The sequence below is a fragment of the Agrobacterium sp. S7/73 genome (genome assembly GCF_019355535.1).
GTDB classification, from domain to species: domain Bacteria; phylum Pseudomonadota; class Alphaproteobacteria; order Rhizobiales; family Rhizobiaceae; genus Agrobacterium; species Agrobacterium tumefaciens.
The window spans coordinates 115,343-173,013 of sequence record NZ_CP072139.1 but is presented as its reverse complement, the minus strand read 5'-3'; the positions used below and the strand labels follow the sequence as shown (position 1 = coordinate 173,013).

The following is a 57,671-nucleotide window of genomic DNA, read 5'->3' as shown; positions in this document are numbered from 1 at the left end:
TTCCGCAAAGCTGAAATCGGGTGAGAAAGGAACTGGGGCGACCTGACCAAGGTACTCATCAACTGCCGCCGGGTTCATCAGCTTGTCGCTGCGTATTCTGATCACACCTCGAAGCTCAACTTCGAAAAAGTGTTCCGGGTAGTCTCCTGCAGGCTTCTTTCGATATGTTGCTACCGTGCGGACAAGATCTTCAATCGAACCATCTGTCTGCCTCAGAAGGGATTTCAGCTTACGGCAATCCCAGGTCAGCTCCGAAACAAGCTCGTCACCGACTGCGCGAGAGCGGAACACAAGTTCCTGCGCGTACCCGAGACCTGCCAGTCGACCAACGCCGCGAAAGCCGCGAGAACTCGACCCGCGCTTGTTGCTGGCGCCCAGGGCAGCCATCCGGCGGGCGAAATCTTTGGCAGGAACACCTGTCCCATTGTCGCGGATGCGAATGGAGCGGGTTGAAGGATCGATATCGATCGTCACCTTACCGTCTTCCGATGCCGTAAGCAGACCAAGCTCACGGGCGTCGTCGATAGCATCCGCGGCATTTTGAACATACTCGCGGTAGACAGTCATCGGATCGATGTACATGGCGCTGGAAACCAGTTCGAGAACGTCTCGGCCGATTACGACCTCGCCAACTAGTTCGGTTGCGCCCTGCTCTTTCGCTGCAAGCAATGCCGCGCGATTTGCGCGAATGGCTGCTTCTCCACTCATGCTACATTCCTTTGATCAGCCGCTTCTACAATCAGTGGCGCCACGGAGTCTTCATCATATTCCAGGCCTGCGTCCTCGACGCGTTCGTCCTCGGCTAGTCCAAGGTCGGATATCGATTCAAGCCGGACGAGTTCCTTTTGCTTCGCCCATATGGACGTCAGCTCTTCTTTTGACGCCGGGATGTAGAAACGCAAGATGCGCCGGACCTTGTCGTGGTTCGCCCTGTCGCTCAGCGTCACAAATTCTCGCGGGTCCCTGGATGACAGGAGGTCCATCAGCTCCGCCCTTTCATAGGAATCGAGGTCGGCGAACTCGGCCTGGAACGCGTAGAGCTTCTGATCTGGGTCAAAGCGCTCATACCAGGTGCGATTGAAGATGAGGTCGTGCGGCATCATCAGGATTCGAGAGTAATCATCGAACGTGTCGCCAAACGCCCTTTTGAAGAAATCAGGAGCGCCACTGACTATGCCGTGGGTCGCTTGCAGGACAATCTGCATCGACCGCAACTGGTAGCGGGACCACTTCTCACCGATATGGCCGCGGTCAGGCCTGTTCGTCGGCTGATAGCGCATCGGGAACGACCAGATGCGGACCCCCAGCTCTTCGTTCAGGGTCACGTTCAGACGCATACGCTCGAATAGGTCCTCAGGACCGTCGTGGAAATTATAGAGCATGTAGTTTGAAAGCTCCGTCAACCCGTGCTCGGCGGCGTATCGGACCGCCTGCTCATACGGCTTCCGCACCCCAAGATGGTCGAACGCGATCCGCAGCGGTCGCAGGCTGATCGTCGCGAGTTCCCGAAGGTACATCGGGTCCTTACAAAGGATTCGAGCGTCTACGCCCTGGTTGAAATCGACCCTGCGCTGAACGGCGACCTTCGCCCCTGGCCTCAAAAGCTTGGCATTCGGGGTGAAGCCAAGGTCACGAATCTCGGCAATGATTTCTTTAAACCGCGCTGATGCGACTACGTTGTTGTCCATCAGGATGAGGTCTTTTTTCGGACCGTAGTGCTCGTCGATAGCCCGGACGAGGTCAGTGAGGGACTCCGTATCCCTCTGCATGCCCTCTAACTTCGGAACTCCGCAGAAATGGCACTTACGGATGCATCCGCGCGACGTGTAGGCGAAATATGCATCGCGAACGGGATAACGATAATCGATCTGCGAAAGAATGTCATAGTCTGGAACAAGGTCCTCGATCGGCCGCCCGCTGGTGTCGCTTGCGTATAGCTCTTCTGAAAATTCATCGAGCTGCAAGGAAACGGCGGGAGCCTCTGATAGGAGCCCTTTTATGAATCGAATTCCGTGCCATCGACGCTCCTCGATAAACCGTTCATGCATGAGGGAGGCAGCAATGCCCCCTACGAACACTTTATCGGCTTGCCCGTTCGCGACTTCCAAGGCGAAGTCAATCGACTGTGAAATCTTTGGGTACTCGAACGAAAACAGGGTAGTGACGTAAATGCGGTCCCATGCCTCATTGAGGACGGAACGATCTTCACCCTTGATGAACCGAACGCGATCACGCTTTCCGCGCGGGCCGTGATACTGCGCTATTTTCATGAGGCCCAATGGCGGGTACTTGTTCTTGTACCCCGGTTCGATGAGCAGAATGTTCTTATTAGCCATTGGCAACCTTCAGGCGCGAGCGACGACGCGCTTCGCGAATAATAGTTAAAGCTTCTTTGACCCCGCCCTGTCCGCCAAGACCGCGGAGCGGACCAGAACTCGACCAGTCGAAATCAATGGCAAAATCACCGAGTAATGCAGCGAAGTAGGTTGCAGATAAGACCAAGGCCTCACCCCTAGGCGCCTCGCACACCATGTCAGCGGCTACTTCCATCAGCGCGTAAACGCCAATGCCTTTGGTGACCAGGAAATTGCGCGGCTTGGAAAAGCTCTGAGGAAGTAGCTCGGCGAAAGCCATCCAGAAGTTCCGAGCAGCCGCAGCAGCATCCTCGGCGGATAGCCCCCGGTCGGTTTTTACCCTCTTATAGAACTGCTTCGCAGCTTTCTGCATAGTTCGCAGAGAAGCACGGCGCTCCAGGCCGGATGTCGCCTCGCCGCCGATATCAAGGCGCTGGCGCCAGGGCGAACCCGCTTCGCCATTCAGAAACAGCGCGATGAATAGCTCAGGCCTCTCCGCGCTCAGATTTTCGGACAGCTGGGCGTCGTGATAATCGAGAAGGCTCTTCGAAAGACCCTTTGCCTTGCCATTGATGACATCGAAAATTGCGGTCTCTTCGCGCTCGGTCAGGCCGATAAAGCACATAAACGGAAGTTCTATATCCAGATTGGCAAGATAGCCGAGCCGATGCTGACAATCGACCTGCGAGAGGACTTTCGTGCCCTTCCTGATCTCAAGCATGAAGATGCCGCCGTTCGCCTGCCTTATAGACCAGGAGCCGTCAGTGGCAGGCCTCACATTGAAGGTAAGCGGTATCGTCGCGCTTCCAGACCGCTGGATGTAGCGCCGAAAGTCCATGCTGTGCTGGGGACTGAAGCGTCGTTGGTAGCCGCGACCCGTCGATTCGTCGAGGACATCGGCGAAGCTCAAGGCGTGAAGCACCCGCGCCGGTGCAAATCCCAGCAGGACTTCCCGATCGGCCGAATTTCCTTTGACGCAGCTGAGCTGCTCCATCGCCTGCATTCCGATCCTTTCTGCAGTCGTTCACTGCAGATTCGACGCCCGTAGAATGCAGATAGCAAACTTCCACTGATTCCGCGATCACAAAGTGTGACGCGCAGCTACAAAGTTGTGTAGCGCTGCTTAAGCTGCGACAGACGTAACGTCGTCGTCTTCGGCCAAGTACCGTGCCTTAATGTCGACAGGCTCGCGCTGCTCGATGTGACGTTTCACCAGCTCATGAACTCTCGTCACGAAAGCCACCTGGTCTTTGGAAAGTGGCCCCTTTTCAGCGTGATGAGTGACTGTCCTAGCCTTATTCAGCTTCGCAATCCAACGGACCAAGGTTTCCTTTTTTCCCTTTCCGTAGAAATTGTAATAATCCTTGAAGTCGTCCCAGTTGTTGCCGTACAGCACGATGTCAGAGTAATTCACGAGAAATAAATACTGCCAGCGATCATAGTCCGTATTACCGTTTTCATTGTATTGCTGATCGCAGTAGTTCCTGACTGTCTTCGGAACACCTTGAAGCCACCAAACATCTTTGCTTTCGCCATATTTTTGCTTGAGCGTCCCGATCACATCCTTGAAGAGAATACGATTAATCTCATCAATCATCTCCTTGGCACGCTTCGTGCCCTCAGCATCCTGGCTGTCGAGATAGTCACGGACCTCTTGAGGCGCGAATTCAGGGTTCTTCTCGGAAATGATCGCCATCAGCTGCAGACAGTTCTGATCGACGCTTGCAAGCGAGCTTCCTCGGTTCCGGAAGCGAGCGATATCCGCGGGGTCCGCCCGCAGGAAGTAGTCAACGATGGGAGCGACCAGAGGGCGAACAGCATCAACGATCTGATCCGGCTCCATCAAGACGCAGCGTCTTCCGTCCTTTTCAACGAACACGATCAGCTTTTTCAGAAGCGAAAGCAATGCTCGTAGACCAAGGTTTGTGCAAAGATATCCGCCCTTTGCATCGCCCAACTTCCAATGCTCCGATAACGGTCCGGCAAAAAGATCGAAATAAAGCGACAGTGTTTCGGTGGCTTTTTCCAGCGTCAGGTTCGGAATCTGCCCAGCTTCACCGAGTGGGCCCGGGAGAATGATGACAGGCCCCGATTTCGAAGAGCGTCCAACCTTGCCAATCAGGTCATTGCCATAGATGCCATCAGCCAAGGATGTCAGCGTCAGACAGCGGAAGTTGTTTTTGTCTTGAGCAACCGTAAGTATTCGGCCCTTGACCGGCGACTTTTTGCTGCTGTCCAACCGCAGAGCGGTTCGGGCACAGATTGCTTCCAGGCGCCGGCCCGGGTCCTCGTGCTCAACGTCCAGATTTGACACGATCTCGTTTACCAGATTCCGCGAAACCTTTACCTGCTGCGTGTTGATGTCGACGAACATCTGAATCTCATCTCGGATCGGGATGTTTTCGTAGGCCAGCACAGAGATGACAGATTGATCCTTCGAGGGATCACGGTTGGCATAGGCATAGCCATACAAGCGGTGTTGCCCATCGATGACCCAAGCCGTGCCGTACTGCCCAGGCAGTGTCAGGATTCCGGTCGAAGTCTCGCCGAAATTCTCTTGGGCTTGAAAATTGAGGTTGCTCTGCTTGACGTTGATTACGATGTTGGTCGGGAACGTACCGCCATCATCGATGTACGCGCCAATAGACTTGAGCCGAGCTGGTTTGACCATTCGCTGATAGGTCTCGAGGTCACCATTCGAAGCCTTGCCCATATGGCTGATGTACGAGATACGGAGGAGGTCGTGAGGAGAGATCAGGAAATTGTAGAAGGTAGTCTTACCGACCCTGCCCCGCGTGGCTGGTACCCGCGTTCGAAGGCCTTCGACCTTCTCGCCCTCCAGGTATCTCGCGAGAAACTGGAAGCGTGCTGCGACTTTCAGGATGTCTGTGAGCCTGCGAAAATACGCGAGGTCATCATCGGTGATCACGGCAATTCCCGCCTCATTGGCCCGCGCGAGGTCGGCTGATCTCGTTTCGATGTTGCGGGTCGCTATAGCGAACTTGACCTTGAGCTTTGGTTCTTTTCCGTAATGCGAGTGAACCGCTTTGATGACGTCTTCTCGAATAGCGCCAATCTTGTCGATCAACGCCTTCACAGATTTCGCGCCACTTTCCTTTGCGTGGGTGCATTCGACGACAAAGACTGTGTCCTGATCTTTCGCGAACACATCGAGCTGGCGGGGTGGAGCCTTATCGTTCAACTGGATTTTAAAGTTGCGGTCGGCGTTGAGCTCGGAAAAGCCCATGCGATACATTAGGGCCCAAATGTCGTCTTCTAGCTGTCGGTCGGAAGGCTTTTCTCGTGTCATGCGAACGGAGCGCTTGTTGGATTTTGAGACCATCCACCCGTCCGCTTCTTCAGCCTGGATCTTCAAAGACAGGCTTCCGCTCGAAGCGGCCGAAACAGTCTTCTCGTCTACGTTCTTCGCGCGAGCATTGTAGATGGACTTCAGTTCATCGCCCGACAGAAGGCCTTGGAGCATTTCATTATCCACATTGAACCGCTTGTTCGTGATTCAGGATACTGACTCGCAATTAAACAACCGTCTATGCGAAGCCACTGTTTCTCGCTAGTTTTCGGTCGGCTTAACGCATTTTGCACAAGAAAAAGCCGTTTCTGGTCGCGCACCATTAGATCTTCGCGACTCCGCCGCACTACACCAATCACGTTACCGACTGTAGGCAGCGAAAAGAAACTTGCCGTTAGCAAATGCCCCCTAAAGTTGCCGAGGCACTCGCCAAGCTTGACAAGACGTATCATACTGCTTGGAGACCCATATTTATCCGAATAACTGAAAACATCTGGCCACAATGCCCGCTACAATGCCCTCGCAGCCCGACACCATGAAGCTGCATCCACCTACGGTGTCTCATAAAGCTCATTTCGAGAAAGTAGCTGCGGCACTCAAGGCTGAGACGACCGTGGTGTTCTGCGACACCTCTGTGCTGTTTTGGCTGTTCGGACTTAGCGCGGAAGCGCGAACTGAGTTCCTGAAGTGGGTCAGCGACAAATTGCAGATGCGCTTCCGGATTCCCGTTTGGGCAGCGCATGAACTCCACAAGCATATGGTCGAGAGCCCGGCGCGGCTGCTTCCCCTTCAAAGCGAGATCAAATCTGTCCAAGCGAAGATCAAGGAGCTGAAACGCCTTGTCAGTCTCGCCGCCGATAATCGTCGCCGACCAGGTTTTCTCGATCGGAGAGAATACATCGCGGCTCTTGACCGGTCAGCCGAGGAGTTCATCAAGCAGTGTAAGGCCGCGGGTCAAACCACGACGTGGCAGGACTTGGCAGCGGAGATCGTCCCGTTCATCAACGAGCACGTACTGTCTTCGAACATCTTTCCGCTGCACGGTGCCGAGGCCGAGTACGGAACGCGAGTTTCAGGACGAGTTCCGCCAGGCTTCAAAGACAAGAATAAGCCCGAGAACAGGTTCGGCGACCTAATTTTCTGGCAAGAAATCGTCAAACACTGTTCTGATCAGCGGGCGTTCACGTCCGCTGTCTTGTTGACGGATGATAACAAGCCAGATTGGGTGTTCAGGCCAGAGACCGTCCTCGATGACGGAGGAAACCCGCATCGAAACATCAGGAGCGATGGCTACGAGACATTTCTCGCGCCGCCGCTTCTGACGCACGAGATCGGCACGACCAGTCACATCTCGGAATTTTTCATTGTGAACACAACGATGCTTGCCGTAGCATTGGAGCGGTTTGCAAACTACCAGATTCCAGCTCTGTTTGCTGCTGTTCAGCCGGTCGTCCCCGCGTCTGGGTCACCAGCGGCCGGCACGTCATTGGATGAAGCCGAACGGCTAGCGGCAGCGCAAGAGGGTGTGGCTCCGGCGGCTGAAGTAGTCGAAGGATTGGCATCGACTAGCGCTATCGAGCAAGAAAGAGCACTCGATGACCTCCAGCAAGGCATAAACACCTACTCATCGGATGAGCTGCAGAGCCTGGGACGCGGCGTTTCGCAGGCAACCCGCACCGAGCTGCAGAATGCCTCGAACATGATTTATAGACTGGACTTATTGGCTGAAAGCCTACCAAGTGAAGAGCGAAATGCACTTTATCTCGGTCTGTTGAAAGACCTGTATTTCGATTCCAACAATAGGCCGCGCCCTCTCCCCCTTGACGGCGACGTCGAGGCGATATTCCACGTTCTTGGCAAGTTTGATGTGTCGGAGGCGCTTGAAAAGTTCGGGAGTGAAATCACGGGCTATGAGGATCGGTATCTTCGTTTGCCATCAAAAAATGCTGACAAAGTCCGGGTTTCTTTCATGCTCGGACCAGAACGACGCAATCGTCCTCGCGAACTCGAGCAGATCGTGGCAGACGGTCGACAAATTGTTGAAGAAATTCCTATCGATTCAGCTGACTCGCTGACAAAGATTTTCCCGACCGGCAACGCCACGGTAGATGAATTACTAGCGGCGATTGCGAAACGTTACAGCGTTCCCCTTGATTGGCTACTCTTGGACCAGCCCGGTCAGACCCTAGTCAATTGGGACGATACAAAAGGCTTTGTTGAACTATGACCTCCGAGACTTCCACTCCACCCGCCGCTTCTTCAGAACCATCGCGGCGTGCACATATTGGTCCGTATGTCTTGGAATCTCTGACTACAGGGATGTACGGCGAGCCGCGCCATACCATCCGCGAGTACGTCCAGAATGCTTTCGATGCGATCGAAACTGCCCGGGACAGCGGAACGCTTCAGAAATCGGAGGGCAGGGTCGTCATAACAATCGACAGAACCAAGAACTCAATCTTTATTCGCGACAATGGAAGCGGGATAAGAAGCGAAAACGCTTGGAGCACATTGTCTGCGATAGGTGCGTCCGCGAAGGAACGGTCTGAACGAGCTGGCTTTCGTGGCATTGGTCGCCTTGCCGGGCTAGCGTATTGCAACACGTTGAAATTCATCACGAAACATCGATCGGACGTACGGGAGACGACCGTCACTTTTGATTGTGTTCGCTTGCGTAAGGAAATGGACCCAGCTGAGAGCACCCAAACAGATATCCAGACACTTCTGACGGATACGGTAAAGGACACGTATCGGACGACGTCCGAGACTGAAAGGACGAGCCACTACACCGAAGTAGTATTGGAAGGAATCGACCTAGCGCCTGACGAAATGAAAGACGTTGACAAGCTTTCATCCTACCTTTCGCAAACTGCACCAGTGAAGTTTTACCCGAAGCTCTGGTCACATGAGCAAAAGATCGAAAACTTCGCTGCTGAGTTTGGAAAGCCGATCAAGACGATCGAACTGTTCATACGCCAGAAAGACTTTGCAGATCCGTTGAAGACAGGAGATGACGATGAGATATCCGACAACGAGTTCCAAATTTTCAAGCCATACCGTAACCACCATACTCCTAAAGGCAAAAAAGAAGCTGTTGAGGTTTCGGGGGTGACATTGCTCGCTGATACCAGCGGAGAGAACAAGTGGTGGGGGTGGATAGGCGATATGCCGACTGTCGCAACATTGAACGACACCGACGCCGCTGGTCTGCGCGTGCGTTCGAAGAACATTCAGATTGACGGGACAGATATCATGGAGCGGCTCTTCGCTGAGTCGAGGGTGAGCTACGCTCGTTTCAACAAATGGTTCATCGGCGAATTCCATATCCTGAGTGATGACGTCGTACCCAACGCTCGCCGGGACAGCTTCGAAGAAAACGATGCATGGAGAGGTATTCAGGACGAATTTGTTCCGATCCTGCAAGATTTGACGAAGCGGACTTACAAAGCATCGAAGGTCAGAAACGAACGATACAAGCGCTTTAAGCGCTCGGCTGACGCGATTACTGAGGCTGTTGAAAAGAGATTAACGCTTCCTGTTGGCGTAGACGGTGGAAATGACCCTGCTCTTCTTCTCCACATTGATGAAATCTACTTAGAAATATCTGCTGAGATCTCGAAAGACATAACCAATGACGAGGACACTCGAACATTAAAGTTGATGCTCGCTGCCGTGAATGAAAATCGACGGAGGCTACAACGCCAACTGGCAGCGAAGGTTGATGCGGATGTTCTCAGTGAACGGACGGGGACCGAGGAGCGTATTCTGCGCGTTGTCTGGAGCGTGATGCAGGAGATGGTCGATCCAGTTCTCTACAAAGAGGCGCGGCGCGAAATCGAGAGGAGGCTGGCGATTTGAGTAGACCTGTAGCCTTGCCGAAGAGGTGCTGAGGCGAAAATTCGTTCGGATGTGCGCCGTTAAAGGAGCAGTCGGCCAGACCACTATGCCACGCCCCACGCCCGAAACCTCCCCCTCCCCGTCATCTCGCGCAGGCCAAGCTCCATAACAATCCGGCGCGCCGCCTGCGGCGTCACATCGAGCGTCTTCGCCACCATTTTTGCCGACACCAACGGTTTGGCCATCACCAACTCAACCAGCTCCGGCAGTTTTGAAGATGTCCGGCGCCCCTCCAGCTTTCGCTCGAACAGTGTCCGGGCCAACGCCAGCCGGTCCTGCTCTTTTAACCCGATCTCGGCGGCCGCGATCAGGCCGTGAGAAATGGCCATCAGCCGGGTTTCCCGATCGCGATGCCGGCGCCGATCGACGGGAATGGTTTTCATGCCCAGATTGATGGCGGCCAGATGGGCGCCCGACGTGATGCCGGCCTGGCGGAGGATGGAGGCGGCCAACAGTCGGCCGAGCCATGGCGCGTGCTGCAGGACGGCAAGCTCATTCCACGCATCGAGGGCGATGATGGCTTGCAGCACCGCCGGCAAGTGTTCGGCCTGGCGCAAGACAGCACGCCATTCGTCCAGCCGCGCATCTTCGTCCCAGTCGAGATCGTAGATCATCGGATCTTTGTCTTGGCCGCCTCCGCGGCCGGGCCGGGTTGCGTTCTCGATCGCGGCCCCCGATCGGGCAAGTACCGCATCGATGGCGGCATAGTCGACGCCGGGTAGACTCTCCGCGTCATAACCATCCTCCCCCTCCGGATCAATGGCGCCCGCAGGCCGAATGACGCGGCCCGGATGCACCGCCTCAGCACCGGCCGGATTGATGTCCGACGTCTGTCGCAAAGTTCGGATACCCCCGGCCGACAACACCCAATCTGGTGCGTGCGATACAATGCGCCGGCGGGTGCGCAGCACGTCGCGGGCGATTGTCAGCTCGTGGGTAGGCGTGCGAATGTCCCGGGTGGCGTCATGGAGGACGAGGTCTTCCAGGTGGACGAGGTCGCCGTCGATCCACAAGGACGCGCAGGCGTCGGTGAAGTGAGACCGCTCGATCCATCCCTGCCCGACCGGCGAGCGGGCGATGCGCTCATCCAGACGCGTCAACGCGACACCGGCGTCGAAAGCCGGCTTCATCAACTCACTCATGCTGATTTTCGCGAGATCGTAAGCCATTGATTTTATGGTAAACGATTTGCTACAGGAACTCTATCAGAAAGTTTGGGTTCCTCACATGGCATGATTGTCGGTTGGCGTTATAACCATCGATAATGTTCAATTATCGATGGTAGTTGATTTCGCGGCGCAAATCGAGGAAAATCGGGGCAAATCACGGTGCCAGCGGCCGCCGAAACCCGCGATTCTGGAGCCTATCGTGCCTAAAACGAAGACATCACACACGTCCGTCGAGTGGCGCGCCGAAGAGCTCGATACCATCGCGTCCGTTTTGCCGCTCGAACGCCGCGACGAGCTTGCCGAGCTGTTGACCGATGATGACATCGAGACGCTGCGGCATCTCGTTAATCAGGGCATGGGCGACAATACGCTAAGGGCCCTGACGTCTGATCTTGCCTACCTGGAGGCCTGGGGTCTCGCTGCCACCGGACAGTCCCTGCCCTGGCCGGCGCCCGAGGCGTTGCTGCTCAAATTCGTAGCCCATCATCTGTGGGATCCGGAAAAGCGCGCAAGTGACCCCAACCACGGCATGCCCGATGATGTCGACAAAAATCTAAGGCGTCAGGGTTTCCTGAAATCCGTTGGCCCGCACGCGCCTGACACGGTACGGCGCCGGCTGGCCAGCTGGTCGACATTGAGTAAGTGGCGCGGCCTTACGGGTGCCTTCGCCTCCCCTGCTCTTAAGTCAGCCATTCGTCTGGCCGTGCGCGCCGTTCCGCGAACCCGTGCGCGCAAGAGCGCAAAGGCCGTCACTGGCGACGTTCTGGCAAAGCTGCTGGCGACGTGCGAGTCAGACAGCCTGCGCGATCTACGCGACAAAGCAATCCTGATGGTCGCCTTTGCTTCCGGCGGCCGTCGACGCAGCGAGATCGCCAGGCTACGCGTCGAGCAGCTGACAGTCGAGCCACCGATCGAGGTGAACGACGGTCCTCCCCTCCCCTCACTTGCCATCCATCTTGGTCGAACCAAAACGACGACCGGCGAGCAGGACGATGTCGTCTATCTCACAGGCCGACCTGTCGAGGCGCTGAACGCCTGGCTGGCGGCCGCAAAGATCGAAAAGGGCAGCGTGTTTCGGGGAATTGGGCGATGGGGCACCGTTTCGCGGCGTGCGCTCGATCCGCAGTCGGTCAATGCGATCCTGAAGCAGCGGGCACAGATGGCCGGGCTAGACAGTGGGGAGTTTTCGGCGCACGGGTTACGATCGGGATATTTGACGGAGGCCGCCAATCGCGGAATTCCCCTTCTCGAGGCGATGGAGCAGTCCAGACACCGGTCGATGCAGCAGGCTTCCAGCTACTATAACAACGCTACAAGGCGAAGCGGGCGTGCGGCACGCATTCTGTAATGGCGCTCATGCGTAGCATCAGACGCCCCGGCTTGTGGGAACTGGTTGCACAGTCAATCGGTCTCCCTGACGACCTAGGCAAGGTCGGAAATCCCGCTTCTCTGACGTTCTCGACAGGCTGGCATGGCCTCCTCTGCCTAAGCCGATGATCGATACGTGCAGAAGCAAGGCAGCCTTCACCAGAGACAATCAAAGAGAGTGCGTCCAGTTCGCGCCTCAGACGATTACCCGCAATGGAAAACCGAGCGTGGTTGTTGTTTCTGCAGATGAGTAGCTGAAGAAAATTACTCGCAGGGGATCGTTTGCGGAATTTCTGTCGGTATCGCCGCTATGCGGCGCCGACTTGGATACCGAGAGACAACACGACGAGCCCCGTGGCCCGTCCTTGTGAGACTTCTACTCGATACGAATGTTCTGTCGAAAGTTACAAAGCCTCGCCCTGATGAAGGGTGTCTGAAGTGCCTTCAAGGGCTGCACGTGGATTGAACCTTAATCAGCATCGTCTCTATTGCTGAAATTCGCCGCGGTGTCGCGCCGATGGATAGCGGCTGGTTCCTTGGAGGAACGGCTCACGCATGATCTGCCTCAACGCTTAAGAAAACAGGATTATTCCGGTGGCAGGTCATGCCGCCTTCGCCTGGGCCTATCTGATGGCGCTTGCCAAGCGAAATGGTCGCCGGCTCGGCTCGATGGTTGCTACAGCCGTCACTCACCCATTGACCATTGCGACGCGCAACATCAAGGATTTAGAAGGCTTCGGAATAAAAATCAGTGATCAGTGGGTGGACTGATCTGGCCGTTGCTTTTCGATTGAAAGGGCTGGACTGAGCGCTCTCCTACAAAATGATCAGGAATCACGCCGTAATCTTCTTATTGCTCACTGCACGCCCTTGGTCTGGCTGCATGAAGTCATCCATCACGTGATTGAGGACTCGCCGATTGTGAAAGACAAGGACGCCTCGTTCCTTGGGTTGGCCCACGACGTGCGCCGAGCATATGAGCGGCAGCGTCAAATTATTCAGCCGCCTAAACATTTTTGAAGAAATCGGCGTCCGATATGGCGTTCGGATCCTCTGGCCTGTCCTTTGGCTGCAGCATAGGCTGTTGAAGCGATCTCTCGCGTTTCTCGACGATAGAGCTAAGCTATCAATTATGCGTTGGAGGCCGTCATCGACGATGCATTGCGCGAGGATTTTGGCGCGCAGGCAGGTATATCATCGGTCTCTGACAGCACCTTAGTCCAGCACAGCCTGCAGTATTTGAGATGATCGACCGCCCAAGGGGATATTTTCTTCGTGGACGAAAGGGCAACGGAAGGCCGGCTTTGCGCTGCTCATTTCGATTTTCGATCAGATCTGTGACCGCTTCTACCCAATTCCATGTAAGAACAGCGAAAAGAACCTGCTATCTTCAGGAAAATTCGCCGCCTGAAAAAAATCAGGAGCGGGATCCTACAAACGGTCTCTACCCTCGTGACCGCCCTCCTCTGCCGACAGGCAGAAATCTCTCTGCTGTCCCTCCAGATAAGCAGGCTTTCTGAAGTTCTCCCCATTCCAATTTTAGTAGGTATTTCCGCTGCAGATGCCCGGCTACGAAGGGAATATTTCGAAAGCACGTAACGGGCGCAGCGAGGGTTCGATCGTTCTGGTGGCTCTGGTAGTCAAATTCCTCACTTGCCATGTGCTTGGAATATTCTGATGAGCTGCCTTGGCTGGCCGATAAGTCTTTCAAACGACACAGACCGTCGAAGGGCAGTGTCCATTTTCAGTCCATCGGCAATCCGATCGATACGTTCGCTAGACAAGTGTGTTTTTTCGACTGTTCTTTTGCGCCGTCGTGTAGTTGGCGCGAAAGCTGATTGTTGAGCGAACCCAGGTCGCTTTCATGGCGGCAAAAGCCGCATCAACCTGAGAAAAATGCTGCCTTTTCAAGAGAAGCGCCAGGACGCAATCAACGCGGTGTAGACGGCTCCGGAAAAGGCTATACTTCGTCGGACGTTTTCCTCGGCTAGACCCCGGTGCCCGGCCTTTAACAATTTTGCCCGGGTCAAAACTGATTTAATACCCTGCCAGGCTCGTTCCCTGGGGCCGTCACGGGCGACAAAGGCTTTCACGCGCCCTGAACCGCACCGCCGGCTTGAAGCCGCAGCCCGAAGGACTGACCCGACAAGAGGCGACTTTTTTCCGCTGATATCTGTGAACGGGCAGAATTGATCCGTAAGTACAAGCAGCGAAGGCGTGAGCGCATCATCGATGATTTTGCGACAGTTGATATCCCAGGTCCAAGGGCGAAAACCTTGTCAGCTGACAAGGTTTTGGAGACGCGGCTCTGGCTACGGATCAGCTCATCTTCAGGAAGCCCAGATACCAGATCTTCAGTTGTCGCGACCGCTAAAGTTCGCCCAGCTACCAGCGTCAGCGGTTTACCACGCTCGCTACCGACAACCTTGTCAGCTGACAAGGTTTGCAGTCCTCCATCAACTTCAACGGTCGACAATCATCCCGAGGCAGGGGCAGGGGGGCAGGGGCAGGGGGCAGGGGCAAGGGGGGCAGGGGGCAGGGGCAGGGAGGTTGATCTCATGCAAAACCCTCACCGCACCCAGACGACCTACACCAAGCGACAATATCCACTCGAGCAGGGCAGGGACGTGGACAACCGTCATTCCTGATGCATTTACATCCGAGCCCGTAAGCTGCCGCAACAGACGGATCTGATCGTGCTATGACAGAATGTGCATTTCAGTGTGAGGATAACTTCTGCTGCTCGATCCCTCGACCCAAGGTCACCAACAGCGCGCGTGGGGACGGAAACTATGAAATCTGACCGCCGAGGTAAAATGGACATGAATACGGGGAGGGGGCGAACAGGCTGCGACCACCATATTCTTCCAGGCCACTAACCTGATTCCGTAATTCGTTTAGCCTCCCGCCCAATGGCCGCCAAGTTCGATTCCCCTAACCCTGAACCAAAACAAAGACTGGTGAACTGTCGTGGCGATCGGACGGCGAGCCATAGGGCGCCTGTGGCGCGCAACAGAAACTTTCGTGCCGCGCAGGCCCATTAACGACGCCGCTGAGCGGGGCAGTGGGAGTCCGACAAAGGCTTCTTTAAAACTGTTCGGCTACCCGCCGAAGAATTTTCCGGGACTTCATATTGAGCGTTGTCAGATGAACCAGCGGATCGATGTCGCCAACCAATGGAACCTCTACCGATATCGTGGCATGGCCAGCAACTTTGTTTAGCAATTGGCTCAGCCCCAATATGCCATCACCTGGCGCCAACCGTCCTGCCCGGGCCTCGGTCATCATGTTTTCTGGACGCTTGGGTGCCGGCCCCACTACGTCACAGAGTTGCACGTGCCGTACGATATCAGTTTTGATCTCGTCAATGTTTCCGCCATTTCGAAAAAAGTGAATGGCGTCGACCAAGACACCTGCATTGTCTTGGCCGGACGCCGTGACCAGCGCACCAGCCTTGCTGTAGGTGTTGATAGTGCGCCAACCCATGTTCTCAACGTCGACAGCCAGCCCATATCGTGCGGCAAGCTGGCAGAACTCCGTCAAATTGCCGATTAGCCGTTGCAAGTCGCCATCGTCGCCGCATGCGGACAGGCGCTTGGCTCCAATATCGGCGGCGGCGGCAACGATGTGTTCGACGAGGGCAGCGTTAAAATCCGGGCCGATAATGAAAAACTCGATATCAAAAACGTTGATGCCTTCGCTGTCGAGTAGAGTTCGAAACTCCATTGCATCCCTGCTGCCCTGCGGCAGCTCGTAATAGGGTGCCCCAGGGAAAGCGGGATGCAGCCGAAGTCCTACGGAATTGAAGCCTGCGACTGCAGCATGCCTGACGAACTGCTGGGGCGGCAGTTGGATCGCAGAGAAATGGGCTGTGCCGACGGGCGGCTCTTTCACCGCATCGGTCATAGTACAACTCCGGTACGAGCCAAATGATCAAGCAGGTTAGCGCCGGTGCGATGGATGTGCTGATGAAGCTTGTCAGTCGCGTAATCGCTGTCTCTCGCCACAGCTCCCTGAGCGATTTCACTATGCTCCTGGCTGACATTTCGATCGCCTGAAGTCTGGGTCAGGAATTTTCTGCGATATCGATCATTTAGATTGAGTAGGGTCCTGCAGAAATGCAGGAGAAGCGGCTTTCCGCAGCCCGAAATAAGGGTTAGATGGAAGTCGCGATGCGCCATCTCCCAATATTCGAGAGTTTCCGGCTTGTTCGCATCGCGGTCGGCACGGTTGAGCTTGTGAAGCGCGCGCATGACATTGCTTTCCCACTCCGCGTCACCGAGCCTAATCGACTCTTTAAACGCGAAAACCTCCAACTCCTCGCGAAGACTCGTGATCTCTTTCAGATTTGCCAGTGATACTGGCGCGACCCGGTAGCCGCGATTGTCTTCAAACTCTACAAGCCCGTCGGAAATCAAGCGCGCAAGGCCTTCGCGCAAGGGGCTGAGGCTCACATTGAATGACTGTCGCGCCTTGTCGAGATTGATCTTGCTGCCAGCCTCCAGCCCTCCCGAAATAATTGCTTCGCGCAGCCGGAATGCCAGTTGGCTTCCAATCGTATTCTTGCCGTCATCGGCAAAGTCACCATTTCCAGCTTGCTCGCTGGGTGCGTCGGGTGAGGCACTCTGTCGCTTCATGAAACCTCCCACGCGAATGTCGCGCTTGGTCGATGGGCGATATTATAAACGATTATTATTGTCAACGAATTTGGAGTTTTCCACCATAGTTTGACAGCACAAGTCAGCATGTCGAGAGGAAAAAGCTTCGATATCAGCTATTTATCTCATAATTTTGAAATTTCACAGAATCCTGACGCTGGGGGCGTTGATGAGCGCTTGACAGATAATCGATTATTTACGTATCACTCGAGCGTTGGGAGGTAACGATGGTGATTAAATCTGAAAGAGACTTAACGCCCGCCGTGATTGCGGCCATGGGCCAGACCTCTGATCCAAGGATGCGGGACATCCTGATGGCACTGGTGAAACATCTCCATGCTTTCGTTCGCGAAGTGCGGCTGACCGAGGTGGAATTCCGGGAAGCGACTGCGGTTCTCAACGAGATCGGCCAAATGCAAACCGACAGTCATAACGAATTTGTCCTCATGTCCGGCTCACTTGGCGTTTCGTCCCTTGTCTGCCTGCTCAATAACGGTGACAAGGGACAAACAGAGACTTCACAGTCGCTTCTTGGACCATTTTGGCGCCTGAATTCTCCAAGAGTTGAAAACGGCGGCACGATCATCCGGTCCTACACGCCCGGTACGCCGCTTTTCGTCCATGCTCGTGTCATCGATCGCGAAGGCAATCCGATATCTGGTGCCGAAGTCGACGTCTGGCACGCATCCCCTGTCGGTCTTTATGAGAACCAGGATCCGGATCAGGCGGAGATGAACTTGCGCGGCAAATTCACGACGGACGGGGAGGGACGTTTCTGGTTCCAGACAGTCAAGATGGTTGGTTATCCCATCCCCGTCGATGGCGTTGTCGGACGCATGCTCAAGGCTCAGGGCCGTCATCCTTTTCGACCGGCACATTTGCACGCGCTGATCTTCAAGCGGGGTTACAAGACGCTGATTTCGCAGGTTTTCGATCCGAGCGATCCGAATATCGAATCCGACGTTCAGTTTGGCGTGACTGCGGCACTCACCGGCGATTTCATTCGCCACGACGAACCGCATCCAACCAACCGTGACATTCAGGCGCCGTGGTTCTCGCTCGACTACACTTATGTCATGGAAGCAGGCGAGGCTCTCTTGCCGCGCCCGCCAATAAAATAACGTTATTTGGAGCCGGATAATGATTACCGAGGAACAACGCCAGACAGCAGCCAGGGCCATCCTGGAGGCCGAAACCACGCGGACTCCCATTGTCCAACCCAGCAAAACTTATCCCGAGCTCGAAATTGAGGATGCGTATCGCATTCAGGCGCTTTGGGCCGAGTTGCGTGTGTCGCGCGGCGCGCGGATTGTCGGTCACAAAATAGGTCTGACGTCTCGCGCCATGCAAATGGCATCCAAGATGACCGAGCCGGATTATGGGGTGATCCTGGATGATGCGCTCTACAATGATGGCGCGCAAATAAATACGGATTTGTTCATCAAGCCGCGCCTGGAAGTCGAGTTGGCGTTCGTAATGGGTGAAGACCTGGAGGGAGCGGGCACCCGTATCTATGACGTCATGCGCGCGACGGAGTTCATTCTGCCTGCGCTCGAGATCATCGATTACAGAACCGAAGTTCCGCGTGCGATTACCGACACAATCGCCGACAATGCAGCCTTCGGAGCAATCGTCGTGGGTGGGCGGGTGATCCGCCCGTTTGATATCGACATACGCTGGGTCGGAGCAACTCTGTCGAAAAACGGCATTATCGAAGAGTCCGGGGTTTCAGCCGCGATCATGGGTCATCCGGCCGCCGGCGTTGCATGGCTGGTCAACAAACTTCATGCCGTCGGCGGCGGCTTGAAAAAAGGTCAGATCGTCCTTGCGGGCTCATTTACGAGACCGGTCGACATCATAAAGGGCGATGTCATTCAGGCTGATTATGGGCCAGTTGGCTCAATCGGCGTCTCTTTTACGTGAGGTTGAGATGGATCTTCCAGTCAATAAATTTAAAGCAAAACTGCAGGCCGGGCAAAGCCAGATAGGACTTTGGTGCGGGCTTCCAGGGAGCTACGCTGCCGAAATCGTGGCGCCAGCCGGGTTCGATTGGCTGTTGTTTGATACCGAACATTCCCCCAGCGACGTGCTGACCGTGCTGCCACAATTGCAGGCGATCGCCGCTTACGATGTCGCCCCGGTGGTGCGCCCAGCTGTCAACGATCCAGTGCTGATCAAGCGATTCCTAGATATTGGTGTACAATCTCTTCTAATCCCCTTTGTTCAAAATGCAGACGAAGCGAAAGCCGCGGTGGAAGCAACCCGCTATCCACCGAAAGGAATTCGAGGCGTTTCGGCCCTTACGCGTGCCACACGTTTCGGCAGGGTAAAGAATTATGCCCAGCAGGCGGAGGGGGAGATTTGCGTTCTCGTTCAAGTCGAAACGCGGGAAGCTATTACTCATATCGAGGCCATGGCATCGGTCGAAGGGGTGGACGGGATATTTATCGGCCCGGCGGATCTCGCAGCCAGTTTCGGCTATCCGGGACAACCAGGCCACCCGGAAGTGGTCGAGGCGATTGAAAATACGATCGCATTACTCAAACGGCTCGGAAAGCCGGCAGGAATACTCACGCCTGACGAGAAATTCGCGGCACGTTGCATGGAATTGGGAACGCTGTTCACTGCCGTCGGTGTCGATGTCGCATTGCTGGCGCGCGGATCAGAAGCACTAGCGGCCAGGTTTTCGAAACATTTGTAGACATGCGAGCTTCCGGGCACGTCGTCACCGAACTTGCGCCTATGGGCGTGAACCCATTGGCATGTGAGAGCGATGCGGCCATCCGATCCAAACGCGTGCCAACTCGCATTCGAGGCCGAGACCGGTCCGACCGTATCGGTGTCAACAGTCTTTCCATCCGGCCTGATAGCCAGCATGCACCTGCGCGCGGCGGCGTGTCGCTCCTGATTGAGGAGCCCTGTATCACGTTAGCAGCCGGCACAAAGGAGGCGAGGCTGCGTCAAAAAGACCATGCCTGTCGATCTTGTAATTGAGTTGTTAAAGGAGCATTTCGGGTGGGTGCTATGCAAAAGCACAGACAATTCCAAGCAACAGACTGGAAGTACTCGAAATGGCTGACCTGGAATGGGTAGACTTTTTCCCAATAGTTTTCTTGCCGTTCAAAATTATCGTACTGGGCATTGGCATGTACTACGCCATCAAGTGGCATCACGATCAGGCTAAGAAAGATAACGAGGCCAAAGGAAACTGAGCGCCGAGAGGTGTCAACTTGCTTCAATCCACATTGGTTTGGAAGCAGAATGGACCTTCTTCAAACCCGCCTCGAGGAAACGTAGGGGGCGATTTGCGTAGCAGGAGATCGAGCATAGACCTCGCCTCACGCACCTGGCCCAATAGATTATCCGCAAGCCCTTATCCATGCATTTGTTTGACCAGCCCCGCCCGTAACAAGGTGGGGCTGAACTAATTTCTCTCGACCGGGCATCTCTGACGGTAAAGTCGAGGCACAGTTTGAGAAACGTAGCGGGTAAGCGCGGCTTAAAGCAGTGGCACGCAAGTCGTGAAGCTTACTTGCTCAGCGTTTGCGCGATAAGATCGAGACGCCATCTTCGCACTTATTGAATCGGATAATCCGTCAGCTGCCATCATAGTGGACGAACGGATCGTTTTTGCAGCTCGGGGCGAATTGGACGCGCGCTCGCCGAGAAATCCCTAGCGCAAAACATAGGGCAGCCAAGCCTCATTTCACTCGCCTTCACAATCGAGAAACACCGGAAGGCCTATTACTCAGAGCTTGAGCGGCATCAGCGCACTCTCGATATCACCGACTGGGTCATTTTCTTTTCAGAAACTATCCTGGATGCTCAACGGGCGACGCTTGAGCGCATAGATTTCTTCATTCAGAAAGCAAAGTTCTATTATCGTTTTCGGGGCCAGCTAAACGATCGGCAGGAAAAAGTAGTCGCGCGCATCTTCAAGGAAGGCACGGCAGGCTTCAAGGGGGGGCTAAGTGCCGAAAACTACATTTCGATCACAGACACCTCCCGCGCTACAGCAACACGCGACCTTCAGCAGCTCGTGGAGATTGGCGCACTGACGCGTACGGGTGAACGTAGGCATACCCGGTACTCGCTGTCATTGCAGAAATAAATTGCCGCTAGTCCAGTGAACTCAACCAAAGTCATTATCTAGGTAACCGATTGTTCGATTCCGCTCTCATCAGGTTTTTCGGAAGGACGCCGGCCGGTAATATCCTTCTCACCGGAGATGCGCGGGGCGATCACATTCTCAACGGCCTCGAACAGAGCGGTGCTGTCGCGACAGGTGCCGCCCACCACCTTCGCCTTCTCAAGGTCTAGCACCACGGCAGCGATAGAAACGTCACAAAAAACTACTTCGAACGCCTGCCTGATGACATCTATCTGCTCTCGGCGAACGGCAAACATGGGAATCCGGACCAGGAGGTCCTGGCGGTGATCGTTGATGTCGCAAAGGCTGATCAACGCGAACCGCTCATAGTGGTCACTAACGAGGCGCCTTCGCTCGAATGGCTACGCCAGAATCGCTCTCCTTCGCAATTCGGTTATGAATTGGTCGTTCGAAAGCCAGCCAACCACGCTGTCGTGATCGATCTATTGCAGGTAACGTAGCCTGACGTGCCGCCTTAGAAATGGTCAGGGGCGACTGCCAGATATCGGTCATGGCTCATAATCGGGCTCAGATGCAGAGATTAGCAAGCGTAATCTCCGCATCGCTACCGCACACTCATATTGACCGATAACGCGAGTTACATTTGATGTTTCGTTCCCGTGCCTAGAAATTTTGTGGCGATGAGAAAATAAAAACAAAGGCGTCCTTGGTTCCTATCCTCTCAAGAGCTAAATCTAGCAATTGTTTTAGATTGCGTTCCCTCGGACAGGATTGATGATTTCGATCCCGTGAAAATCTCGTTCATTATCGGTGACAACAACGCAGCTATTGGATTGGGCGATGGCAGCCACAATCATGTCCAGCGCACTACGCGGGCGGCCGGTTGCCCTTCCTTGTGCCATCAGCTCTCCCCAAACGAGGGCTGCCTTCTCGTCAAACGAAAGGATGCGACCTGCGAAGAGTGACAGCGGCCCCTCCTTGCCTCCAAACCAAGTTTCGAGATCGGTTCGCTTTTTACCCGCCGGCTTCTCGAGTATCCATCGGTGTATCTCGGCGATAGTGAGCGACGCGATGAACAAATCATCGTCAAATTGTTCAGCCATCCATGTCAACAATGACGCTGAAGGCTCTGGTTTCGTGATATTGCTGAGAATGTTGGTGTCGAGCAAATAGCGCATTACAAATCGATCTCGCGACCTTCTTCGCGTGAACGGGGTGTGTCGAGATCTGCTCCAACCAAGGGTGATCGGCGAAATGCCGCGAGAATCCCTCCCTTTTTCGGCGGCTCTCCAGCGAGAGTTTCGCTTACAAAGGCTCGTAGATTGGCTGCTTCCGGGCCATCTTCGGCCAATCGGCGCGCAAGTGATCTAATCAGGCTGCGATCACTATCGCGCCCGAGCACCTCAAAACGAGCGAGACCGCGGTCGCCCAGGCGGCTTCTATAATTCTGAATTGCGCGTGTCTGAGAGCTAGCCATCTGATCCTCCAGATATTTCCAGTAATATAGCTGGATATCGAGGTTTCGACAAGTCGTCAGGAGAATGATATTGGCGCAGCTAGAGAGCTAGTTTGATTAGAATATTGGGGTCGTCAGTTCGTATCCCCTCAAGAGCGTCACCGCTAAGTCGGTTTACTGAACCCAAACTCGTTTGATTGCGTCAAATGCAGCGACGATCGACGGATCGCCCAAGCGCGCTTCCAGGCAAAGGAAACTTAAGGTCGTCGAGAGCTTCACATTATCAGCGATGACCAGTCCATGAGACTGCTGTTCATAAAGGGCAATCGATTCCCGGCAAAGGCTCAGCCCTATCCCTGTGCGTGTCATGGCAATCATTGACGCTTCCTGATCCACCTGCGCGACAATCTGTTGGCGAACGCCAAGATTGGTGAACAGCCGTGCCAGCATCCGGTTATGGACCGATGCGGGTGGCGTGCCGATCCAGGGGAGGGAGGCAAGCTGTAACCAGTTGGCCCCTCGAACAAAGCTGGCGAGCGATGGCGGAGCGACAACGCAATAGGTCAATTGCGCAAGTGCGCGAGAGTGGAAAAGCGACGCGGTACTCCCTCCAGTAACATCAGTCGGCGGGTCATAGTCCCTTGGATCACCAAGATAAAAACCGGCGTCGAGTTCGTTTCGCTTCAGCCTCTCCGGCACATCGCCGCTCATGCCATGACGCAGCGTTGTCTCGATACCTGGCCCGTTTTCGATAAGTGCTTTCAGAAACGCCCCTAATCGTGTGAACTCCGGATCGATGATCGTTCCGATCCGCAATTTTCCCCGGACGCCGGTCGATAAACGCCCGGCTGTCTGGCCAAAGTCCGTCAGCGCCGCCAGCACTTGCTCGGCCTTTGCCGCCAACAGTGCACCTTCCTGTGTCAACTCCAAACCTGTCGAGGTCCGCCGGAACAGGGTTAGCCCGGTGTCAGCGGCCAAGCGTTTCAACTGAAGCGTCACCGCAGGCTGCGTGACGTGCAGGTGCTCGGCGGCGCGGGTGACGTTCCCTTCTCGCCCCACGGTAACAAACGCTCGCAATGTTCTCAGATCGATACCTTCCAGCATATTAATTTCACTTATAATGCTTGGTTGAATTTGTCATTGGATTTCACGAGCGAATGTTGGCTATGCCTGCATATAAAGCAGGGAGGAAGCATGGCATGCCACTGCAAAGTGTCCAGTCTTATAATTGTGTGGTGTTCCATCGCGATTGGAGGGTAACCCAATGAGGAATGGTGGTTCCGGCAATTTCCACGACGTTTTTGACTACATTATCGTCGGTGGTGGCTCTGCAGGCTGCCTGCTTGCCAATCGCCTCAGTCGTGACCCGTCAAAACGTGTCCTGTTGCTGGAAGCCGGCCGCAAGGACGACTACCCCTGGATACATATCCCGGTCGGGTATCTCTATTGTATCGGCAACCCACGCACAGACTGGCTTTACAAAACCGAACCGGACGCCGGACTGAACGGTCGTTCGCTACGCTATCCTCGCGGTAAGACGCTTGGTGGCTGCTCGTCGATCAACGGCATGATCTATATGCGTGGTCAGGCACGCGATTTTGACGGGTGGGCAACGGCAACCGGCGACGATGCCTGGTCCTGGCAAAATTGCCTGCCCGATTTCAAGGCGCACGAGGACCACTACCGGCTGGACCATGGCGCAGACCCGAAGACTGGTGGCAACAGCAGATTTTCCGACATGCATGGCCATGGCGGCGAATGGCGCATCGAGAAGCAGCGGCTGAAATGGGATATCCTCGAATCCTTTGCAGAAGCCGCGGTGGAAGCGGGCATTCCGCGTTCGGACGATTTCAACAGTGGCGACAATGAAGGCGTCGGCTATTTCGAGGTGAACCAGCGCTCGGGCTGGCGCTGGAACACGTCCAAGGCTTTCCTGCGCCCAGCGAAAAACCGCGCAAACCTAACGATCTGGACGCAATCTCATGTCGAGCGTTTGATCCTTGCGAACGAGGCATCTGGTCGCAAGCGGTGCATCGGTGTTATTGTTGAGCGTCAAGGGCAGCGCACGGAGGTTGGGGCGCGGGGAGAAGTCATTCTGTCGGCCGGCGCCATCGGCTCACCACAAATCCTGCAATTATCAGGCATCGGTCCAGCGGGATTGCTGAAGCGTTTCGGTATTGAGGTCGAACACGACCTGCCAGGTGTCGGAGAAAATCTTCAGGACCATCTGCAGATCCGTGCCGTCTTCAAGGTCGGTAATACGAAAACGCTGAATACGCTCGCCAACAGCGTCTTTGGTAAAGCGATGATAGGGCTCGAATATGCGTTGAAACGCAGTGGTCCGATGAGCATGTCGCCCTCGCAGCTGGGCGCCTTCACCCGTTCGGACGAACGCCAGGCCCACGCCAATCTGGAGTATCACGTCCAGCCGCTCAGCCTCGACGCCTTCGGCGAACCGTTGCACACTGTCCCCGCTTTCACAGCCAGCGTTTGCAACCTCAATCCATCGAGCGTGGGCAGCGTTCGTATTCGCTCCAATAAGGCGTCGGACGCGCCGGCGATTGCGCCGAACTATCTCAGCACGGACGAAGACCGCAGGATTGCTGCCGAAAGTCTGCGGCAAGTGCGCAAAATCGTGTCGCAGCCGGCATTGGCGAAATATAGACCGGAGGAGTGGAAACCGGGCCCGCAGTTCCAAAGCGATGAGGAGCTGGCGCGGCTTGCGGGCGATATTGCCAATACCATCTTCCATCCGGTTGGTACGACGAAGATGGGCGGGGATGACGATCCTATGGCGGTTGTCGATAGTCGCCTCAAGGTTCGCGGAATCGCGGGACTGCGGGTCGTCGATGCGGGCATCATGCCGAAGATCACCAGTGGTAACACCAATGCGCCGACGCTGATGATCGCCGAAAAGGCAGCCGGCTGGATTGTTGCTGACGCACACGCGTAGAAAACTATTGGGGGAGGTTACAGGATGACATCAATAGCACGTTCAACGCTTCCGCTTTCCGGCGTTCGAGTCGTTGATTTTGGGCAGTATATTGCTGGCCCGGCCGTGGCCATGATCCTCGGCGATCTGGGTGCTACCGTCGTGCATATCGATCCCCCCAGCGGGCCGCTCTGGGACAATCCCGCCAACGCCATCCTCAACCGCAACAAGCTGATCGTCGCACTCGACCTCAAAACGGAGAAGGGTTTGCTTGAGGCGAAAGCGCTGGTGGCCGAGGCTGATATTGTGATCGAGAACTTTCGCCCTGGTGTGCTTGCCCGGCTCGGGATCGATTTTTCGACTTTGCGTAAATCGCGGCCTGAGCTGATCACCCTGTCTATCCCAGGTTTCGCCTCCGACGATGAACTCCGCCGGGACTGGCGAGCCTTCGAGACAGTGATCGCAGCCTCGTCGGGCGTCTTTACGGATATGGGCTTAAACCGCGTTCTTATGGGTATCAACCCGTCTTTCTCGCCGCTCCCACTCTCTTCCGCATATGGTACGATGCTTGCGGCCTCCGCGACGGTGTTGGCGCTTCAGGCGCGTGAGCGCACCGGCCACGGCGATCATATCGAGGTGCCGCTGGCAAGCGCCGTCATGGAGGGCCTGTCCTACAATTCTATCCTGATTGACGACTATCCGTTGCGTTATAAAACCCAGCGCGAGCGGGAAATCGAGCGTCGGCGCGGCGAGGACCTGCAAATGGACATGTCTTTTGACGACCTCCAGGAGTTTCTCGATCCCTTCTATCGCAGCTATAGGTGCGCCGACGGGCGGATGTTCTACGTGGTCTGCCCCAGCCACAAGAACCATGCCAAACGCTGCCTGCAAGCGCTTTGCATTTACGACGAGCTCGTTGCTGAAGGACTGTGCGAGGAGGAAGACACCTATCTTCCATTTTCGCAGTGGTCTTCGGACGTTTCGCTCGGTGTCTATCCGCTCCCAAAATTCTGGGCTGACAAAATCGCTGCTCGCATGAAGGATGTTTTCCTGACCAAAACGGCTTCCGAATGGGAACGTGTCTTCGGAGAAGGGCTGTTTCCGGGTGCGCCGCAACGCTGGCTGAAGGAATGGATCGCCGACGATCATGCTAAGGCTGCCGGCCTCATGATCGAAGTGGACGATCCGATCTTCGGCCGCATGACCCAGCTTGGGCCTATGGCCTGGCTGCAGGAGAGCGCCGAATCTATGTTAACGCCAAGCCCGAGACGTTGGGGAACGGCCAGGGAGGCGCTAGCACTGCTCGCCGGCATGGAGCACCCTTCCTTGCCGGTTGTAGCGAATGAGGCCCCCGGCGGCTGGCTGGACGGCGTCAAGGTTCTCGATCTGTGCAATGTGATCGCCGGTCCGCATTCGGTCGCCTATCTTGCCCGCTTCGGTTCGGAGGTCATCAAGATCGATCCGGCCAAGCCGCTCTATGACTGCTGGAACACCGTGATCTTCGGCATGTCCCACATGCGCGGCAAACAGTCCGTGCTCCTGAACATAGGTTCGCCCGATGGCCGCATCGTGTTCGAAGAACTGGTGCGCTCAGTCGATGTCGTTGTCTGGAACGCCACCGACCGTCAGGTCAAGGCGATGGGGCTCGATGCCGAAAGCCTGAAAGCGCTCAACCCCCAAGCGATCTTCTGCCAGCTCGATTGCTTCGGCGGCGTGCGCACCGGTCCGCGTACCGACTATCTCGGCTATGACGACCTCGTGCAGTCGGCAACTGGCATCATGTTGCGTTTCGGCGGCTCCATGGACACGCCGGAGGAACACGCCCATGTCGGTACCATTGACGTAATGTGCGGTTTCGGCGCTGCGCTCGGCATTGCAGCGGCTTTGTATCAGAAATCCAGAACGGGGGTCATTGGGCCGCATCCGATCGCGAGGCCTATCTGGCGAAAGCCTTCATGACGGCACCTGCTGAAACCTGGCAACAGCGCCTGCAGAAAGCCGATATCGGCGTATCTCTCTGCGAGAACATCGAGGAGATCCGCAGCCGCAGCGCCCGCATTGCCGACGGCACGCCGGGGATCGACCGGGGCAGTTATTCATTCTCGGTTTTTCCAGACCATCCGAGCGGGCACACCGTCACTCAGCTCGACCCCTTCGCCATCCGTCCGGCAGTCGGCAAGGTGACGGCTATAACGCCAGCGGAGAAGTACGGCGCCTCCACACGCGCCGTTCTCCGCGACCTGAACTACACGGATAACGAGATCGATCGGTTGATTGCATCCGGCACGATCAGCGAGAGTTGGAGCGCAGAGTATCTGCCGAGTTAGCAGGACACGGCAGCTTCGTGTTCTGAGGAGGATACCGAAGCCGCTCACGGCCCGTCCAAGTGCGCGATGGCATTAACGGGTTAGATATTCAACATGGCACCTTGGGCGGAAGTGCCACGAAAGAACTTTTTGCCTCGACATGACTTATACAAGCACATTCGAGGCTGCCGGGGTGAAAGTGATCAATCCCTAGTCCATAACCACAATCTTCATCTGGGTGCCGTATGATCATACCGCACCGTGATCTGCTTATCGTAGTGTGACCCGACATAGCTTCGCTCATCCTTTTCGGGGCTAGTGAGATTAAAATACCAATAGTCGCGTTATTTGACCGTCACAGTCACGAACTACGCTTCCAAACGGAAGTCCGCCGCAAGTTAGGCACCCCACGTCCGCCGCATCAGCTCCGTGAACAACGTCCGGTAGCTGATGTCAGTCTCTCTCGGCCTTTTAACCTGGCTGCAGTCCAACAAGAGTTCAGCTGTCGTTGGGTCGTAAACATTGAGGCGGAAGGAACTGATATGGAAGGCCGGAAAATGAAGGGAAAGCCCCCAAACCTGGATGTGGATGCCTCAAATGCTCCAGTCTCCAGATGGAAACACCGGCGCAACGGGAACCCTCATCCATTACGTCAACGTCACCCCGTTGCCTTCACCGAATGACCGGCCGCCCGCAATAGCGCCATCAGCACCGGCCCCAGCGAAAACTCACCCCGCTTGGCCCGATTGGTTAGGTCTCTGAGATACCCGCCGGCCGAATTGATGTGACCGCCCCGCTCGAGAATGCAGGCGATCGTCACTGCCGCGTTCTCCGGACCCATCACCTCACAGGCCTCTTGATATGCGGACGGGCTCACCCCGAGCATCGATCTGACCACCACGGCGGCCGTCATGAGTTCTCGCCAGTTTCTGATCTGGCCTTCAGGACCGTAGTTTGAAATCTCGGGGCAGGCGCGCAAGACGAGACCAATCGGAAAAGCCTTAATCGGCACATGTTCGGCCTGCTTATTCGGGCTCGGCTTCGCCTCCTGCTCTTTTTCAGAGCTAGGTTCAAGTTCATTAAGGAGGTTGGTATTTGAATTCTGTATGTGACGCTCATTTTGAGCATCATTGGTGGCCATTTCTGAAGAAAAATCATCGGAATTCAACTGGTTGATGATGTTCTGCCGCAAATTATCCATCTCGATGCCCAAATCTCTCAGTTCGTCGAGCGTCGGGTTTCGAGGAATTCGCCTGACAGCGGCCAGATATTGTTCTTCCAGCTCGTCCCAATCGCCTGCAGCTCCCTCTTCGACGGCCGCCGTAATCAGCTTGCGGATATCCCGCCGGCAGATCGTTAGGTTCTCCTTTGCCCTGCGGAACGCGATCCGATCGGCAGCCACCTGCTGGGCAAGGCATGCCAGTTCCTCGGCGCGCATCAGAAGCGGCGATATGTCAAAACCGAAGGCATGCTCGATCGAGCCTTCACCATCTTTTCGGGCGTAGCGTTTGCCGTTTGCACTATCCTTGCGGATGATCAGCCCTGCATCGACAAGCAGGGCAAGATGACGCCGCAGGGTAGCGCCCGCAATGCCATGCGCACGAATTGACAGCTGAATGTTCGACGGGAAAACGATAAGCTGTGCGTCCTGGCGCAGCTCATTTTCAGGATAGAAACTCAGAAGCGCATCGAGCACTGCAAGGCTGCGATCCTGCAGACCAAGCACCTCTCGCGCCTCCGATGCGTCGCGGAAGACTTTCCATTTGTCTGCCGACTTGCCTTCCTTGATCCTGGTCGTGGCAATCTGCTGCTTCACAAGCGCAAGCGTTACCGACCGCCGCCCAAACGGCGTCGTCACTTGTCCACCTTCCATGTCCCTCGCCTCTTCAAAAAGGCAAAAGATTTACGCTCACCAAAACGGTGCCAAAGACTCTTGACTAGGATTCATGGAAATGCGATTCTCTAGCTCTCACACGACGAGAAGGGCTTCCATGACGGCAACGTTTCGGGGGCCTTTTTCTTTTGCGCGTTTTCCTTACTTAAAATGGTTTCGAAGTCTGTTTCTCGGCTTCAGTTCAAATCTTTGATCTTTCGCGCGTGAACCGCTCAGCCAGTGATGGCAGCTGCGCTTCGATGAAACGCAGGAATTCTGCTCCGGCCGGTGTATCCGCCGAAATACGGATATCCTTGTTCGTGCGCGAAAAGCTGCCAAGTGGTTCGCCTGCGGCGCCGGCAATCATCTTGCCGGCCTTCGACGGTGCGGCAGGTTTCAGGGCGTTAAAGGCGGCAAGAAACTTTTGATCGGATCCAAGCCGTCTTTGCGTAGCGGCCGAAAGCACGCTGCGCAGTTCATCGTGCAGGTCAGGCTGTTCGGAGAAAGCCTTTGCAAACTCCACCCACCTTGGACGACCGACCTTGGCTGCCCGACCAATTGTCTCGACGATATCGAGCGGAAGGGCGCGATAAACCGCTCGCATCCGTGCAAGCTCGGGATCGTCGATAGACAATGCCGCCTTGATATCACGAGGCTTCACATCGGCATCATCCATACGGCGGGCAAACAGGGTGCGCTCGATCCAGGTCAGATCCTGGCGATCGGCATTTTCAATACCCTGCGCAATGACAAGCTCGACGTCGGAAATCTCGACTTCGATCGCCTTGACCGGAATTCCAAGATCGCGCGCTGCCTGGAGCCGGCGATGGCCGTAGATAACCTGATAGCGATCGGGCGATGCTGGTGACTTGCGGACCTGGATCGGGACCTTCTGACCCTCGGACTTTATCGAGTTCCTGAAAGACTCGAAATCCGATGCATCGTCATCTGGAAGACGATCGGGAAAGGGAGAGGGATCGACCTTTGACGGGTCGAGCTCTCTGATCGCACCACCACCCGATTCAACAAGCGCCTTGAGGCGGTCACGTTCCGATTTGATGTCGTCGATCGCCCTGTGCGCCGCACCGATCACGCCGGCACCGACACGTGCAGTTGGTGCAGGTTGCTGCGGGGAGGCAGGAGCATCGGTCGCCAGCCGGTTTTCAAGTTCCGCCGACAGCAGGCCAAAATTGGCAACGATGGATTTACGCGATGACTTGTTGGTCATGTGCGTCCCCAGCTGGTGTTGATGAGTTTCACGACCGCTTCGTTGACGGCATCGACCGCCTCGCGTGCGCGTTTATGCGTGTCACGGCCGATCTGGCCCATTTCGAGTTCGTAGATCGAGCGCTTTGCAAGTCCTGCTGCCTCGACAGCGGTGCTTTCAATCAGCGTCGGAAGAAGCACATCCGTTCCGAAGAGATGGCGCATCAGCGCAACGACCTGAGACTGTGGTGCGTCGTTGGGATCATGGCGGGTAATGAGATAGCGGATGAAATCTTGATCAAGCTGTGCTCCGCTCTCGTTGAGCACGCTTATCAGATCTCCCATCATCAGGAGAAACTGGCTCATGGATGCGACATCGAGCATCGCCGGGTGTACCGTGATAATCATGCTGGTCGCAGCATAAATCGCACTCAGCGTCAGAAACCCGAGAGACGGCGGCGTATCGAGAATGACGACGTCATAGTCCTGATCAACCTCGGCAAGAGCAAGCTTCAACCGTTCGAAGAAGATCGCTCCCGAGCCCGATTTCTGCGCCAGAACCCGCGGCGTTTCATGCTCATATTCCATCACTTCGAGGTTGCCGGGTATCAGATCGATCCCGTCGAAATAGGTCTTGCGGATGATATCGCGGATTGGCCGGCGCTCGGCGTCGTCGTAGCGAAGAGCAGCGTAGATCGTTTCGTTGGCACCAACGTCAAACTCAGGTTGCGCGCCGAACAGTGCAGAAAGTGATGCCTGCGGATCGAGATCAAGAGCAAGGACGCGGTAGCCCTGCAGCGCGAGATAATGCGCAAGATGGACGCAGGTCGTGGTCTTGGCACTGCCGCCCTTGAAGTTGGCGATCGCAACGACCTGGAGATGCTCGCCCTCGCGTCGGCGAGGAGAAAATCTCAGCGCTTCAGAAGGCTTTTGGGCGGCAAAGAGCTCGCGCAATTCATTGATCTGAGCAAGCGTATAGACACGATGGTTATTTTCGAGCCGGCCAGGGATCGGTCCACGGCCTTCGCTCGACATGAGTTTCAGCGTAGAATCGGGTATTGAGGTCAGCTTGGAGACTTCGTTGGTGAGGAACGGTCGCAGGCTTTTCTCCGACTTCGGAGGATACATGCGGGTGCGAAGGTCCTGCAACTGCTGAGACAGAAGACCCGCATGGCGCATAATCTTGGCGCCCGCGTCTTCCTTCTGACCGCTCGTCATTTCTGCGTGTTTTGCTATCGCCATATTTTCCTCTTGGCGGGCATTCGCCGGTTTGCCGACCATCGTCCGCCAAAGGTACAACATGATTCTGTTTCGCCGTCCAGTTATTTACGGTTAACCGGATATTGACGTCCGTGGTTGACAGGGGAATAGACGCGCCCATTTTATAAATTATAATCAGATACTTATAGAATGTTTCGGACATCCTGCCCCTGCGGCGGCAACTGCATTTTTGCTCGGCAATCAAGGTCATCAGCGTCGGTCGAAACGAAATTTTCACTGCAAAAAATCTACCCCATGGCGAATCGAACGACATTCGATCTCAAGAGGCAACCACTCGGCAATACTAAAAGGGCCGGCTGCGAGCCGATCTACCGGTTTTTGTCTGACCGAGGACCAGCGTCGTTTTTACGTTGGCGATAATAGTGACAGCGGATCGATCGGCGAAGGGCCGTCACAAAACGACGGAGGGATCAAAGCAGCTTTTCAACACCGTCTACCGAGTCAAAGTGCTTCCCGCATGGAGGCACGTTCAACGATTTCGGTTTTCAGAACGACCTTGCGGGCCGTCTGATCGTTGCCATTTAGCCGCTCGACCAGCAACCTGGCCGCCGTCGCGCCGAGATCGTAGACGGGTTGGCGCACGACGGTCACTGGAGGCGTTGTTACAGACGTCCAATCCGCATCATGGAACGATACCAGCGACAGGTCGTCCGGGATGCTAAGCCCCAGTTGACGGTGAACCTTGAACACCTCCAGGCCGATTATACTGTCCGATGCAATGATTGCCGTCGGACGCTGCGCCGACTGGAGCATTTCGGTAACGATGCGATGCGTCTCTTGCTGCGTGACGGCACCGACCTGTACCCAGCTTTCCATGTTGGTCAGACCAGCCTCACTGCACGCACCAAGATACCCTTCGATGCGTCGCCTGACCGAACCGGTACTGATGTCGTCTGCACTGCGGAACCGATGATCCGGCGTGTCGCAGGCGGTTAAATAGGCGATGCGGCGGTGGCCGAGAGCAATCAGCCGGCGTGTAATATTCTCGGCGGCATGCCGGTCGTCGGCAATAACGGTGTCGACATCGAGCGTGTCGCTTCCACGATCGAGCAACGCGAGCGGCAGCCCCGAGCGAATAACCTCATGCAGATGCTCGACATCGTTTTCCTTGGCCGGCGAGACGATGAGACCGTCGACACGCTTGGCAAGCAGAGTGCGGATGGCCGCTCTTTCCGCAACGACGTCTTCACCCGAGTTAATGAGGATGACGGTGAAGCCTGCCTGCCGGGCAATATCCGTGATGCCTCGCACGGCGAGGCTGAAAAAGGGGTTTTCAATATCTCCCACCACTACGCCGATGGTGCCTGAACGACCTGTCGTCATGCTGCGAGCAAGCTCATTGGGGCGATAGTCGAGGGACTGAGCCGCTGCCAGGACCGCCTCTCTCACCCGGTCGCTGACGGTTCCGTAGCCACCCAGTACGCGTGCAGCCGTTGCCTTTGAGACGCCGGCTTGGCGTGCGACGTCCGCGACTGTCACGGAAGGAGTTTTAGGTGGGATCTTGTCCATAAGCGGTAGCCTTACAAGAGAACTTGACGACTGGCAAATGCGAAGATAACAATTGCCAACACCCAAAGAGACCGGTCTCTTTCTAATTGAGACCGGTCTCAAAGATAAAAAGACTTCCGACATGCGAACTGCGTGGGCCGGGCAGGTGACATCATGCGCCGACCGGGTGGGACCCGTGCGCCTTGAATTTATCGCAGACAACGACACCAGAGGAGAAGAAACCAATGCAATTTACCCAAGCCTTAACATCCGCATTCGCAAAAATTCGCGCGACCACGGCCGCGATCACACTCGGTGTCCTTGCAGGCGCGGCGACGCCCGCACTTGCCGACAATCCGCTTGGCCTCATCGATCCCGCCACCATCAGTGTCGGCACGATGGGCGATGCCAAGCCTTATGCCTTTACCACCGCCGACGGCAACTTTACCGGTTTCGACATAGAGTTGTTCCTCAACGTAGCCGAACGTCTTGGGTTCAAGAAGGAACAGGTGGTGTTCACCGGCCAGGAATTCTCGGCCCTGATGCCCTCTGTCGCCAACGGCCGCTTCGATGTTGCGGCCGCTGCGATCGGCACGACTGCCAAGCGCAAGGAGACCATTGATTTCTCTGAGGGTTATCTTGCAGGTTTCTTGAGCGTCCTCACTTCGGAGCCAGGCATCACCGATGCAGCGGGTCTTAAAGGCAAGCGTCTCGGTGTGGTGCAGGGTACACTTCAGGAAATCTATGCCGAGAAGAATTTTGCCGGCACCGATCTCGTGAAGTTCCCGGACAACAATTCTGCCGTTTCCGCACTCAACAACGGGACGGTCGATGCACATTTCCTCGATTTCGAGGCTGCAAAGGACTATTCCGCCCGTTATCCGGCGCTAAAAGTCGCAGTCAACATTCCGAGCTTCGACGCGCCCGCCGGCTTCGTCATCCGCAAGGGTAACGATGCATTGCGCGAGGCGCTTAACAAGGGCCTGAAAGAGGCCATGCAGGACGGCACCTGGAAAAAGCTGCACGAAAAATGGTTCCCCGGCACGCCGATGCCGCAGGCATATCTTCCCAAGCAGTGATGCCACCTTCCGGTCCGGCCTTTACCGGTCGGACCGGCCTTTCTTTCAAGGGATATCCTGATGAACTGGCTTGAAAACCTGCGCCGTAGCTTCCTCGACTGGAATGCCATGGCCGAAGTGCTGCCGACCATGATCACCGTTGGTCTCAAGAATACGCTGATCCTGGCCGCGACCTCGACTGTGCTTGGCGTCGCCATTGGCATGGTGCTCGCGATCATGGGCATTTCCCGCTCGCCCTGGCTGCGCATTCCCGCTCGTCTTTATACCGATATTTTCCGCGGCCTGCCGGCCATCGTCACAATTCTCCTGATTGGCCAGGGTTTTGCCCGAATTGGCCGCGAGCTCTTCGGTCCATCGCCTTATCCGCTCGGCATTCTGGCACTCAGCCTGATTGCCGGTGCCTATATCGGCGAGATTTTCCGCTCTGGTATCCAGAGCGTCGACCGTGGGCAGATGGAGGCCTGCCGGGCATTGTCGATGAGCTATGGCCAGGGCATGCGCCTTATCGTCGTGCCGCAAGGCGTGCGCCGCGTTCTGCCGGCCCTGGTCAACCAGTTCATCGGCAACGTCAAGGATTCGAGCCTAGTCTATTTCCTCGGGCTTCTGGCCTCAGAGCGTGAGATCTTTCGCGTGGGACAGGACCAGGCGGTGGTGACCGGCAATCTGTCACCGCTCCTGCTGGCAGGCGTATTTTATCTCGTCGTTACCGTGCCGCTTACCCATGTCGTCAATGCGATCGACAATCGTCTGCGGGTTGGCAAGCAGCGCCCCGCCGTCATCACCAGCGGACTGGAGGAAGTCAGTGAACTCGACAGTGCAGCTCGCGCGACTGGCGTCTCGTTCAAGGGCGGCAGCCTTGATGTGCGCCGTCTCGGTATGGCCTATGGCGATCTTGATGTGCTGAGGGGTGTCGATCTTTTAGTCAAGCCAGGCAGCGTCACCTGCATCATCGGCCCGTCCGGATCCGGAAAATCGACTTTGCTGCGTGGGCTCAACCGTCTGGTCGAGCCGAAGAGCGGCGATATTCTTATCGATGGCGAAAGCATTCTCGCAATGAAGCCGGAAACGCTGCGCCGCCGGGTCGGCATGGTATTCCAGCATTTCAACCTCTTTCCCGACCACACGGCGCTGGAAAACGTCATGCTGTCGCTTACGAAGATCAAGGGCCTGCCCGCAGCCGAGGCCGAGCGCATCGCCAAGGCAAGGCTTGCCGATGTCGGCCTTGCGAGCCGCCAGCACCACCGTCCGGGCGGTCTTTCCGGCGGGCAGCAGCAGCGCGTTGCCATTGCCCGTGCGCTTGCCATGGAACCGGAGGTTATCCTCTTCGACGAGGTGACGAGTGCGCTCGATCCGGAATTGGTCAAGGGCGTGCTCAACCTCATGGCTGAGCTCGGCACGCGTGGCATGACCATGGTCGTCGTCACGCATGAAATGGGATTTGCCCGCCGGGTGGCCGATCAGGTCGTCTTTATGGACGAGGGGCGCGTCGTTGAAGCCGGCACGCCAGAGGCAATATTCGACAACCCGCAAAGCCCGCGTCTCCAGCGCTTCCTAGCGGAAGTGCTCTGAGCGCCGGGAGGAGAAACCAATGACACAAACGATACGATGGGGTGTGCTCGGTTGCGCAGACATTGCTGCCAAGGCGGTCGTTCCCGCCATCCAGTCCAGCCGCCTGGGGCGCGTTGCGGCAATCGCCTCGCGCGATGCCGCGAAGGCGAAGGAGATGGCGGCCCGCTTCGGCATCGCCAAGTCCTATGGCAGCTACGAGGAACTGCTTGCCGATCCGGAAATAGACGCAATCTACAACCCTTTGCCCAATCATCTGCACGTGCCACTGACGATAAAGGCACTGGCGCAGGGCAAACCCGTACTCTGCGAGAAACCGATCGCGCTTGATGCCGAGCAGGCGAGGGAACTGGCAGCGGCACAAAAGGCGGCGGGCCTGCCGGTCGCGGAAGCCTTCATGGTGCGCCACCATCCGCAATGGAAAAAGGCGCGCGCGTTGATTGCCGAGGGGCGCCTCGGCGAGGTGAGGGCCATCCAGACGATCTTTTCCTATTATCTCGACGACCCCGGGAATGTACGCAACCAAGCTGATATTGGCGGCGGCGGTCTGTTCGACGTTGGTTGTTACGCCATCAACACGGCGCGGTTCCTGTTCGACGCGGAACCGGTACGGGCGATCGCGCTCATGGAGCGCGATCCTGTCTTCGGCACGGATCGGCTGACGAGCGGGCTGCTTGCGTTTCCAGAGGGAAGGCAGCTTGCCTTCACCTGTTCGACACAACTCTCCCTCACGCAGAAGGTCACAGTGCTTGGAACGCGCGGGCGTCTGGAAATCCCCACTCCCTTCAATGCACCAGCTGATGAGCCGACCATCCTTGTCTTTGATGACGGCCGCGATCTTGCCGGCGGCAGCCGCGAGAAGATCGCGATCGGGCCTGTCGACCAGTATCGCGAGCAGGCCGATGCATTCGCCGAGGCTGTTCTCTCCGGCGGGCCACTCGAGACGGGGCTTGGCGACGCAATCGCGAATATGACGGCGATTGACGCGCTGTTCCGCTCCGCAGCTAGCGGTCGCTGGGAGATCCCCGATGCCTTACCCCCATCCGTATGACAATTGATTGAAAGCCAATTCCATGACCGACAACACCATCTCTTCGGCCGTCATCATCGGCGCCGGTATCTTCGGCGTTTCCACTGGCGTACAGCTTGCGCGGCGCGGCATTAAAGTGACAATCCTCAATGACGGCCCGCCGGCCAATGGTGCCTCCGGCCGCTCGCTGTCCTGGCTGAACTCAGCACGCATGCGCTCTGAGCCCTATCATCGGCTGCGTATGGCCGGCATCGACCGGTATCGCACACTCGCGGCGCAGAATCCCGGCGCAGAATGGCTTCGCTTTGATGGCGGGTTGACCTGGGACGCGGATGACGAGCGCAATGAGATCGACGCGGCCTATCGCCACGAAGTTTCGCTTGCCTATGATGCGCAGCGCCTTTCCGCAGCCGAAGTCGCCCGCGTTGTGCCCGGTGTCGACGCCGTCGCAATCACTCGACAGGGTGCAATCTTCAATCCCGGCGAAGGCTGGGTCGATTTGCCGACGCTGATTGGTGTGCTGCTTGAGGAGTTTTTCGCACTCGGTGGCGTTCTGGTAACGGACCAGGGTGCTGCACGGGTGGTGATCGAGGGTGGTCGTGTCATTGGCGCGCAAACTGCAAATGCTGTTCTCCATCGGGCGGACGCCGTCGTGCTTGCCACCGGTCCGGCCGTCCCGAAGATGGCTGCGGAAAGCGGACAGACCATTGCCGACGGGACACCGATCGCCCTTCTCGTGCAGACGAGGCCGCTCGCCCATCCCCTGCGCGCTGTTCTCAATACACCGCGCGTCGCCGTTCGCCCGGCGCCGGACAGCACATTCTCCCTGGATGCCGACTGGGCGGCCGATGAGGGTGTGACAGTGCGCGCAGACGGCAGCTATGATATCGACGATAGCGTTGTTTCAGAGCTTTTGGTTGAGGCTGCGCGGGTGATGGAAGGCAATCCGAAACTCGAGGTGGCTTCCATCGGCGTTGGTGGCAAACCTATCCCCGGCGATGGCGAGCCGGTGATTGGAGCCATCAAGAGTATTTCCGGTTACTACGTGGCCTTCAGCCACAGCGGTGCTACACTCGGCCTCATCGTGGGCGAGCTGCTCGCGTTCGAGGTTGCGACAGGCACCGAACATCCCATGCTCGCAACCTTCCGACCTGAGCGTTTCCCCTTGAATTGAGCAATGTGAGGCAGATATCGCCAAAATGAGCCGGTCGCCGCCGCGGCCGGCATTTTTTATTGATATGGAAACGCCCGTCCGGTCTCTCACATAAGGCTAATGCCCTTGTCGGCTGCACGGACCCTGGAGAAAACCTAGGGTTCAGAGATACCAACAGACCGTTGCCACGCATAGAAAAACCGGCACCACGCGGGCAGGAGTTGGCACCCTGCGTCGCGACACGCCGCACAATTTAAAGGTGAGTTTGCATTATTTGAAAACTAATCGTTGACGCGACGACTTCAGTCCGTTATACATAAATCATCGATCTTTTGCTTGCCGAGCTTTGTCTACCGCGCGATTGGCACCGCGCTTTAAGCGAACTTCCATTTCAAAAATAGTCGGTTTCCTCGCTGCGCAGCATCAGCTTCGCGGTCCTACACTCTATGCTTTGAAAGGGTTCAACATGACCACTGGCACAGTAAAATGGTTTAATTCCACCAAAGGCTTCGGCTTCATCCAGCCCGACAATGGCGGCGCTGATGCGTTCGTTCATATCTCCGCTGTCGAGCGCGCCGGAATGCGCGAGCTCGTTGAAGGCCAGAAGATCGGCTTCGAACTCGAGCGCGACAACAAGTCGGGCAAGATGTCTGCTACCAATCTGCAGGCCGCATAAATCAAGATTTGCTTCCCTTTGACCACGGATGTACTGGCACTGTCGGAAGCTGCTTCATTAAGGTCAGGCGTTTTGCCTGGCCTTTTTCGTTTCGGTTTCAAGCCGAACCAATTGAGATTGCAAGAGCAGAAAAACAAAATGGATCCGGCTCGCAGACGACGATCTGCCTCACCGGCATCCAGATGTTATTTTCTGTCAAAAGCAACCTTGCGGTAGTGTCGGAATACGGCGCTCACGCCCCGTAGACCGAATGGCTGCCAGCGGCACGTCTCGCCAAGAAGGCAGGGCACTGCTCCATCAGTCCGGTCATAAATCGCGCCAAAACGCGATGATCTCTCTTCCACTCATTATCAGGATATCCATGAAGAACGCCCGAAACAATGACGTCGCCGACCGTCGCGCCGCATCTACCGAAGCCAAAGCTGCTCTGCTCAATGCGTACCGCGCGGCAAAGACTGCTTTAGAACCTTCCAGGCTGGCAAGACAGGCAGAACGAGCAGCCATTGCCACAGCTCGAGAAGAGCGACGTCTTCAACGCGAGCGCACGAAGCTTGAGGAACAACAGCGTATCGAGACCGACGCTTTGGAGCGCCAGGCAGCGATTGAGGCGGTCGCAGTCGCAGAAATCGAAGCGCGGGAGAGTGCCGAAAAGGCACGTATAGCCCGGGTCATTGAAGATGAGACGATGCGAAAGGCTGAACGCGACCGGCGCTACGCTAACCGCAAGGCAAGACAAGCCTAACCTTGCCCTTGCACGCCGACCCCACAACATGACGGCGTCATGCTGGTGACACTCTAACGAAAGCAGCCCCATGGCACCGGATAATAACGAGCTCCAGGCAATCAACACGTCGTGGCAAATCGCTATCCAGGAAATCCTGCGCATGGTCATTCGCGACATGTACCACGACGGTGGAGAAGCGAATTTCAAGGCCCATATAAAACGTATTGAAGAAGCTGCGGTCGACAGCATCCACTCCGATCTGCGACTCCGAGGAACCGACGAGTGGACTGAAGTGCTTGTAAAGGAAAGGGCGAGCAACTTCGTGACGACATTGCTGACGTCCTTCACTTACGACCGTGCCTGACCCCTGGACATCGATTTCAATGAGGAACCGAGCCGATTTCCAAGGAGAAGTGCGCCACCTCCGAGTACGATTTTCTGATCAGGGTTTGGTTGAGGGATTGGCTTTTTCTCCTTTCTCTGTGCCAGGGTGGCTGAGCTGGCCTAAAAGCTGAAACTGACGTGCCCGGTATTCCACATCAGTGGATCGAGCTCTCGGCTCCGTGAGAGCTAACAGTTTATTCAATCACGGCCTGTTCGATCATTTTGCCCATGCGGATCTGAGCGCGACTGGTGGCAGACCCTCGCAACTCGCCGCACTATCAGCGAGCATTGAGGCAACGCAGCGAGCCACTTGCGTCGACCAGCAGACCAAGTGGAAAGACGTTGGCGTCGATTGACGCGTAAACGACCTGTCCAAGGCTGTCTGCCAGGGCGCGTGGACAAATCGCTGACAGCACGCGGACCTACCGGGTGTTTTAAAAGCAATACTTGTCCCACGGTCGCGGCATGACGGTTATCTGCTAACCGTATTAGCCGCTATGCGACTAAGAACGCGGTTACTTCATCGGCCAAGCCAGCGAGAAAAGTGTGTCGATCTGGATGAGGTTCCGGGACATTTGGTGGCAATTCGTCCATGTATGTGAAATGGCCGGCATCGGGATCAACTTGGAGCGCCACAGATGCCTGGGCGGTTAGTACATCCATGAGAAAACGAGACTGGGCCGGGGGCGTGATTGTGTCCTTGGCTCCCACCCAGATTTTCATCGGCATCTTGATACGGTCAAGCGCACCTGGACGGCGGAAGAAGTCCGTTGGCGGAGCCAAGATTGCCAGTCGCTCGAGGCGTGGCGTGGAGCCTGTAATCAGTTGCTGCCCATCAAGGGTTTCGCCCTCGGCACCTTGAAGGGCGAGCATAACCGTAGCTCCAATGGAATGCCCGATACCCACGATGGGGAGATTGCTGGAGGTGCAATCGTCTATAGATGCTTCGAGCCTGCGGATGCGCATGTCCAACTCGGCCTTGGTCGGGGCGATTGAGGTCAGCATTTCGAAGTGTGGTGCGATGACCGTGCAATTCCCGTTAGCCAAGGTCTGCAGCAAATGACGGTGGCGTGACGGATTACCGCCACGACCGACTGCGAACAAAGCAATGCACTTTGGGTTCTTGGCCTCGACCCGAGTAATGGTAAAGGATCCCAACTCATTGGATACGATGTCGGTATTGGATTCAATTTCCATATTTTCTCTCAATCATCAGAATAAGTTTATCATCGTCTTCCGCGACAAACGAAGCCAACGTATCTCATTCATTGAAGTCCTGAACAGTCAGCGATTCAACGCTGCTTTTTGGAGGCAGTTTGAACCAGAGCGACTTCATCGAAACAGATTGGTGCATTCTGATGGGTCTGTGAACGCTGGTGCCCCAGGAGAAAAAAGAGCGGGTGCGGCCCGCTCCCGTCCAAGGATTTAGACCTGGGCTTGGCCACCATCGGCAAACAGTTCGGCGCCGTTGACGAAGCTCGCATCGTCGGAGGCGAGGAAGAGGGTCGCCTTGGCGATTTCGTCGGGCTCACCGACGCGACCGAGCGGAATACGGGAAGCTAGGTAGTCGATCAGACCCTGCTGCTGCTCCTTGTCATCACCAGCAAGCTCCACGAGTCCGGGCGTGCGCGTTGCTCCGGGGGAGACGACGTTGACGCGGATGCCAGTGCCCTTGAGATCGAGAGCCCAGGAGCGGGCGAGGTTGCGGACGGCCGCTTTGGAGGCTGAGTAGACCGAGAATGCGGCCGTGCCTTCTGTGCCGGCGGTCGAACCCGTTAGAACGATCGACGAACCCCGACCCATCAGTGGCAGAGCCTTTTGAACAGTGAAGATGACCGCCTTCACATTGCGAGCGAACGTGTTGTCAACCTGCTCTTCGGTGATTTCGCCGAGGGGAAGCATGCTGCCGCCGCCGGCGTTGACGACCAGGACATCAAGGCGTCCCTGTTGCGACTTCACCTGGGCGAAGACGTCGTCGAGTTCGTCGTTCTTTGCCGAGTCCGCCTGTATGCCGACGGCGCCGTGGCCGATCGCTGCGACGGCCTCGTCCAGAGCGTCCTTGCGGCGACCCGTAATGTAGACCCGGGCTCCTTCGGCTGCGAAAAGCCTGGCGGTCGACAGGCCGATGCCGCTCGTTGCACCGGTCACGATTGCAATCTTATTTGCTAGTCTCTTGGTCATTTTATTCTCCTAAGGCTGGGCGCGCGAAAGGGTCAGTCCGAATTCGCGGCCTGTTGACGGTCTAAAGCTATGCGGGAGGTGGCGCCGGCCTTGGGCCTGTCGTCGCCGTCCGATGTGCAGAACGTAATTCCTCAGCCCTGCAGGGAGAAGCCAGTTCGTATGGAGACATTATCCATCTGTATGGACAGTCTGCATCGCCGCGCCGCGCCTTGCGTCGACGCCTTCAAACACTTTCGCCGCCCAGTCCGAGAATGCCCGCAGCCGCGGGTTTGAAAATCTGTCAGCGGGATAGACCAGGTGCAGAACATGGTTTTCAGGCTTCCAGTCAGGAAGCAGTTCGATCAGCAAACCCTTGTCGATATTAGGTCTTGCAGGAATCCGAAACTTTGGCCGATACCCAACCCGGCTAGCAACGCATTCAAATGCGCCGTGCTTTCGTTGAGGGAAATGCCGCTTGACATCGGCATATACTCGGTCTGCTCGTTGCCGCGCTGGAAGCGCAGCGGGAACCGTTTACCGGATGACGCCGAAAAATAACTGACGACACGATGCGCCTGAATGTCGTCTGGATGCATCGGCAGTTCTTTTCCGGCGAGATAAACTGGCGCTGCGCAGAGCACGTAGTCGAGTTCGCATAGCTTCCTAGCCCTGAGGGATGAATCGCCAAGTGAACCGCCACGAATGACGCAATCGATCCCTTCGCCAATAAGGTCGACAGATCGATCACTGACGCCGAGAAGCAGGTCTATCTGCGGATACTGGCGCTGGAAGTCCCAAAGGGACGGGATGAGTATCCGGTTCGCCAGGACAGAACCAATATCAATCCGAAGCTTTCCTTTGGGCGCGCTGCGGGCGCCAGCGACGGTGCCGTCCATGTCGTCCAGATCCGCAAGCAGGCGAAGGGCGCGCTGGTGATAGGCAATACCTTCCGTGGTCATTGTCACCGACCGAGTGGTCCGCTCAACGAGTTTTGTCCCGAGATGTGCTTCAAGATCCTGCACGAGCTTGCTAACTGACGACCGTGGGAGATTCATTGTGTCCGCAGCCTTGGTAAAAGATCCGGCTTCGGCGACGCGAACGAATGTTCGTATGGCGAGTATCTGGTCCATGCAACGCCCTGCAGATTAGGTCTACGATAACCGACTATATCGGAACCGCGACCAAGACCATTTAATTTCTTGCTCTCAGTCGGTCGCGTGCCTCCCACAAGACCTCGAATGCTGATTGTCGCTAAAACACAGTCGACGCCATACAGCGAGGCTTGGCTTCTCTGTGCAGAGAAATCCGGTAAATGGTACGTTTTCGGCTGGTTTCGTCGCCCCAATCGCCTTGATAGTAAGGCGCGGCATGGCGGCGACACGCAAAATGCCATGCCGGAAAGACCGCACGCAGTCGATGACACCTATCCTTCGCAAATGCGCTGACTTGAGCGCTACCGAAGTGTGCATTTTATCGACGTAGATCGCTCGTCAGTCATTCATCAATCGATGCGGGGCGGTTCGATGGCTGGCATGCCATTAATACAGTGAAATGAGCCACACCCTCATATTCAATTCTGGTGAGGGAGAACGCGACTGTTTTTGTATGTCGGTTACGACAAACGAGCGACGTGGCGCCTAAACGCTTCGCTGCTCACTGGCACTGCCTGCTTAGTCCTTTGCGCCAGAGGGCGAATGCACAAGATTGGTTTCCTCAAAATGCCCTCACTTTGGAATTTGCATCTTTGATTATCTATGAAAACTATAGAAATTAAAGGCAACAGGAGTGAGGCGAACAATGAACGTACTTGGAATAAGCGGCAGCGTTAAACAACCGTCACGAACGGCAAGCATTGTCTCGGACATCCTGAACTTGATCGAGAGACGGGCAAGCGTCTCTGTGGACACGGTCGATCTGGCTGTGGCGGCGCCGATCCTGTTCAGGGCTCTTCGTGCAGATCAACTGGATGAGGCCGGCCGCAGGATTATTGATGCTGTGGAAGGTGCCGACGTACTTGTCGTCGGTTCGCCTGTCTACCGCGCATCCTACACCGGCGCGTTAAAGCATCTGTTCGATCTCGTCGATTTCCGTGCGCTTCAAGGCAAGCGCGTGATCCTTGCGGCAACGGGCGGTACAGCACTGCATGGCCTCATGCTGGAGCATCAGTTCAGGCCGCTGTTCGGCTTCTTTGGCGCCGTTACAGTGCCAACGACGGTCTACGCCGTTGAGGCGGATTTCACCGGATACACGCTCTCGAACCCCGTGGTTGAGGCGCGCATCGAGCGTGCCGTTGCCGAATTGATCGATCTACTGCCGGCCAGAAACCTTGTCGCCGACGATCACCGCTCGGCCCTTCGCCTCGTTTCACACGACGCGGTCGCCAACTGACATCAGAAAAGAGGAGATTTTCATGACTGAACACCACGCCGAGCCCGTGAAATTTGCCTATTGGGTGCCGAATGTGTCCGGCGGCCTCGTAATATCGAACATCGAGCAGCGCACCAGCTGGACAATTGACTACAACCGCAAGCTCGCGCAGATCGCTGAAGCGAGCGGCTTCGATTACGCGCTAAGCCAGATCCGCTTCACCGCCGGCTACGGCGCCGAATTCCAACATGAATCCGTGTCGTTCAGTCACGCTCTGCTGGAATCGACGACGACGCTCAAGGTCATCGCCGCCATTCTGCCTGGTCCGTGGAACCCCGCGCTTGCCGCCAAACAGATTGCCACGATCAATCACCTCACCAACGGTCGCGTTGCCGTTAACATCGTCAGCGGCTGGTTCCGCGGCGAGTTTCACGCCATCGGCGAGCCTTGGCTCGATCACGACGAACGCTACCGCCGTTCGGAAGAATTCATCCGGGCTCTGCGCGGCATCTGGACGGAAGACAATTTCACCTTCCGCGGCGATTTCTACCGCTTCAACAACTACTCCCTCAAGCCGAAGCCGATTGATCCGCAGCCGGAAATCTTCCAGGGCGGTTCGTCGCGTGCGGCTCGCGATATGGCGGCCCGCGTATCCGACTGGTATTTCACCAACGGCAACACGCCGGAGGAAATCGCCAAGCAGGTGAATGACATTCGCGTCAAGGCCAAGGAAAACAACCATGCGGTCAAAGTCGGCGTGAATGCCTTCGCCATCGTGCGCGAGACCGAGGAAGAGGCGAGAGCCGTGCTTGCCGAGATCATCGAAAAGGCCAATCCGGAAGCGGTCAATGCCTTCGGCCATGAGGTAAAAAATGCCGGCAAGTCTTCTCCCGAAGGCGAGGGCAACTGGGCGAAGTCCAGCTTCGAAGATCTCGTTCAGTATAATGACGGCTTCCGCTCAAACCTGATCGGCACGCCACGGCAGGTTGCCGAACGCGTGGTGAACCTCAAACGCGCCGGTGCTGACCTTATCCTGCTGGGCTTCCTGCATTTTCAAGAAGAAGTCGAGTATTTCGGCAAGCATGTCATCCCGCTCGTGCGCGAACTGGAACAGGCGGAAATCAGCGCAGCAATCGCTGCGGAGTAATGTCGCAAATCGGACGGCAGCGGCCTTTGGCCGCCGCCTGGACCACGGGCGGGACCGCCTCCGTGATTGGAAACCTGTGCCCATTGGGCGGAGCATGGACTGAACGATGTCAGCATCGAGTTTTCTGGTTGCAAGTCTTGGCGCGGAGGTGGCGATCCCAACGGACATTCGCCAACACATTGCCTTGCCCAGCGAGCATGCCGGGCAAGAACGTCGCGCGCTGGACGCCGCCAAAGAACTTGTGCTGGAGCTTCGCGGTATTGACCTCTCCTTTGGAGGCGTCGTCGCTCTGGAGAATATCGACCTGGCCGTGCAGCAGGGCGAAATCCTGGGTATTATCGGGCCGAACGGCGCCGGCAAGAGTTCGCTGATTAATGTTATCACAGGCGTCTACCGCCCGGATCGTGGCCATGTAGCGATTAATGGCAAAGCCTATCGTCCAGTGCCGACTGAGAAGCTCGCCAGTCTCGGCGTGGCGCGGACGTTCCAGAACCTCGCCTTGTTCAAGGGTCTCAGTGTTCTCGATAATGTTGCTACGGGGCGGGCTTACGCCGAGCGGGCAAATTTCCTGAGCCAGATAGCCGGTCTACCGAGCGCTCGTCGCGAGCAGGCCGATGCCCGCGAGCGGGCAGGGCGGATCATCGATTTTCTGCATCTAACGCCCCATGTTGACCGGCTTGCCGGCACGCTGCCCTATGGACTGCAGAAGCGGGTGGAACTCGCTCGTGCGCTTGCCGCCGAGCCACGCATTCTGCTGCTTGACGAGCCCATGGCTGGCATGACGGCGACGGAGAAGAACGAACTTGCCGATTATGTGCGTCTCGCGCGTGACAAATATGCGGTCACCGTCGTTCTGATAGAGCATGACATTGGCGTGGTGATGGGTCTTTCAGATCGCATCGCGGTGCTCGACTACGGGCGCAAGATCGCCGATGGCACGCCTGCGGAAATTGCCAGCGATCAACGCGTCATCGATGCCTATCTTGGCGCTGCGCCGGAAAACGAAGACGGGGAGGGTATCTGATGGCTGCGTTTGATTGGTTGTTCCTTACCGAGGTCCTGGTCGGCGGGTTGCTCTCCGGGGTCATGTATTCCCTCGTCGCCATCGGGTTCGTGCTGATCTACAAGACATCGGGTGTCCTAAACTTTTCGCAGGGCGCGCTTCTCCTGTTCGCGGCGCTGACCTTTGTCAGCCTTGTCGAGCGTGGCGTGCCTTTTGTGGCTGCCTTTGCCATTACCTTTGCCATCATGGTCGTCATCGGTGTTGCGATCGAGCGTACGGTGCTTCGGCCGCTCACCAACAAGCCACCGATCACGCTGTTCATGGCGACGCTTGGCCTCTCCTACATCATCGAGGGAGCGGCCCAACTCCTCTGGGGTACGCAGGTTCATGGGCTTGATCTCGGTATCGAGGACATTCCCTTTGATGTTGGTGGCGTTTTCATCAGCCAGTTCGACATCTTTGCCGCAGTCGTCGCGGCTGGCATGGTGGCGGCTCTCTCGGCCTTCTTCCGCTACACCCGCATCGGCCTCGGCTTCCGCGCCGTCGCGGATGACCAGTTCGCGGCGCTTGCCGTCGGTCTCAAGCTGCCCTGGATATGGGCGAGCGTTTGGGCGGCGGCAGGCCTCGTTGCCCTGGTCGCCGGGTTGCTCTGGGGTGCGCGGCTCGGGGTGCAGTTCTCGCTGTCGCTGGTAGTGCTGAAGGCTCTGCCGGTGCTCGTTCTCGGCGGCTTCGATTCCATTCTAGGCGCGATCGTCGGTGGTCTGATTGTCGGCGCGTCGGAAAAGCTCGCCGAGGTCTATATCGGTGAGTACTTCGGCGGCGGCATCGAGGGGTGGTTCGCCTATGTCGTGGCCCTTGCCTTCCTGCTGATCCGCCCGTCCGGGCTCTTCGGTCAAAAGCTCGTGGAAAGGGTCTAATATGTCCGCCGTTACAGCCGATCTTTCATCGTCGTTCTCCCTGCCGCGCCATGCCGGCACGGTCGCAGTGCTCGCCGTTGCTTATCTCGTCGTGCCGTTCATCGGCACCAGTTACCTCTTCGAGGCAATCCTGCTGCCGTTTCTTGCGCTCAGCCTTGCCGGGGTTGGTCTCAACCTTTTGACTGGCTATGCGGGTCAGGTCTCGCTTGGTTCGGCCGCATTTATGGCCGTCGGTGCCTTCGCGGCATACAATTTCAATCTGCGTATCGATGCGCTCCCGCTTATTGTTTCGATTGTACTTGCCGGTCTTTCCGCCGCAGCAATCGGCATAGTTTTTGGCCTGCCGAGCCTGCGACTGCGCGGTTTCTACCTCGCCGTTTCAACTCTCGCGGCGCAGTTCTTCGTGCAATGGGCGTTGACGAAATTCAGCTGGTTCTCGAACGAATCCGCATCCGGCGTGATCGATGCGCCAGCACTGTCGCTGGCCGGGCTTTCTTTCGAAGGGCCGATCGGGCGTTATCTCTTCGCGCTGACCATTGTCGCCGTCCTCACGTTCCTCGCCTACCGCCTGGTGTCGTCGCAGACCGGCCGCAACTTCATTGCCGTGCGCGACAACGAGACCGCCGCACGCATCATCGGCATTCCGGTGCTTCGCACCAAGCTGCTCGCCTTTGCAATCTCGTCCTTCATCGTCGGGGTTGCCGGGGTAATCTGGGCTTTTGCCTATCTTCGCACAGTGGAGCCGGCCGGCTTCAATCTAGACCGCTCGTTCCAAATACTCTTCATCGTCATCATTGGCGGGCTTGCCTCGATCCGGGGTGCCTTCTTCGGCGCGGCTTTGATCGTCGTCTTTCCGCTCGTCCTCTCACGGCTTGGCTCTTTGCTATTGGGCGATGTCTTTAATTCGGGAGTGCTCGATATGACGCAGCGCATCGTTCTCGGCGCCTTGATCATTCTGTTTCTGATCCTGGAACCTGACGGCCTCGTGTCATTGTGGGATCGCTTGAAGTTACGCATTACGGCTGCCGTCAGGCGGGCGTGGATTCCTCGAAGCCGGCCCTGACAGGCAAAGGCTTCCAACAAGAAAAGCTTATCAGCAACGAATTCCTGAAACCAACACGGATGGCCGAGCGCCAGCCGACAGACGGAGTGTGTCCAGATATGACCTTCTACACGAAAATGAAAGCAGCAGCCTTTGCTGCCGGCATCAGCCTCGCCGCCATCGCCTCCCCGGCCATGGCCGATGAACAGTACTTCCCCCTGCAGAGCTACCGCGTCGGGCCTTATGCAGCCGGTGGCACGGGCTTTTTCGGCGGATTCATCGATTATCTCAATCTCATCAACATCAGGGACGGCGGTATCAACGGCGTCAAGCTGACATGGTCCGAAGCCGAAACCCAGTACGAAGTTGAGCGAGGGGTCGAAGCTTATGAGCGCCTGAAGAGCAATCCCGGCGTTGCGGCCTGGAACCCGCTGTCGGTCGGCATAGCCTATGCCATGATCGACCGCATCACCCAAGACAAGGTGCCGCTCATTACCATCAACCACGGCCGCACGGATTCGACCGATGGCCGTGTTTTTCCCTATGTTTTCCCGCTGCTGCTCAATCCCTACAGCGAAACCTCCGGCATCGTGAACTACATTGCATCCAAGGAAGGCGGGGTTGGAGGACTGAAGGGCAAGAAGATAGTCGTGCTCTACCACGGCTCTCCCTATGGCAAGGAAACGATCCCGATCTATGACCTGCTGGCCAAGAAGTATGGCTTCGACCTCCAGCAGATCGAAGTCCCGCATCCGGGCAACGAGCAGCAGTCGCAGTGGCTGACGATCCGCCGTGCCAAGCCGGATTATGTCGTGCTGCGCGGCTGGGGCGTCATGAACCCGGTGGCGTTGAAGACGGCGGCGAAAACCGGTTTCCCGGTGGATCACATCATCGGCAATGTCTGGTCCAACTCGGAAGAGGACGTTATTCCCGCCGGCGATGCGGCCAAGGGCTACACCGCCATCACCACCCAGGCATCAGGTGCCGAATATCCGGTGGTCAAGGAAATCGTGAAAACCGTCTATGACGCCGGCAAGGGCAACCTTGATGACAAGAGCCGCATCGGCTCCGTCTATCACAATCTCGGTATCGTCAACGGTATCCTTAATGTCGAGGCGGTGCGGATCGCCCAGGAGAAATTCGGCAAGCGCACCCTGACCGGCGACGAAGTTCGCTGGGGCTTCGAGCATCTGCAGCTTGATCCAGCCCGTGTCGAGGCATTGGGCGCCAAGGATCTCTTCCACTCGATCAATGTCACCTGGGATAACCATGAGGGTAACGGCTACGTGACGTTCCAGCAGTGGGACGGCAAGAAGTGGAACGTGGTTTCCGATTGGATCGCACCGGACTGGGCACTGCTGCGCCCGATCATCGAGAAGTCGTCCGAGGCCTATGCGGCTGAAAAGGGCATCAAGCTTCGCACGTCGGAAGATGCGAATTCCGTGACGAACTGATGTTTGCGTGGTCGGACAAGGGTCTCCCCGTGTCCGGCCACAATATCCCGAAAAGCGCCAAGGAGATCGTGATGACCGATGGGAACAGGCTGCTTGCCGTGGAGGGGCTCCACGCAACCTACAATCATGCCATCACCGCATTGCATGGGGTCACTTTTTCGCTCGGACGGGGGGAGATCCTTGCCGTTCTCGGTGCGAACGGCGCTGGCAAGACGACGACGCTGAAGGCGGTTTCCAACCTCCTTCCGACCGAACGGGGGCAGGTGCTCGCCGGTCATGTCCTGTTTGACGGTCGTGATGTCACGCGCGAAACCCCGGCAAGCCTTGTCCGTCTCGGTCTCGTGCAGGTGCTCGAAGGTCGCCATTGCTTCAAGACACTGACGGTCGAGGAAAACCTGGTCTCCGGGGGCCTTGGCCGATCCGCCACGCGCACTGAAATCGCGACCGACCTTGAGAAAATTTATACGCATTTCCCGAGACTTAAGGAAAAGCGCCGGGTGCTTTCCGGCCTCACTTCGGGCGGCGAGCAGCAGATGACGGCCATCGGCCGGGCACTGATGTCGCGGCCGCGGCTGCTTGTCCTCGACGAACCGTCAATGGGGCTGGCGCCTCTCATCGTGCAGGATATTTTCCGCACGCTGAAGCGCCTTAATCGCGAAGAAGGGCTTTCGATCCTTGTCGCTGAACAAAACTCAGCAGTCGCGCTGACCTATGCCGACCGGGCCATCATTCTGGAAAACGGCGTGAGCGTGCTGTCAGGCACGGCCGCCAAACTCAAGGCGCGCGATGACGTGAAAGCCTTCTATCTGGGCCAGAAGCCAACCGCGCTCGTCACGCATATTCACTGAAAATCAAAGGAAAGAGGAGACATGGCATGACCATTTCCAACGTGAAGACGAAAGATGCGGCTCAAGGCGTTCCCGCCGTGCCGCGGCCGAGTGAGCCGGCACACATCATCAAGAGCGATGCCGAAGCGATCGAAGTCGCGAAGAACCTCGCCGCCGAAATTGCCCCCGGCGCAGCCATTCGCGATCGCGATCGCATCTGGCCGGTAAAGGAACTCGATGCCTTCTCGCAAAGCGGGCTCTGGTCGATCAACGTGCCGAAGAAGTTCGGCGGTCCTGAAGTCTCCTATGCGACGCTCGCCAAGGTGATCGAGATCGTCTCCGCGGCCGATTCCTCGATTGGCCAGATCGCGCAGAACCATCTCGGCGTCGTTGCCGCGATCCGGACGGTTTCCGATGAGGCTCAGCAGACGCTGCTTTTCGCAGAAGTGCTGCGCGGCACACGCTTCGGCAATGCCTTCTCCGAATTCGGTTCCAAGCGGGCGGCGGACTTCGAAACGAAGTTCGTCGATGCGGGCGACCATGTGATCGTCGACGGCCAGAAATTCTACTCCTCCGGCGCACTTCTCGCCCATCTCGTGCCCATCGTTGCGCTCGATGATGAAGGCCGCGCCTGGTATGCAATTGCCGAGCGAGACGCGCCTGGATTGACCGTCATCGACGACTGGTCATCCTTCGGGCAGCGCACGACGCTCTCAGGCACTGTCATCCTCAATAACGTCAAGGTGCCGAAAACACACCTGGTTCCCGGCTACAAAGGGTATGCGGAACCCACTGCGGATGGTGCGATTTTCCAGATTATCCAGGTCGCGGTGGATACGGGTATAGCGCAGGCGGCAATCGATGAAACCATCTCCTTCGTGCGCACCAAGAGCCGTGCATGGGTGGATAGCGGCGTTGATCATGCCTGGGATGACCCCTACACGATCCAGGCTGTCGGCGATCTGACGTTGCGACTTCATGCGGCCCAAGCGCTCCTTGAAAAAGCCGGTTATGCCATCGATCGCGCCATCGGGAACCCGAATGCTGACACGGTCGCCGAAGCACAGATCGTGACGGCCGAGGCGAAAATTCTCTCGACAGAGATTGCCATTACGGCGACCAACAAGCTGTTCGAACTTGCAGGCACCCGCTCCACGCTTGCAGAGCATCACCTCGATCGCCATTGGCGCAATGCCCGTACCCACACGCTGCACGATCCGGTCCGGTGGAAATATTCCATCCTAGGCAAGTACTTCCTCAATGGCGAGAAGCCGCCACTTCACGCCTGGAGCTGAGTAAACTCTGGAGCCCGGGGCGCGCAAGCGCCCCGGCTGGGCAATTGATCTTGCTACATCCGCCAGCAGTAATGAGATATAGTGAGTGGTGAGATGGTGCCCATCAAGCCTGTTTCCAATCGAAGCGCCTTGTGACGAAGAGCTTAGCCGGGAACTTCGGGAAAACAGAATAGTGGTGACGACGAGCCTTAAGCGCGGGAAGCGGAATTGCCTTCTCGAGCTTTGCTTATTAGCCCGTCGTGCAGGGCGCAGATCTCTTTGGGAGAACGTAGAGGCGATGCATTCTTTTGTTCCCATAGCTTCTGCCCGCTTAACCGTGGCAGTTGTCGGCGGTGGTTTCACCGGCGCGGCGATGGCAATGCATCTGGTAGCGGGCAAAGGATTCGCGACTGATGCATCCGTTGTCGTCATCGAACCTCGATCGGAGTTGGGCCGTGGCTTGGCCTATAGCGCAACCGATCCGGCGCATCGGGTCAACGTTCCCGCTGCAAGAATGACGTTGTTTCCGGATATTCCCGATGATTTCGAGCGTTATGTTGGCGGTATTCCGACCCGAGACGATGCCGAGCTCATAGGACACGATGGCTTGCCTTATCCCAAGCGGTCTGTCTTCGGCGAATACGTCTCGGCACGGATTCAACCGTTTTTGGATGACGGCCGTATCAGACAGTGGCGGACCAAAGCGATCTCGGTGTCACAAAAAGGAAACCGCTATGAGATTGCGGGGGCTGACGGTACAGCGCTCATTGCGGATATAGTCGTGCTGGCCGTCAGCCATCCACCACCTTCTTTGCCTCGGGTGCTTCAGCCCTTCAAAGATGATCCCAAGCTGATTGCGGATGTCACCGTGACCGATGCGATCGACGCCGTCGAGACTGGAGATCGTGTTCTCATCGTCGGAAATGGCTTGACCTCCGCCGATGTGGTTGCCTCGCTCAAGAGACGGGGCCATGTCGGCCAGATAACGTCTTTCTCTCGCAGGGGCTTGCGGTCTCGCGGCCATGGCCCCGTCGGGCAGGAGCCTTTCGGCGATTTCCTGTCTGAACCGTTCACCTCTGCAAGCAAGTTGCTCCATAAGGTTCGCCAAACGCTGCGAGAAGCAGAGGAACGGGGAATGACGTGGCATAGCGTCGTGGATGCGCTGAGGGCGCAGGGGAGGGACATATGGGGAAATCTGCCTGTCATTGAGAGACGGCGCGTTGCCCGACACTTGCGGCCGGTCTGGGATGTGCATCGCTTTCGCATCGCGCCGCAAGTCGAGGCTGCTGTGGAGCAGGCGATCGCGAGCGGCCAAATGGATGTCCGGGCTGCCTCGCTTTCTTCCGTGACACGGATAGACGCCGGCTACAGGGTAACGTTGCGACCCCAGCGCGCCAAGTCTCTCGAAACGCTTGATGTCGATGCGATCGTCGTCACCACGGGCCCGGCGCATGGCGGCATTCTTCAAAGCCAAGCCATGCTTCGAGAACTTGAGCAGGCGGGCCTGTTGCAACCCTGCCCGACCGGGCTTGGCATCTTGGTTGATGCCAAGTCTAATCCCGTATCGGCTTCAGGCGAGAGCACGACTTCACTCTTTATTGCCGGGCCGCTTGCACGCGGCACTTTCGGAGAACTGATGGGGCTGCCGCAGGTTACCGAGCATGCAATCTTCGTCGCGCAGCGTATTCGCGACCTGATCGATGAATGTGGGATTTCGCATCGCACGGGCCAGACGGTGGAATGCTGACGGCCCGCTGTTTCTTGAATACATTTCCTCCACTCTTTGAGAAAGCCTTGGGACGATAATTCCATCAAATTCGCCATGCTTTGCGAGGCCCTCAGGACGGTGTACGGTGAAAGCATACAAACGAGCTCCTGGCTCAGGGGGAGCTCGCCCCCTGCTGCCAGCGCGTTGCCTTACGGGAGATGAGACCATGTTCACGCACATCATGATCGGAAGTAATGATCTGGAGCGGTCAAGAAACTTCTACGACGCCACGTTCGCTGCATTGGGCGGCAGGCCCGGCGAGATGGATGCGAGAGGCAGACTGATTTATGTCCACGAAGGCGGACGGCTGATGATCACGAAACCGATCGACGGCAAGGCGGCGACCGTTGCCAATGGCGGGACAATCGGAATCGCCGCCCTGAGCCGCGAGCATGTTCTGGCGTGGCACGACGCCGGTGTTATGCACGGTGGCACATCGATCGAGAGCCCGCCGAATGAGCGCCCGAACGGGGCCTTCGTCGCTTATCTTCGTGATCCGGACGGACATAAACTGAGCGCACGGTCTCAGCCGACAAAGTAACGCAGCGCCAATAGCGCTGGTATTCTCACAGCTGTTGTGGGTTGGTCTTTCTGCATAACTTTTGCAGCCGGATCCACCACATTAATCGCAACATTACGCTCGACATCCACGCATCTTGGAACCTGCCATCGGCGGATTAAGGCGGGCAAAGCCCTCCTGACGATGATAGGGGAAATGCGGATATGGCGGCGTCAAGACGCTCGCATTGTCCAGGAGAGCAATCTGATCATCGGTGAGATGCCAGCCGACCGCTCCGAGGTTCTGCCGGAGCTGCTCTTCGTTTCGCGCTCCCATGATAATGGAAGACACCGTGGGCCGGCCTGTAAGCCAGTTGAGCGCCACCTGCGCAACTGTTTTGTCGACCTGTCTTGCGACGTCTTCAAGGGCATCAACGACGCGGTAGAGATGCTCCTCATCGACCGGAGGACCAAAGCTTGCGGTTTCGTGAAGACGACTGCTCTCCGGCAGGGGAGCGCCGCGCCTGATCTTTCCCGTCAGCCGCCCCCAGCCAAGCGGACTCCAGACGAGTGCTCCAAGGCCTTGATCCATACCCAGTGGCATCAGATCCCACTCGTAGTCTCGGCCGAGAAGGGAATAGTACACCTGATTGGCAATGTAGCGAGGCCATCCGTACGCGTCGGCAACCGCCAGCGACTTCATGATTTCCCATCCCGAAAAGTTCGAAATGCCGACGTAGCGGACCTTTCCCGCCCGAACGAGCATATCAAGGGTCGACAAGACTTCTTCGACGGGTGTCCGGGCGTCGTAGGCGTGAAGTTGCAGGATGTCTATATAGTCCGTCCGAAGTCGGCGAAGTGCGTCTTCGACCGATCTGATCAAGCGAAACCTGGAGGACCCCACATCATTCGGCCCTTCTCCCATAGGAAGGCTGGTCTTCGTCGATATCAGCACGGTCTCGCGACGACCTTCCAGCGCTGCACCCAGCACCTCCTCCGATGCACCGTTCGAGTAGACATCTGCGGTATCGAACAGATTAACGCCTGCTTCAACGCAGATATCGATAAGTCGCCTTGCCTCGGTGACATCGGTCGTGCCCCACGCACTGAAAAGGGGACCTGCCCCTCCAAACGTGCCTGCACCGAAGCTCAGGACCGAGACTTTGAGGCCTGATCGGCCAAGAGAACGATATTCCATCTGGTCTTCCTTTCTTGAGAAATGGAAGCGACTTGCGCCACCTGATGGGGAAGAGATAGGAGATCCGGCTTTCGTGATATAGATTGCGGGTGGGAACAACATTTGTGAAATTGGGGACCAGATGGCTCGACCGGAAGTCAATCGATCCGGAGAAATGGAAGTCTTCGTGCAGGTTGTCGAGCGTGGCGGCTTCTCGTCAGCTGCTCGAAGCGTCGGAATGACACCGTCGGCGGTGAGCAAACTGGTCGCGAGACTGGAGGCGCGGTTGGGTACCCGTCTCATCAATCGCTCGACGCGCGTGTTCAAGTTGACTTCGGAAGGCTGCGTCTTTTTCGAGCGCGCTACGCGGATCCTGGCAGACATCGAAGATGCCGAGCGGATCGCCAGTGCGGGTGAGGTGCCCAGTGGCCGCCTCCGCCTGAGCACCAGCGCCTCCTATGCCACCCATGTCCTCGCCGGCATACTCCCGGAATTCCTGGAGCGATATCCTGCGATTACCGTCGATATCGTACAAAGCGACCTTGTCGTCGATCTGCTTGAGGAGCGAGTGGACGTTGCAGTTCGAGCAGGCCCGCTTAAAAGTTCGAGCCTCGTCGCGCGTAGGCTTGGCGATACTGCAATGACGATCGTCGCTGCTCCCTCCTATGTCGACCGGCGTGGCCTTCCCCGGACTATCGAGGAGCTTGAAAGGCATGACAGGCTGGGCCTTGGTTACACCCGCTCGATGGATGGCTGGCCGTTAATATCGGCAGGCGCGACGATTTTTGCCCCAGTCGCCGCCCGTGTCCAGGCCAATGACGGCGAGGCGCTGCGACAGCTGGTACTCGCTGGAAATGGAATTGCCCGCCTCGCCAACTTCACGATACGCGATGATTTGAGGGCCGGCCGACTGGTGCCGGTGCTCGACGAGTATAATCCTGGGGACCGGGAGGAGTTTCATGCCATTCATATAGGGCAGGGTGGCCCGCTGCCTTCCAGAGTGCGCGCTCTTCTTGATTTCCTGGCCAAACAAGGCAAAGTTACATAGCAGAGAAACCCGCCTATCGGGGAGGATACCCTCGCCCGAACTCGAGTCGACGTCTCGCGTTAGGTTTCAAGCACCGGCATGTTTGTCCCGCGCCATTGAGCTAAAATGAACTTGATCTGCTCGTAGAGCGCAAAAAATCAGATCTAAAGCGCGTCAAATCCAAAGGAAAAATCCTGGCCGTCCCGCTCCCTTATGCGGCAAAAGCCGAAGGTCTTTTCATGTAAACGCGCAGTCGTAACAAGAGATAACTCCTTGCGATCCTGCGTAAAATAGACCGCCTCGTCCCTGCCAACGAGGCAGTCTGTGTTGCGGCGTCAAAACGAACTGGCGCTGACGCTACGCAGATTTCAGCCCCACCAGAACTCGATGATCTGTCGCCAATTCCCAATGCCTTCACATAAGAAATTGCGCACTTTAAAAACAGGCTTGATTGTTTGTAAGTTTAATGCAGATTTGAGTTATGCCCGGAATGCGGCAGCAAAAACAAATGCACAAAAAGTAGTCGGAACGACACGAGGGAACTGATGGTAACTGGGAAGGAGCTGCAGCAGCCGGCTCGGCGTAAGCGCACGCAAAGTGAGCGGTCTGAGGATACGCGCAAGGCCATTTTCGATGCGACGATTAATCTCCTGTACAAAACGGGTTTCAACAAGACGTCCACTCCCGAAATTGCCCGCAGGGCGGGTGTGTCTCGCGGCGCGCTAACCCATCATTTTAGCAGCAAGGAAGACCTTGTCATCGGCGCTGTGGCCGATGACCTGACCAGCGTCAATCGGCGGCTGGCAGACTTTGCTGACGCGTTCGGGTCCGGTAGCGGCTCGACCGACGAGATCGTCGATTATCTCTGGAAGACGATGTTCGACCGACTGTTCTATGTCACGCTCGAATACCTTCCGGAAGCGCGCCACAATACCGGTTTTCGCAACGGACTTATTCCAGTCGTGCAGGAGTTCCATGACAGGCTGGAC

General features: G+C 56.7%; 48 protein-coding genes and 5 pseudogenes (2 of these 53 running past the window's edge). 33 read left to right on the top strand and 20 right to left on the bottom strand.

Annotation, left to right across the window (positions count from 1 at the left end; translation table 11 throughout):
* From J5276_RS30120 to J5276_RS30105, 4 genes are all read right to left on the bottom strand, one after another.
* Positions 1-708, bottom strand: partial view of an ATP-binding protein gene (locus J5276_RS30120; protein ID WP_209159698.1) — the 5' end (the start) only. The gene continues 867 nt to the left of window position 1, outside the view; 708 of the gene's 1,575 nt are visible here — the first part of the coding sequence; the start codon lies at positions 706-708; the stop codon falls past the left edge of the window.
* A complete protein-coding gene (locus tag J5276_RS30115) occupies positions 705-2,336 on the bottom strand; it encodes a radical SAM protein (RefSeq protein WP_209159696.1) in 1,632 nt (543 codons plus the stop codon). Before J5276_RS30115 ends, J5276_RS30120 begins: the two co-directional genes overlap by 4 nt.
* Positions 2,329-3,357: a DGQHR domain-containing protein gene (locus tag J5276_RS30110; RefSeq protein WP_209159694.1), complete on the bottom strand. Its 1,029-nt coding sequence runs from the start codon at positions 3,355-3,357 to the stop codon at positions 2,329-2,331. The genes J5276_RS30115 and J5276_RS30110 overlap by 8 nt, the downstream gene beginning before the upstream one ends.
* Before the next feature lie 120 nt (positions 3,358-3,477).
* Positions 3,478-5,838, bottom strand: coding sequence for a DGQHR domain-containing protein (locus tag J5276_RS30105; RefSeq protein WP_209159693.1), 2,361 nt, complete (start codon positions 5,836-5,838; stop codon positions 3,478-3,480).
* Between the two features lie 361 nt (positions 5,839-6,199).
* Here J5276_RS30105 and J5276_RS30100 point away from each other — a divergent pair, with 361 nt between their 5' ends.
* Complete coding sequence (locus J5276_RS30100; RefSeq protein WP_209159691.1) at positions 6,200-7,891, top strand: PIN-like domain-containing protein; 1,692 nt, start codon at positions 6,200-6,202, stop codon at positions 7,889-7,891.
* Positions 7,888-9,522 (top strand): ATP-binding protein, encoded by a 1,635-nt coding sequence (locus tag J5276_RS30095; protein WP_209159689.1) that lies wholly within the window; start codon positions 7,888-7,890, stop codon positions 9,520-9,522. The genes J5276_RS30100 and J5276_RS30095 overlap by 4 nt, the downstream gene beginning before the upstream one ends.
* Before the next feature lie 83 nt (positions 9,523-9,605).
* Here the strand turns inward: J5276_RS30095 and J5276_RS30090 are convergent, their stop codons facing one another.
* The gene (locus J5276_RS30090; RefSeq protein WP_209159687.1) at positions 9,606-10,730 is read right to left on the bottom strand and encodes an RHE_PE00001 family protein; all 1,125 of its coding nucleotides are present in this window, start codon (positions 10,728-10,730) and stop codon (positions 9,606-9,608) included.
* Between the two features lie 199 nt (positions 10,731-10,929).
* Here J5276_RS30090 and J5276_RS30085 point away from each other — a divergent pair, with 199 nt between their 5' ends.
* From J5276_RS30085 to J5276_RS30075, 3 genes and pseudogenes are all read left to right on the top strand, one after another.
* The gene (locus J5276_RS30085) at positions 10,930-12,078 is read left to right on the top strand and encodes a site-specific integrase (RefSeq protein ID WP_162694979.1); all 1,149 of its coding nucleotides are present in this window, start codon (positions 10,930-10,932) and stop codon (positions 12,076-12,078) included.
* 145 nt (positions 12,079-12,223) lie between these two features.
* Positions 12,224-12,469 (top strand): annotated as a pseudogene (locus tag J5276_RS30080) (type II toxin-antitoxin system prevent-host-death family antitoxin).
* Positions 12,466-12,869 (top strand): annotated as a pseudogene (locus tag J5276_RS30075) (VapC toxin family PIN domain ribonuclease). The pseudogenes J5276_RS30080 and J5276_RS30075 overlap by 4 nt, the downstream one beginning before the upstream one ends.
* A 1,318-nt stretch (positions 12,870-14,187) precedes the next feature.
* Here the strand turns inward: J5276_RS30075 and J5276_RS30070 are convergent.
* The 3 genes from J5276_RS30070 to J5276_RS30060 all read right to left on the bottom strand — a co-directional run bounded on the left by J5276_RS30070 (position 14,188) and on the right by J5276_RS30060 (position 16,735).
* Positions 14,188-14,574, bottom strand: coding sequence for a hypothetical protein (locus J5276_RS30070; protein WP_127966546.1), 387 nt, complete (start codon positions 14,572-14,574; stop codon positions 14,188-14,190).
* A gap of 611 nt (positions 14,575-15,185) precedes the next feature.
* Positions 15,186-16,004 carry a sugar phosphate isomerase/epimerase gene (locus J5276_RS30065; RefSeq protein ID WP_112650948.1) on the bottom strand — a complete coding sequence of 273 codons (819 nt, stop codon included), beginning with the start codon at positions 16,002-16,004 and terminating at the stop codon, positions 15,186-15,188.
* Positions 16,001-16,735, bottom strand: a complete 735-nt coding sequence (locus J5276_RS30060; RefSeq protein WP_112650947.1) for a GntR family transcriptional regulator — start codon at positions 16,733-16,735, stop codon at positions 16,001-16,003. Before J5276_RS30060 ends, J5276_RS30065 begins: the two co-directional genes overlap by 4 nt.
* A 248-nt stretch (positions 16,736-16,983) precedes the next feature.
* Here J5276_RS30060 and J5276_RS30055 point away from each other — a divergent pair, with 248 nt between their 5' ends.
* The 5 genes and pseudogenes from J5276_RS30055 to J5276_RS30730 all read left to right on the top strand — a co-directional run.
* Positions 16,984-17,877: an intradiol ring-cleavage dioxygenase gene (locus J5276_RS30055; RefSeq protein ID WP_065662880.1), complete on the top strand. Its 894-nt coding sequence runs from the start codon at positions 16,984-16,986 to the stop codon at positions 17,875-17,877.
* 19 nt (positions 17,878-17,896) lie between these two features.
* Positions 17,897-18,679: a 2-oxo-hept-4-ene-1,7-dioate hydratase gene (hpaH, locus tag J5276_RS30050; protein ID WP_065662879.1), complete on the top strand. Its 783-nt coding sequence runs from the start codon at positions 17,897-17,899 to the stop codon at positions 18,677-18,679.
* 7 nt (positions 18,680-18,686) lie between these two features.
* Positions 18,687-19,457 (top strand): 4-hydroxy-2-oxoheptanedioate aldolase, encoded by a 771-nt coding sequence (gene hpaI, locus J5276_RS30045; protein WP_112650946.1) that lies wholly within the window; start codon positions 18,687-18,689, stop codon positions 19,455-19,457.
* 370 nt (positions 19,458-19,827) lie between these two features.
* A complete protein-coding gene (locus tag J5276_RS30040) occupies positions 19,828-19,968 on the top strand; it encodes a hypothetical protein (protein WP_003518781.1) in 141 nt (46 codons plus the stop codon).
* Between the two features lie 425 nt (positions 19,969-20,393).
* Positions 20,394-20,867 (top strand): annotated as a pseudogene (locus J5276_RS30730) (Fic family protein); the annotation flags it as partial.
* Positions 20,868-20,905: 38 nt separating this feature from the next.
* Here J5276_RS30730 and J5276_RS30035 read toward each other — a convergent pair.
* Entirely contained in the window at positions 20,906-21,163 is a 258-nt protein-coding gene (locus J5276_RS30035; RefSeq protein ID WP_247749991.1) for a hypothetical protein, read from the bottom strand.
* A 27-nt stretch (positions 21,164-21,190) separates the two neighbouring features.
* Between J5276_RS30035 and J5276_RS30030 the strand changes: the two genes are divergently transcribed.
* The gene (locus J5276_RS30030) at positions 21,191-21,367 is read left to right on the top strand and encodes a hypothetical protein (RefSeq protein WP_157998948.1); all 177 of its coding nucleotides are present in this window, start codon (positions 21,191-21,193) and stop codon (positions 21,365-21,367) included.
* Between the two features lie 246 nt (positions 21,368-21,613).
* Here the strand turns inward: J5276_RS30030 and J5276_RS30025 are convergent, their stop codons facing one another.
* The 3 genes from J5276_RS30025 to J5276_RS30020 all read right to left on the bottom strand — a co-directional run bounded on the left by J5276_RS30025 (position 21,614) and on the right by J5276_RS30020 (position 23,427).
* Positions 21,614-22,045: a type II toxin-antitoxin system VapC family toxin gene (locus J5276_RS30025; RefSeq protein WP_209159777.1), complete on the bottom strand. Its 432-nt coding sequence runs from the start codon at positions 22,043-22,045 to the stop codon at positions 21,614-21,616.
* Positions 22,045-22,344: a hypothetical protein gene (locus J5276_RS30725; protein WP_112650943.1), complete on the bottom strand. Its 300-nt coding sequence runs from the start codon at positions 22,342-22,344 to the stop codon at positions 22,045-22,047. The genes J5276_RS30025 and J5276_RS30725 overlap by 1 nt, the downstream gene beginning before the upstream one ends.
* A gap of 153 nt (positions 22,345-22,497) precedes the next feature.
* Entirely contained in the window at positions 22,498-23,427 is a 930-nt protein-coding gene (locus J5276_RS30020) for a LysR family transcriptional regulator (protein WP_035200724.1), read from the bottom strand.
* A 160-nt stretch (positions 23,428-23,587) separates the two neighbouring features.
* On the opposite strand from J5276_RS30020, the gene J5276_RS30015 reads away from it, so the two are divergent.
* Both J5276_RS30015 and J5276_RS30010 read left to right on the top strand, forming a co-directional pair.
* On the top strand, positions 23,588-25,276 hold the full coding sequence (locus J5276_RS30015; protein WP_035200727.1) for a GMC family oxidoreductase: 1,689 nt from the start codon (positions 23,588-23,590) through the stop codon (positions 25,274-25,276).
* Between the two features lie 24 nt (positions 25,277-25,300).
* Positions 25,301-27,582, top strand: a pseudogene (locus J5276_RS30010) (CoA transferase).
* Between the two features lie 637 nt (positions 27,583-28,219).
* Here J5276_RS30010 and repC read toward each other — a convergent pair.
* The 4 genes from repC to J5276_RS29990 all read right to left on the bottom strand — a co-directional run bounded on the left by repC (position 28,220) and on the right by J5276_RS29990 (position 33,430).
* Positions 28,220-29,434: a plasmid replication protein RepC gene (gene repC, locus J5276_RS30005; RefSeq protein ID WP_174066571.1), complete on the bottom strand. Its 1,215-nt coding sequence runs from the start codon at positions 29,432-29,434 to the stop codon at positions 28,220-28,222.
* A 202-nt stretch (positions 29,435-29,636) separates the two neighbouring features.
* On the bottom strand, positions 29,637-30,662 hold the full coding sequence (gene repB / locus J5276_RS30000) for a plasmid partitioning protein RepB (RefSeq protein WP_019567178.1): 1,026 nt from the start codon (positions 30,660-30,662) through the stop codon (positions 29,637-29,639).
* A complete protein-coding gene (repA, locus tag J5276_RS29995; protein ID WP_003518687.1) occupies positions 30,659-31,942 on the bottom strand; it encodes a plasmid partitioning protein RepA in 1,284 nt (427 codons plus the stop codon). The genes repB and repA overlap by 4 nt, the downstream gene beginning before the upstream one ends.
* Before the next feature lie 420 nt (positions 31,943-32,362).
* A complete protein-coding gene (locus J5276_RS29990) occupies positions 32,363-33,430 on the bottom strand; it encodes a LacI family DNA-binding transcriptional regulator (protein WP_112401850.1) in 1,068 nt (355 codons plus the stop codon).
* 224 nt (positions 33,431-33,654) lie between these two features.
* Between J5276_RS29990 and J5276_RS29985 the strand changes: the two genes are divergently transcribed.
* The 7 genes from J5276_RS29985 (at position 33,655) to J5276_RS29955 (ending at position 40,001) form a co-directional block, all read left to right on the top strand.
* Positions 33,655-34,488: an ABC transporter substrate-binding protein gene (locus J5276_RS29985; protein WP_174066569.1), complete on the top strand. Its 834-nt coding sequence runs from the start codon at positions 33,655-33,657 to the stop codon at positions 34,486-34,488.
* Between the two features lie 60 nt (positions 34,489-34,548).
* Complete coding sequence (locus tag J5276_RS30750; protein WP_174066568.1) at positions 34,549-36,057, top strand: amino acid ABC transporter permease/ATP-binding protein; 1,509 nt, start codon at positions 34,549-34,551, stop codon at positions 36,055-36,057.
* A gap of 19 nt (positions 36,058-36,076) precedes the next feature.
* Positions 36,077-37,105, top strand: a complete 1,029-nt coding sequence (locus tag J5276_RS29975) for a Gfo/Idh/MocA family protein (protein ID WP_209159776.1) — start codon at positions 36,077-36,079, stop codon at positions 37,103-37,105.
* Positions 37,106-37,127: 22 nt separating this feature from the next.
* Positions 37,128-38,258 (top strand): FAD-binding oxidoreductase, encoded by a 1,131-nt coding sequence (locus tag J5276_RS29970; protein WP_174066566.1) that lies wholly within the window; start codon positions 37,128-37,130, stop codon positions 38,256-38,258.
* Between the two features lie 445 nt (positions 38,259-38,703).
* Positions 38,704-38,913: a cold-shock protein gene (locus tag J5276_RS29965; RefSeq protein ID WP_003519318.1), complete on the top strand. Its 210-nt coding sequence runs from the start codon at positions 38,704-38,706 to the stop codon at positions 38,911-38,913.
* A gap of 361 nt (positions 38,914-39,274) precedes the next feature.
* Complete coding sequence (locus tag J5276_RS29960; RefSeq protein WP_003519316.1) at positions 39,275-39,655, top strand: DUF6481 family protein; 381 nt, start codon at positions 39,275-39,277, stop codon at positions 39,653-39,655.
* 70 nt (positions 39,656-39,725) lie between these two features.
* Positions 39,726-40,001, top strand: a complete 276-nt coding sequence (locus J5276_RS29955) for a hypothetical protein (protein ID WP_003519315.1) — start codon at positions 39,726-39,728, stop codon at positions 39,999-40,001.
* A gap of 515 nt (positions 40,002-40,516) precedes the next feature.
* Here the strand turns inward: J5276_RS29955 and J5276_RS29950 are convergent.
* The 3 genes and pseudogenes from J5276_RS29950 to J5276_RS29940 form a co-directional block, all read right to left on the bottom strand.
* Positions 40,517-41,218, bottom strand: a complete 702-nt coding sequence (locus J5276_RS29950) for an alpha/beta hydrolase (RefSeq protein ID WP_113473774.1) — start codon at positions 41,216-41,218, stop codon at positions 40,517-40,519.
* A gap of 228 nt (positions 41,219-41,446) precedes the next feature.
* Positions 41,447-42,202 carry an SDR family NAD(P)-dependent oxidoreductase gene (locus J5276_RS29945; RefSeq protein ID WP_080850300.1) on the bottom strand — a complete coding sequence of 252 codons (756 nt, stop codon included), beginning with the start codon at positions 42,200-42,202 and terminating at the stop codon, positions 41,447-41,449.
* Between the two features lie 168 nt (positions 42,203-42,370).
* A pseudogene (locus J5276_RS29940) lies at positions 42,371-43,311 on the bottom strand (LysR substrate-binding domain-containing protein).
* A 108-nt stretch (positions 43,312-43,419) separates the two neighbouring features.
* Here J5276_RS29940 and J5276_RS29935 point away from each other — a divergent pair.
* From J5276_RS29935 to J5276_RS29885, 11 genes are all read left to right on the top strand, one after another.
* On the top strand, positions 43,420-43,626 hold the full coding sequence (locus J5276_RS29935) for a hypothetical protein (RefSeq protein ID WP_162706824.1): 207 nt from the start codon (positions 43,420-43,422) through the stop codon (positions 43,624-43,626).
* A 352-nt stretch (positions 43,627-43,978) separates the two neighbouring features.
* Complete coding sequence (msuE, locus tag J5276_RS29930; RefSeq protein ID WP_209159775.1) at positions 43,979-44,569, top strand: FMN reductase; 591 nt, start codon at positions 43,979-43,981, stop codon at positions 44,567-44,569.
* A gap of 22 nt (positions 44,570-44,591) precedes the next feature.
* Positions 44,592-45,695 carry a dimethylsulfone monooxygenase SfnG gene (gene sfnG, locus J5276_RS29925; RefSeq protein ID WP_019567191.1) on the top strand — a complete coding sequence of 368 codons (1,104 nt, stop codon included), beginning with the start codon at positions 44,592-44,594 and terminating at the stop codon, positions 45,693-45,695.
* Between the two features lie 106 nt (positions 45,696-45,801).
* A complete protein-coding gene (locus J5276_RS29920) occupies positions 45,802-46,719 on the top strand; it encodes an ABC transporter ATP-binding protein (RefSeq protein WP_174066564.1) in 918 nt (305 codons plus the stop codon).
* Positions 46,719-47,615 carry a branched-chain amino acid ABC transporter permease gene (locus J5276_RS29915; RefSeq protein WP_174066563.1) on the top strand — a complete coding sequence of 299 codons (897 nt, stop codon included), beginning with the start codon at positions 46,719-46,721 and terminating at the stop codon, positions 47,613-47,615. The genes J5276_RS29920 and J5276_RS29915 overlap by 1 nt, the downstream gene beginning before the upstream one ends.
* Before the next feature lies 1 nt (position 47,616).
* The gene (locus J5276_RS29910) at positions 47,617-48,678 is read left to right on the top strand and encodes a branched-chain amino acid ABC transporter permease (protein ID WP_174066562.1); all 1,062 of its coding nucleotides are present in this window, start codon (positions 47,617-47,619) and stop codon (positions 48,676-48,678) included.
* A 98-nt stretch (positions 48,679-48,776) separates the two neighbouring features.
* Positions 48,777-50,111 (top strand): ABC transporter substrate-binding protein, encoded by a 1,335-nt coding sequence (locus J5276_RS29905; protein WP_162686789.1) that lies wholly within the window; start codon positions 48,777-48,779, stop codon positions 50,109-50,111.
* 71 nt (positions 50,112-50,182) lie between these two features.
* Positions 50,183-50,959, top strand: coding sequence for an ABC transporter ATP-binding protein (locus J5276_RS29900; RefSeq protein WP_174066561.1), 777 nt, complete (start codon positions 50,183-50,185; stop codon positions 50,957-50,959).
* A 26-nt stretch (positions 50,960-50,985) separates the two neighbouring features.
* Positions 50,986-52,233 carry an SfnB family sulfur acquisition oxidoreductase gene (locus J5276_RS29895; RefSeq protein WP_174066560.1) on the top strand — a complete coding sequence of 416 codons (1,248 nt, stop codon included), beginning with the start codon at positions 50,986-50,988 and terminating at the stop codon, positions 52,231-52,233.
* Between the two features lie 277 nt (positions 52,234-52,510).
* Positions 52,511-53,959 carry an FAD/NAD(P)-binding protein gene (locus J5276_RS29890; RefSeq protein WP_209159774.1) on the top strand — a complete coding sequence of 483 codons (1,449 nt, stop codon included), beginning with the start codon at positions 52,511-52,513 and terminating at the stop codon, positions 53,957-53,959.
* A gap of 187 nt (positions 53,960-54,146) precedes the next feature.
* Positions 54,147-54,521, top strand: coding sequence for a VOC family protein (locus tag J5276_RS29885; RefSeq protein ID WP_019567199.1), 375 nt, complete (start codon positions 54,147-54,149; stop codon positions 54,519-54,521).
* Positions 54,522-54,614: 93 nt separating this feature from the next.
* Here J5276_RS29885 and J5276_RS29880 read toward each other — a convergent pair whose 3' ends face one another.
* Positions 54,615-55,676 (bottom strand): aldo/keto reductase, encoded by a 1,062-nt coding sequence (locus J5276_RS29880; RefSeq protein ID WP_209159773.1) that lies wholly within the window; start codon positions 55,674-55,676, stop codon positions 54,615-54,617.
* Between the two features lie 121 nt (positions 55,677-55,797).
* Here J5276_RS29880 and J5276_RS29875 point away from each other — a divergent pair, with 121 nt between their 5' ends.
* Positions 55,798-56,703 (top strand): LysR family transcriptional regulator, encoded by a 906-nt coding sequence (locus J5276_RS29875; protein ID WP_174066557.1) that lies wholly within the window; start codon positions 55,798-55,800, stop codon positions 56,701-56,703.
* A gap of 524 nt (positions 56,704-57,227) precedes the next feature.
* On the top strand, positions 57,228-57,671 hold the 5' portion of the coding sequence (locus J5276_RS29870; RefSeq protein ID WP_174066556.1) for a TetR/AcrR family transcriptional regulator. Its footprint extends 216 nt past the window's final position; the window shows 444 of its 660 coding nt (coding positions 1-444); the start codon lies at positions 57,228-57,230; the stop codon falls past the right edge of the window.

Excerpts from the sequence above, each read along its gene's own strand:
- J5276_RS30115 (WP_209159696.1), bottom strand. The coding sequence starts at position 2,336 with ATGGCTAATAAGAACATTCTGCTCATCGAACCGGGGTACAAGAACAAG.
- J5276_RS30110 (WP_209159694.1), bottom strand. The coding sequence starts at position 3,357 with ATGCAGGCGATGGAGCAGCTCAGCTGCGTCAAAGGAAATTCGGCCGAT.
- J5276_RS30105 (WP_209159693.1), bottom strand. The coding sequence starts at position 5,838 with ATGCTCCAAGGCCTTCTGTCGGGCGATGAACTGAAGTCCATCTACAAT.
- J5276_RS30100 (WP_209159691.1), top strand. The coding sequence starts at position 6,200 with ATGAAGCTGCATCCACCTACGGTGTCTCATAAAGCTCATTTCGAGAAA.
- J5276_RS30095 (WP_209159689.1), top strand. The coding sequence starts at position 7,888 with ATGACCTCCGAGACTTCCACTCCACCCGCCGCTTCTTCAGAACCATCG.
- J5276_RS30090 (WP_209159687.1), bottom strand. The coding sequence starts at position 10,730 with ATGGCTTACGATCTCGCGAAAATCAGCATGAGTGAGTTGATGAAGCCG.
- J5276_RS30065 (WP_112650948.1), bottom strand. The coding sequence starts at position 16,004 with ATGACCGATGCGGTGAAAGAGCCGCCCGTCGGCACAGCCCATTTCTCT.
- J5276_RS30060 (WP_112650947.1), bottom strand. The coding sequence starts at position 16,735 with ATGAAGCGACAGAGTGCCTCACCCGACGCACCCAGCGAGCAAGCTGGA.
- J5276_RS30055 (WP_065662880.1), top strand. The coding sequence starts at position 16,984 with ATGGTGATTAAATCTGAAAGAGACTTAACGCCCGCCGTGATTGCGGCC.
- hpaH (WP_065662879.1), top strand. The coding sequence starts at position 17,897 with ATGATTACCGAGGAACAACGCCAGACAGCAGCCAGGGCCATCCTGGAG.
- hpaI (WP_112650946.1), top strand. The coding sequence starts at position 18,687 with ATGGATCTTCCAGTCAATAAATTTAAAGCAAAACTGCAGGCCGGGCAA.
- J5276_RS30040 (WP_003518781.1), top strand. The coding sequence starts at position 19,828 with ATGGCTGACCTGGAATGGGTAGACTTTTTCCCAATAGTTTTCTTGCCG.
- J5276_RS30035 (WP_247749991.1), bottom strand. The coding sequence starts at position 21,163 with ATGTTTGCCGTTCGCCGAGAGCAGATAGATGTCATCAGGCAGGCGTTC.
- J5276_RS30025 (WP_209159777.1), bottom strand. The coding sequence starts at position 22,045 with ATGCGCTATTTGCTCGACACCAACATTCTCAGCAATATCACGAAACCA.
- J5276_RS30725 (WP_112650943.1), bottom strand. The coding sequence starts at position 22,344 with ATGGCTAGCTCTCAGACACGCGCAATTCAGAATTATAGAAGCCGCCTG.
- J5276_RS30020 (WP_035200724.1), bottom strand. The coding sequence starts at position 23,427 with ATGCTGGAAGGTATCGATCTGAGAACATTGCGAGCGTTTGTTACCGTG.
- J5276_RS30015 (WP_035200727.1), top strand. The coding sequence starts at position 23,588 with ATGAGGAATGGTGGTTCCGGCAATTTCCACGACGTTTTTGACTACATT.
- repC (WP_174066571.1), bottom strand. The coding sequence starts at position 29,434 with ATGGAAGGTGGACAAGTGACGACGCCGTTTGGGCGGCGGTCGGTAACG.
- repB (WP_019567178.1), bottom strand. The coding sequence starts at position 30,662 with ATGACCAACAAGTCATCGCGTAAATCCATCGTTGCCAATTTTGGCCTG.
- repA (WP_003518687.1), bottom strand. The coding sequence starts at position 31,942 with ATGTTGTACCTTTGGCGGACGATGGTCGGCAAACCGGCGAATGCCCGC.
- J5276_RS29990 (WP_112401850.1), bottom strand. The coding sequence starts at position 33,430 with ATGGACAAGATCCCACCTAAAACTCCTTCCGTGACAGTCGCGGACGTC.
- J5276_RS29985 (WP_174066569.1), top strand. The coding sequence starts at position 33,655 with ATGCAATTTACCCAAGCCTTAACATCCGCATTCGCAAAAATTCGCGCG.
- J5276_RS30750 (WP_174066568.1), top strand. The coding sequence starts at position 34,549 with ATGAACTGGCTTGAAAACCTGCGCCGTAGCTTCCTCGACTGGAATGCC.
- J5276_RS29975 (WP_209159776.1), top strand. The coding sequence starts at position 36,077 with ATGACACAAACGATACGATGGGGTGTGCTCGGTTGCGCAGACATTGCT.
- J5276_RS29970 (WP_174066566.1), top strand. The coding sequence starts at position 37,128 with ATGACCGACAACACCATCTCTTCGGCCGTCATCATCGGCGCCGGTATC.
- J5276_RS29965 (WP_003519318.1), top strand. The coding sequence starts at position 38,704 with ATGACCACTGGCACAGTAAAATGGTTTAATTCCACCAAAGGCTTCGGC.
- J5276_RS29960 (WP_003519316.1), top strand. The coding sequence starts at position 39,275 with ATGAAGAACGCCCGAAACAATGACGTCGCCGACCGTCGCGCCGCATCT.
- J5276_RS29955 (WP_003519315.1), top strand. The coding sequence starts at position 39,726 with ATGGCACCGGATAATAACGAGCTCCAGGCAATCAACACGTCGTGGCAA.
- J5276_RS29950 (WP_113473774.1), bottom strand. The coding sequence starts at position 41,218 with ATGGAAATTGAATCCAATACCGACATCGTATCCAATGAGTTGGGATCC.
- J5276_RS29945 (WP_080850300.1), bottom strand. The coding sequence starts at position 42,202 with ATGACCAAGAGACTAGCAAATAAGATTGCAATCGTGACCGGTGCAACG.
- J5276_RS29935 (WP_162706824.1), top strand. The coding sequence starts at position 43,420 with ATGCTGATTGTCGCTAAAACACAGTCGACGCCATACAGCGAGGCTTGG.
- msuE (WP_209159775.1), top strand. The coding sequence starts at position 43,979 with ATGAACGTACTTGGAATAAGCGGCAGCGTTAAACAACCGTCACGAACG.
- sfnG (WP_019567191.1), top strand. The coding sequence starts at position 44,592 with ATGACTGAACACCACGCCGAGCCCGTGAAATTTGCCTATTGGGTGCCG.
- J5276_RS29920 (WP_174066564.1), top strand. The coding sequence starts at position 45,802 with ATGTCAGCATCGAGTTTTCTGGTTGCAAGTCTTGGCGCGGAGGTGGCG.
- J5276_RS29915 (WP_174066563.1), top strand. The coding sequence starts at position 46,719 with ATGGCTGCGTTTGATTGGTTGTTCCTTACCGAGGTCCTGGTCGGCGGG.
- J5276_RS29910 (WP_174066562.1), top strand. The coding sequence starts at position 47,617 with ATGTCCGCCGTTACAGCCGATCTTTCATCGTCGTTCTCCCTGCCGCGC.
- J5276_RS29905 (WP_162686789.1), top strand. The coding sequence starts at position 48,777 with ATGACCTTCTACACGAAAATGAAAGCAGCAGCCTTTGCTGCCGGCATC.
- J5276_RS29900 (WP_174066561.1), top strand. The coding sequence starts at position 50,183 with ATGACCGATGGGAACAGGCTGCTTGCCGTGGAGGGGCTCCACGCAACC.
- J5276_RS29895 (WP_174066560.1), top strand. The coding sequence starts at position 50,986 with ATGACCATTTCCAACGTGAAGACGAAAGATGCGGCTCAAGGCGTTCCC.
- J5276_RS29890 (WP_209159774.1), top strand. The coding sequence starts at position 52,511 with ATGCATTCTTTTGTTCCCATAGCTTCTGCCCGCTTAACCGTGGCAGTT.
- J5276_RS29885 (WP_019567199.1), top strand. The coding sequence starts at position 54,147 with ATGTTCACGCACATCATGATCGGAAGTAATGATCTGGAGCGGTCAAGA.
- J5276_RS29880 (WP_209159773.1), bottom strand. The coding sequence starts at position 55,676 with ATGGAATATCGTTCTCTTGGCCGATCAGGCCTCAAAGTCTCGGTCCTG.
- J5276_RS29875 (WP_174066557.1), top strand. The coding sequence starts at position 55,798 with ATGGCTCGACCGGAAGTCAATCGATCCGGAGAAATGGAAGTCTTCGTG.